Below are 56,241 nucleotides of genomic sequence, written 5' to 3'. Positions count from 1 at the left end.
GCGTCTCGATGCCCGACTTCGACATCGACTTCTGCCAGGACCGGCGCGAAGAGGTGATCCGCTACGTGCAGCGCAAGTATGGTCGCGAGCAGGTGGCGCAGATCATCACCTTCGGTTCGCTGCAGGCGCGTGCCGCACTGCGCGACGTCGGCCGCGTGCTCGAAATGCCCTATGGCCAGGTCGACAAGATCTGCAAGCTGGTGCCGAACAACCCGGCCAATCCGACGCCGCTCTCCAAGGCGATCGAGGAAGAGCCACGCCTGCAGGAGGAAGCCGAGAAGGAGCCAGTCGTCGCGCGGCTTCTCGACATCGCCCAGAAGATCGAAGGCCTCTATCGCCACGCCTCGACCCACGCCGCCGGTATCGTGATCGGCGACCGTCCGCTGTCTCAGCTCGTGCCGATGTATCGCGATCCGCGCTCCGACATGCCGGTCACCCAGTTCAACATGAAATGGGTGGAGCAGGCGGGCCTCGTCAAGTTCGACTTCCTCGGCCTGAAGACCCTGACCGTATTGAAGGTCGCGGTCGATTTCGTGAAGCAGCGCGGCATCGAGGTTGATCTGGCGAGCATCCCGCTCGACGACCCGAAGACCTATGAGATGCTGTCGCGCGGCGAAACGGTTGGCGTGTTCCAGGTGGAAAGCGCCGGCATGCGCAAGGCGCTGATCGGCATGCGGCCCGACTGCATCGAGGATATCATCGCGCTGGTGGCGCTCTATCGCCCGGGCCCGATGGAGAACATCCCGGTCTACAATGCTCGCAAACATGGCGAGGAAGAGGTCGAATCGATCCATCCGAAGATCGACCATCTGCTCAAGGAAACGCAGGGCGTTATCGTCTACCAGGAGCAGGTGATGCAGATCGCCCAGGTGCTCTCGGGCTACTCGCTCGGCGAGGCCGATCTTCTGCGGCGCGCCATGGGTAAGAAGATCAAGGAGGAGATGGACAAGCAGCGCGCCCGCTTCGTCGACGGCGCGGTGAAGAACGAGGTGTCGAAGCCGCAGGCGGACCTGATCTTCGACCTGCTCGCCAAGTTCGCCAACTACGGCTTCAACAAGTCGCACGCAGCGGCCTACGCCATCGTCTCCTACCAGACCGCCTATATGAAGGCGCACTATCCGGTGGAGTTCCTGGCGGCGTCGATGACGCTCGACATGTCCAACACGGAAAAGGTCAACGACTTCCGTCAGGACGCAAAGCGCCTGGGCATCGAGGTGATTGCACCGTCGGTGCAGTCCTCATTCCGACATTTCCAGACGGGCGAAAACCGCATCTATTATTCGCTTGCCGCAATCAAGGGCGTGGGCGAATCCGCGGTTGAGCATATCGTCGAAGTGCGCGGCGACCGGACCTTCGCGAGCCTTGAGGATTTCTGCCTCAGGATCGACCCCAAGCTTCTCAACCGTCGCGTCTTCGAAAGCCTGATCGCTGCCGGCGCGTTCGAATGCTTCGGCTATGACCGTGCGGAACTGGTCGGCGGGCTCGACCGCATCCTCGGCTTCGCCCAGCGTGCGCAGGAGAACAAGACGAGCGGCCAGAGCGACATGTTCGGGGCAGGGGCGGCAACCGGGCCGGAGCGTATTGCGCTCCCGACCTACACGCCTTGGCTCGCTTCGGAAAAGCTGCACCGCGAATTCCAGGTGCTGGGTTTCTACCTTTCCGCCCATCCGCTCGACACCTACAATGCGCTGCTCGCCAAGATGCGCGTGCAGACCTTCGGCGATTTCGCCGGCGCGGTGAAGAAGGGGGCAACCGCCGGCCGGCTTGCCGGCACAGTGACCTCGAAGCAGGAGCGCAAGACGCGCACCGGCAACAAGATGGGAATCGTCGCCTTCTCGGACTCTTCGGGCCAATTCGAGGCCGTGCTGTTCTCCGAAATGCTGCACCAGTATCGCGACCTCTTGGAGCCGGGCAAATCCCTGGTCATGACCGTTGCCGCCGAGGAGCGGCCGGAAGGCATCGGGCTGCGCATCCAGACCCTGCGCTCGCTCGAGGAAGAATCGCTGCAACTGCAGAAGGCGCTGCGCGTCTATGTGCGCGATTCCGGCCCGCTGAAATCGATCGCCTCGCACCTCAACACCAGGGGCGACGGTCTCGTCTCCTTCGTCGTCATCAAGGACAACGGTCAGCGCGAGATCGAGGTGGAACTGAGCGAAAAGTTCCGGATCTCGCCGGAGATCGCTGCGGCGCTGCGCTCCGCGCCGGGCGTGGTCGACGTCGAGTTGGTTTGATCGGCGGACTTCTCCGTTTCGTTCGAAGCGAAGAAATCACACCGATCACCTTGAGGGTGGGCAGCTGGGACAGAAAGCGCACATTGTGCTTTCCTGCGGTTGCTCGGGATCAGTCACCGGGACGCGATCGGGTGACGGTGATGAAATCGGTGCCCTGGCCAGTCTCCAGCCCGCTTTCCGTGTCGGCGATCGAGAGCGACGAGCCCTCAGCCAGCAGTCCTTCAACCCGCTTGCGAACGTCGTCGGATATCGTCATTCGCGCCAGCGTGCGCTGTATGCCGTTATAAGCGAAGGGGTCGGCCTCAATGGAAATGCCGAGCCGCTTCTTCATCGAGGCGGGCAGGTGGTTTTCAAGCGAAACGCCGAACCATTTGCCTTCGGCGCCTTCTTCTTCATTGTGCCGGAACTGGAGGAAATGCGTCCCAAGGGCCTCTTCCGGTTTGTCGATGGTGAGGCCGGCTTCGAAAAGCGGCTTGAAACCTTGCCGCACGAGGATCTTGCCGTTCTGCGGCGGCGTTCGGCCGGCCTTACGCAGGAGCTTGTCGGTCAGTTCCGGCGTCAGCTTGCCATCGCTCTCGAGACCTTCGCCCGTCTGGAAGGCGCGGAGCGCCGCAATGGTTGCCGTGCCCGCATGGCCGTCGATCGAGCCGGGCGCGTATCCGAGGAATTCCAACGAGGTTTGAACCTCGCGCATGGTGTCGCGCGCGTCGCTGCGCGTGATCAGGATGCGGATCGGTTCTTCCATGGATCTGGAGGTGCCGGCACCGCCGGTCGGCTCTCTCATCGCCACTTCCACCGGCGTATCTCCGGCCTGGCTGATCGCCGGTCTGAGCGGAACATCGGATAGCGGCGGCTGGATATCTACCGGAACCGGACGGAAGAGGAGGGCGCTTTTAACCTCTGCGGGCGATATCTGCCGGTCCGAGATCAGCACATGCACGCCGCGCTCGGTCATCTTGTAGAGCGACGCGGCGAAAGCGCTCGGCAGGCGCACGCAGCCATGCGACGCGGGGTAGTCGGGCACATGTTTGGAGCCGTGCAGCGCAATACCAGACCAGGTGAGCCGCTGCATGAACGGCATCGGCGCGTTCGAATAGATGTTCGACTTATGATGGCGTCGCTTTTCGAGGATAGAGAAGATTCCGGTCGGCGTCGCATGGCCGGCCTTGCCGGTCGACACCGGTGACGTCGCAATCACGGCGTCGCCGTCATAGACGACGAGCGATTGCTGGTCTTTTGAGACAATGATTTGCAGCGGCCCGCGACTGCCTGCAAAGCCGGTGGCCGGCGACAAAAGCAGAGCGACGAAGCTGGCGGTGAGAGCGAAACGCGATACCATACACTCAACCCAACACGTGACTTGGCGAACGAGCCTAGCCGGCAATCTTTAAGGAATTCATCCAGTCCGTGTGTCGGCCACATCAAGGTTGCGTGATCGCCGCACGTTTACGTTCAGTGATCGCGTTTCCGGGTACCGAAGGTATAGCCGGTCTCGACGCTCTCCTTGCCGAACTTGTCGCGCAGCTTGTTCATGGCGTCTTCGGCCGCTGCCCGGCGGGTTGCCGCCGGATCGACAAGGTCCGGAGGGTCGGCCAGATCCGGGGCGGATAGATCGCTGACGCCAATCCCGATCAGCCGGTATTTCGTGCCATCCGCCTCTTTCTCCAGAAGCTGAAGCCCGGTGCGGAAAATGCGGTCGGCGAGCCGGGTGGGGCTGTCGAGCCGCCGGTTGCGGGTGCGAAGCTTGAAGTCGGTGGTTTTGAGCTTCAGAACGACGGTCTGGCCAGCGAGTTCGGACTTTCGCAGCCGGTGGGCCACCTGCTCGCTCAGGCGCCTAAGGTGCGTGACCAGGTCGTCGTAGCGTGCGATGTCGTCATTGAACGTCGTCTCCGCGGAAACGCTCTTCGCCTCGCCGTCGATTTCGACCGCCCTCTCGTCGAGCCCGCGCGACAGCCGATAGAGCCGCTGCCCCATGGTGCCATAACGGCGCATGAGGTCGGCTTCCTCCATGGTCTGCAATTGCCCGATCGTGCGCACGCCGTCGCGTTCCAGGGTGGCGGCGAAGGCCTTGCCGACCCCCCAGATCAGAGTGACCGGTTTTTCCCTCAGGAACTCCAGCGCCTCGGTCTGACCGATGACGGAAAAGCCGCGCGGCTTTTGCAGATCGGAAGCTACCTTGGCGAGGAACTTGCAATAGGAGAGGCCGACCGAAACGGTGATACCGATCTCCTGCTCGACACGGCGGGCGAAGCGCGCGAGTGTGCGCGCCGGCGGATCGTGGTGCAGTCGCTCGGTGCCTTTGAGCTCAAGAAAAGCTTCGTCGATCGACAGTGGCTGCACCAGCGGCGTCAACTCCTGCATCAGCGTCCGCACCTCGCGGCCGACGCGCGCATATTTCTCCATGTTGGGTTTGATGACCACGGCCTGCGGGCAGGCCTCCAGCGCCTTGAACATCGGCATTGCCGAGCGCACGCCGTGAATGCGGGCGATGTAGCAAGCCGTGGACACCACGCCGCGCTTGCCGCCGCCGATGATCACCGGCTTGTCGGCAAGCTCCGGATCGTCGCGTTTCTCGATCGACGCGTAGAAGGCGTCACAATCGATATGCGCCAAGGTCAGATCGTAGAGCTCGCTATGGCGCAGCAGGCGCGGACTGCCGCAGGCCGTGCAGCGCCGCGCGCTAGCGGCCTGTTCCTTGAGGCAGTCGCGGCAGAAGCCTGGAGATTGAGCAGCGCTGTCGGGCATATCAGGAACAAATATTGAACATCGCGACCTTACGCTCTACGCTAGTGAGTCTCAAGGGAGGCTCTGTTGGAAATCACACTCCAGTTCTCACCTGTCACGGCAGATAGTTGGGCGGATTTCGAGCAGCTTTTTGGGCCGAACGGTGCCTATGGCGGTTGCTGGTGCACCGCGTTGCGCCTGCCGCATTCCGTTCGAACGGCGATGCCGGCAAGGGAGCGCAGGGCCTTTATCAAGGCTCGTATCGATACCGCGCCGTCGCCCGGTATCCTCGGCTATTTCGAGGGAACGCCGGTGGCCTGGGTTCAGGTTGGTCCGCGCCAGGATGTTCCGCAGTTCAATTCGCCGTGCACGGTCGCGCGACCGTTGGAGGACCGTGAGGCGACCGATCCGACGATCTGGGCGCTGAGCTGTCTGTTCATGCAGTCGAAGCTGCGGGGCAGGGGCTTGAGCCATCAACTCGTGCGCGCCGCGATCGACCACGCCAGGGCGGGCGGCGCGCGCCATCTCGATGCTTGTCCGATCGATCGTGCCAAACAGTCCAAGTCAGTCGCCCTTTGGGTCGGCGCGACGACGGTCTTCGAGGCTGCGGGATTCGATGTCGTGGCGCGCCGCAAGGATGGTAGACCGCTGATGCGCTTGGATTTGCACTGATGGGAACCGGCGCTGAACTAACCCTCGAAATGCGCGCGGATGGTGGCCGCCGCTTCCGGCCAGTCGGCCACAGCGCGGATGCCGGCGTCCGGCTTTGGGGCAAGGGCGCGAAACTCCGCGTTAACCATCAGGTTGATCAGCAGGCAGGACGGCGTGTGATGCTGGACCGACTGCAGGTTGCGAAGAATATCATCCACGAAGACCAGCGGAACCGGGCGTCCGCCGTGCAAATTTTGGACGATCGGTCCCTTCGGTTCCTCGGAGGCAAGCAGCGGATAGGGAAGGCCAAGCCGGTCGAGCAAGGCACGGCGGACCGCCGCGTGATGCGGCGGCATCGCCGTCAGGAAAACGATGTCCGCTTCCTTCGACAGAGCAGCCAAAGTCTCGACGACCTGTGCAGCCGGCGTCTGCCAGCGATCCTGCGTCCCGTAGAAGGAATCAAGCAGGGCTTTGACCTCCGCCTCCGCCAGCGGTTGTTCGTTCGCGCGATCGATGATGTTGCCGGTCAGGCGGAACGATCGGGGCAGCAGCACGTGGCCGCAGCTATCGAGAAAGGCTTTGAAGGGATTGATGAATTCGAGCACGACTTCATCGACGTCACTGACGATCAGCGGGCGCTCTCGAAGCTGAATGCGGTCGCTTGTGGACGTGCCTGGCACGCTCAATCCTCAAAACCCGAATGGTCAGAAAGCGCCGCATGGGCGCGCACGACATCTTGCGGTGCCGTGCCGGTTGCCTGGCAGAATGCCATCAGCGTCGGCTCGTGGTCCATGAGAAAGGCGATGAGACCGCCCATGAAGCCGGGTTCGGCAATGGCATTGCGCAACGCCGTTGGATCGGTGCCCGTCAATGCCAGGAAACGGGACAGAAGCTCAGGCTCGCCCGCGAGCCAGGCAAGGATGTCGGTGGCGATTTCGTCAGCGCTCTTCAATGCTTCGTCCCCGTATGGTTTTTACGTGCGGAGTTACCTATTTTTCAACCAAATAGGCCTATCTCTGAAGTTGAGGAAATGGGTCGAGTCGTCGGCTCTGCAAGTTAAATGTCCTGAGGAGACTTGCAAGACGATGATGGACAGCAAGGGATCGACATGCCCAAACAGGTAATGATTGTTGAAGACAACGAGCTGAACATGAAACTGTTCCGCGACCTGATTGAGGCTTCCGGCTACGCGACGATCCAGACGCGCAACGGCATGGAGGCGCTCGAGCTCGCGCGCAAGCACCGGCCCGATCTCATTCTCATGGACATCCAGTTGCCGGAAGTATCCGGTCTGGAAGTGACGAAATGGCTGAAGGAAGATGACGAGCTTCACGTCATTCCGGTCATTGCGGTCACCGCATTTGCGATGAAGGGCGACGAGGAACGGATCCGCCAGGGTGGATGCGAAGCCTATGTTTCCAAGCCGATTTCCGTACCGAAGTTCATAGAAACGATCAAAACCTACCTGGGCGATGCCTGAGCGGCGGGAAAATTGATATGACTGCGCGTATTCTTGTCGTTGATGATGTTCCGGCCAATGTGAAGTTGCTCGAAGCCCGGCTGCTCGCCGAGTATTTCGATGTACTGACGGCCAATGACGGCTATTCGGCGCTGGCGCTTTGCGAGAAGACGCCCATCGATCTCGTGCTTCTCGACGTTATGATGCCCGGCCTCGATGGCTTCGAGGTCTGCGAACGTCTGAAGGCCAATCCGCGCACGGCGCATATTCCCGTCGTCATGGTGACGGCGCTCGACCAGCCGTCGGATCGCGTGCGCGGCCTGAAGGCCGGCGCCGACGACTTCCTGACCAAGCCCGTCAACGATCTCCAGCTAATGTCGCGCGTGAAGAGCCTGGTGCGGTTGAAGAATGTCAGCGATGAATTGCGCCTGCGCGCCCAGACGGCGCAGACCATCGGCCTCGAAGACGTCGGCGGTGCGGATCGTCCGGACGAGCCGGGCAATGTTCTGCTCGTCGATGGCCGTGGCTCGTCACAGGAGCGGCTGCAACGCGCCCTCAAGCCGATCGCCGATGTTTCGGTGATTTCCGATCCGCAGGCGGCGCTCTTCGAAGCGGCCGAGAACAACTTCGACCTGGTCATCGTCAATGCGAATTTCGACGACTACGATCCCCTGCGGCTGTGTTCGCAGTTGCGCTCGCTGGAGCGGACGCGCTTCATCCCGATCCTCTTGATCGCGGAGCAGGGCAGCGACGAGATGGTGGTGCGTGCGCTCGATCTCGGCGTGACCGATTATCTGATGCGGCCGGTTGATCCCAATGAACTGATTGCCCGCTCCATGACCCAGATCCGGCGCAAGCATTGCAATGACAGGCTGCGCTCGAGCGTGCAGCAGACCATCGAACTTGCCGTCACCGATGGCCTGACAGGCTTGCACAACCGCCGCTATTTCGACACCCACCTGAAACTGTTGATGGACCGGGCTGCGGCGCGCGGCCGGCCGCTCTCCATCTGCATGACCGACATCGACCGTTTCAAACAGGTCAACGATACCTACGGCCATGATGCCGGCGACGAAGTGCTGCGGGAGTTCGCCAACCGCATTCGCACCACCGTGCGCGGGGCCGATCTTGCCTGCCGCTTCGGCGGAGAGGAATTCGTCGTCGTGATGCCGGATACGTCGGCTGAAATGGCGGCGGGCGTCGCCGAGCGCTTGCGCATGATTATCGAAAGCCTGCCGTTCCCGGTTCCGCAGGCGGATGGCGTTTTGAAGGTAACGGCGTCGATGGGAATAGCGACGCTCAGGCCGGGTGCTGACACGGCCGAGGCTCTGCTGAAGCGCGCGGATACGGCGCTCTACCAGGCCAAGCACGAGGGCCGCAACCGCGTGGTGGCGGCGGCCGCCTGAGCGTTTGTCCGTCCAATCCGGGCGCTCCGCGACCCAGTGATTTTCTTGGGGCACCTCTTGCGGGTCGCATTTAAAGTTGTATTCTCGCCACAGCCGATGCTACCGGGGAGTTTGGGTAGCCGCGGCGCCCATGCGCGTGCCTGTCTTACTCTGATACAGAATTAACCATGCGCTTAGCGGCACCGCTTCGCGCATTAAGAATTCGTTGATTTTTTTCCATTTTCAGGTGATGCTGATGAACAAGTAGGCATCGCCTACCAACATTTTGCTTACCCCATGATGCTCAGGTCCGCCGCATCTCCTGGGTCGTGGGGTCGGTCGGTTGGCTTTTGACTTCTGCGGAATCCTCGTGCCGCAGTCAGACGCCAGCCGACCCCCTTTTCCGAAGCGCCGTCCCATCTTGGGGCGGCGTTTTTTGCTTTCTCGGTTCCGGGCGAGGGGGCGCCGAGTCGGCATGTCTTTCAAGCATCCTTTGACCTGTCAGCGAGGCCAGCGGTGCCTTGCGTGCCATTTCCCGGACGTCCAAAAGGAAAGGGCGCCTGACCTTGCGGTCGGCGCCCTAAATCCCCGAGAAACGGTCGATCTTACTTGATCTTGGTTTCCTTGAACTCGACGTGCTTCTTGACGACCGGGTCGTACTTGGTCTTGGTCATCTTTTCCGTCATCGTACGGCTGTTCTTGGTCGTGACGTAGAAGAAACCCGTGTCGGCTGTCGAAAGCAGCTTGATCTTGATGGTGGTGGCTTTTGCCATGGTCGTCCTGCCTTTGTAACAATGAAAGCCGTGGACAACCGGTTGCGGGCCACGGGCAAGGTTGGCGCGAAACTACAAATCGCGGCCGAAAAGTCAAGGCCGTTTTGGATTCAAAACGATCCTGACCACCGAAAGCGCGACATAGAGGCCGAAAAATCCGGCGATCGCCCAGGCAAAGCCATTGTTGCCGGTGGCATCCATTGAAGCACCGATGGCCTGCGGCCCCGCAACGGTGCCGACGGCATAGGAGAACACGAAAGCGGCGTTGGCGGCGGCAAGATCGGCGCCCTGCAGCCGCGAGCCAAGGTGGCTGAGGCCGACCGTGTAGAGCCCGGAGACGCAGCCGCCCCAGAACAGCAACACGATCGCCATCAGGAACCAGCTTTCGACCAGAAGCGGCAGGAACAGCGCGCCAACAAGGCCGATAACAGTCATGGCCGAGAGCAGGGTGCGCCGGTCTTTGACGCGGTCGGACAACATGCCGACCGGGATCTGGAAGATGAAATTTCCGACCCCCATGACAGTCAGCAGGAGGGCCGCCTGCGATTCGCTGAAACCGGCTCTCGTGCCGAAGATGAGGAACAGCGAAAGACCGCCTGATTCGACCGCGCCGAAGATGAACACGGCGGCGGTTGCGGTGGGCACGAGGAAGACGTAGCGCAGGAAATGCCGCTCCGGCTTCTCGTCTATGACGGGGCTTTCGTCGCGTGCGAGGAAGATCGGCACCGAGGCAAGCAGGATGACGCCGGCGCCAACCATGAAAGGCAGGATGCCTTCACTGCCGAGGATTGAAAACAACAGCGGCCCGGTCAGGAAGCCCAGCGACAGGAACGTGCCATAGATGCCGAGCACGAAGCCGCGCTTTGCCGGCGGCGCCGTGGCGTTGATCCAGAACTCGGAGAGAATGAAGAGGACGGTGATCGCCCCATGGAAAACGATCCGCAGCGGGAACCAGAGCCAGAAGTTGGTAATGTAGTAAAAGCCGAACGAACTCGTTGCTGCGATCAGGACGGCCCACAGCATTGTCGGCGCGACGCCGTGTCTATGAGCGAACTTGGTCGTGAACGGGGCGGCAACCATCGATGCCACGCCAGCCATGGCGGAGTTCAAGCCGATCAGCGTCGAGGAGATTCCGCGCTTCTCCATGATGATCGACAGGAGCGGCAGACCGAGACCAATTGCAATGCCGACCGCACTGATCGCTGCAACGGCGGCGATCAGCGACCGCCAGTGAATTTCCTCAACCGGTGCAACTGTACCGGGCGACGGCTGTGACATGCGACGAGGGTCCTTAGAGCAACGTGCGGACGAGGCGCCCACGGCGCGCGGCATAAAGTGGCACCTCTCGTTCGCAGGGGAGCGACGGATCGGTGTCGAGACTGCTTCTGAGGTCAGCAAGTATGATGGCGGTGATGTCGGGTATCCGTAGAGACGGAGAATCGTTCACATCGATCCACTGCAAATCCTGAAGCTCCCGGCTGTCCAGGAAGCGTGTCGGATCGATTTTGGCCTCGTCCGCAAACAATGCGAAGAAGCGCGTATCGAACCGCCGCGCGTGGCCCGGAGGGGTAATGGCCCGAGCCATATAGCGCAACTTTGCAAGATCGGGAAGAAATGGAACCGGCGCTGTGGCAGAGGGAGCCGGTTGCCCGACGGCGATGCCGGCCTCTTCGTAAAGTTCGCGCAGTGCGGCAAGGGCAAGCGCGCGTGCGCGTGCATCCGTCAGCTCGCGCGTGCCGGCCGCCTTCAGCGCATGCAGGACGGAAGGGTGCAGGTCGGAGCCGAAGCCGATGCGGTGATCGCCGGCATCGCGCCGCCCACCGGGGAAGACATAGAGATCCGGCATGAAGACATGGGCGCTGTGCCGTTTGCCCATCAGGACGCGCACGCGTCCCCCTTGGCGGTCAAGCAGCATGACGGAGGCCGCATCGCGTGGCCTGACGGCTGCGGAACGTTGGCGTTCGACCTCGCCGCCCAGGCCCCGCGCAGACGTCATGCCCTGTCGTCTCGCGGCGGCAGGACATCTTCCGGTGCGTCTTCGTGGCCGCCGAAACCGTGCATCCTGAGCGCCCATTGCAAGCCGATGACGGCACCCTTGATCGGCTGCAGCAGCGCCAACGAACTGATCACGGTGATCGGTGCCCAGATTGCCAGATGCTGCCACGTTGTCAGCGGCAGGATGAGATCGGTCATCATGTAGCCCGCAAGCACGACGTGGCCGACGATCGTCACGACGATATAGGGCGGGAAGTCATCGGCGCGGTGATGGTCCATGCGTTCGCCGCAGGCGGCGCAGGCATCGACGGACTTGACGTAGCTGCGAAACAGCTTGCCGCTGCCACAGGCCGGGCAACGGCCGAGAAAGCCGCGCTTCATCGAAAGGCCAACGGAGCGCTTGTCGCTTTCGCTACCGCCCAGTTGAAGTGTTTCGCCTGCCGCTGCTTTCATGCCTAATCCTCTGCCTTACGGGAGTTCTAACGCCTGCCTCGCGGCGGCCGCGTTCCCGGCGTCTTACGTGCTCCGGTGCGATCGCGCCGGCCGGACTTGTGGAAGGAGCGCGTTGCCGTCGGCATCTTGCGCCCCTCGCTTTGCATCTCGAACCTGAGCGCACCCGCAAGCGGCACAGCTTCAACGAGCTTAACGCGCACCGGATCGCCGAGGCGATAGCCGAGCCCGGTCTTTTCGCCGGAAAGCGCCTGATGCGCCTCATCATAGATGAAGTAGTCGCGCCCGAGCGTAGATATCGGAACGAAGCCATCGGCGCCATAGGCGGGCAGGGTGACAAAGAGTCCCGCCTTGGTGACGCCGGAGACGCGGCCTTCGAATTCCTCGCCGACACGGCCATTCAGATGGTGTGCGATCAGCCGGTCGACGGTGTCGCGCTCCGCCGCCATGGCGCGACGCTCGAAGGTCGAGATCTCGGCGGCGATGTCGTCGAGCACGCCCTCTTCCTGCGGCGTCAGCCCGCCTTCGCCAAGGCCGAGCGAGGCAACCAGCGCCCGGTGCACGATCAGGTCGGCATAGCGCCGGATAGGCGAGGTGAAATGTGCGTACTTCAAAAGGTTCAGGCCGAAGTGCCCGATGTTCTCGGGGCTGTAGATCGCCTGGCTCTGCGACCGCAGCACCATCTCGTTGACCATCGTCTCGAAGGGTTTTCCCTCGGCCTTGGCGAGAATGCCGTTGAAATGGTTCGAGCGCATGTTGCCGCCCTTGACGAGCGAGATGTCGAGCGTCGCCAGGAACTCGCGCAGGCTTTCCTGCTTGGCGAGCGACGGCTGGTCGTGCACGCGATAGATCAGCACCTGGCGCTTCTGCTCCAGCGTCTCGGCGGCCGCGACGTTTGCCTGGATCATCATCTCTTCGATCAGCTTGTGGGCGTCGAGGCGTTCCGGGACGAAAACGCGATCGACCGTGCCGTCGGGCTTCAGGATGATCTTGCGCTCGGGCATGTTGAGTTCGAGCGGCTGGCGCCGGTCGCGCCCGCGCGTGAGGATCCGATAGGCTTCCCAGAGCGGCTTCAGGATCGCGTCGAGGATCGGCCCGGTCTTGTCGTCCGGGTTGCCGTCGATCGCCGCCTGTGCCTGCTGATAGGAGAGCTTGGCAGCACTCTTCATCATGATGCGGTGGAAGGTGTGGCCGGCCTTGCGGCCTTCCTTGGAGAAGCGCATGCGCACGGCAAGCGCCGGACGATCGACGCCTTCCTTCAGCGAGCAGAGGTCGTTCGAAATCCGTTCGGGCAGCATCGGTACCACCCGGTCGGGGAAATAGACCGAGTTGCCGCGCTTCAGCGCTTCCAGGTCCAGCGCCGATTTCGGACGGACGTAATAGGAGACGTCGGCGATTGCGACCGTGACGATGACGCCGCCGGGATTGTCCTCGGACGGGTCGGGTTCGGCATAAACCGCATCGTCGTGATCTTTGGCATCGGCCGGGTCGATGGTGATCAGCGGCAGCGTGCGCCAATCCTCGCGATGGGCCATGGTGGCGGGACCGGCGGCGTTCGCCTCTTCGATCACACGCTCGGGGAAGATGTGGGGGATGCCATGCGCGTGGATGGCAATCATCGAGATTGCCTTCTCCGAGGCCACGGAGCCGATGACGTTTTGGACCTGGGCCCGTGGCAGACCGTAGCGACCGAGGCGCGAGAGCTGCACTTCGACCAGATCGCCATCCTGCGCGTTGCCGGTGAACTCCGGATCGACGAGCACTTCTTCGCCGCGCTTCTCGATCGGCATCAGCCGGCCGCCGCCGCCTGGAGTGGCGCGGAAGACGCCGAGCACGGCGTCCTTGCGCTTGTCGAGAACCTTGATGATGCGCGCCGTATAGGCAGGACCGCCACGCTCCTTGGCGGGGAAGATCTTGGCGAGCACCCGGTCGCCGAGACCGCCGACCGGTACCTTGCCCTTGGCCTTGCCGACAACCGACTGCTTGATCAGCACCGCCGGCGCGACGCCGTCATCGTCCAGCCACTCGGCGGGACGGCCGATCAGTTCGCCGTCGACGTCGCGGATGGTGATGTCGAGCACGGTCACCGGGGGCAGGGCTCCGGGACGCACCAGCGACTTGCGCTTCTTTTCGACGAGGCCGTCCACTTCCAGCGACTTCAGCAGCGCCTTGAGCTCGACACGGGTATCGCCCTTGAGCCCGAAGGCCTTGGCGATCTCGCGCTTGGAGGCGCGGTCCGGGTTTTCGGCAATGAAACGCATCAGCACGTCACGCGGCGGAACCGCGCCGTGGATGATGGGCTCGCTTGCCGGAGCCGGTCCTCCCTTGGCCGCGCGAGCAGGCTTCTTGCCCATGGCTCTTCTGCCGGACTGTTCGGTCGGATCGCGCGGTATTCTGGTCAAGATCAGCCCTTCTTGGCCTTGGCGGCCGTCTTCGTTTTGCTCTTGGCAGGTGCCTTGGCCTTGGTCGACTTGGTTGCGCCGTCCTCGGACTTTGCCGCCGCCTTGGTCGTCTTGGCCTTCACGGGCTTGCCCTTGGTAGTTCCACCCTTGGCGGCACGCTCCGAAATCAGCACGAGTGCCTCCTCGACCGTCACCGACTGCGGATCCTTGCCCTTCGGCAGCGTCGCGTTGACCTTGCCCCAGTTTACATAGGGGCCATAGCGACCGTCACGAACGGTGATGGAGCCGCCGTCCGGGTGGTCGCCAAGTTCCTTGAGCGAGGCGGCGGCGGTGCGGCCACGCCCGGCACCGGCCTTCGACTGCTTGTCGGCGAGAACCGACACGGCGCGATTGAGGCCGATCGAGAAGACGTCTTCGATCGATTCGAGATTGGCATAGGTGCCGTCGTGCAGCACGAACGGTCCGTAGCGGCCAAGGCCGGTCGAGATCATCTTGCCGCTTTCGGGGTGCGCGCCGATATCGCGCGGCAGCGACAGCAGCGCGACCGCCTTCTCATGGTCGATCGTCGATGGCGTCCAGCCCTTCGGCAGGCTCGAGCGCTTCGCTTCCTTGCCGTCGCCGCGCTGGACATAGGGGCCGAAACGGCCGCTGCGCAGGGTGATTTCCTCGCCGGTATGCGGATCCTTGCCGAGCGCCTGCGGTTCATTGGAGACCGCCGCTTCCTGGTCGCCGTTGCTTTCGGAGGAAAGCTGGCGGGTGAAGTTGCACTCCGGATAGTTCGAGCAGCCGACGAAGGCGCCATATTTGCCAAGCTTCAGCGACAGCTTGCCGGTGCCGCAGACCTGGCAGATGCGTGGATCACCGCCGTCTTCGCGCTTCGGGAAGACCAGCGGCGCCAGTTCCTCGTTCAGCGCATCGAGCACGTTGGTGACGCGCAGCTCCTTTGTTTCCTCGATCTGTGCGAAGAAATCCTTCCAGAAGTCGCGAAGTACATCCTTCCAGTTGACCTCACCGGCCGAGACCTGGTCGAGCTTTTCTTCGAGCGACGCCGTGAAGTCGTAGCCGACATAGCGCGTGAAGAAGCTTTCCAGAAACGCCGTCACCAACCGCCCCTTGGCCTGGGGTATGAGCTTGCGCTTGTCGTTGGTGATGTAGTCGCGGTCGAGCAGGGTCGTGACCGTCGCGGCATAGGTCGACGGCCGGCCGATGCCGAGCTCTTCCATCTTCTTGATCAGGCTCGCTTCCGAGTAGCGCGGGGGCGGCTCGGTGAAGTGCTGCGAGGCGTTGATCTTCTGCTTGGCGAGGTTTTCGCGCGCGTTGATTTCCGGCAGGCGGCCATCCTCCTCGCCATCATCCGTCTGCTCGCTGTCTTCCTTGGCATCCGTATAGGCGGCGATGAAGCCGTCGAAGCGGATGACCGAGCCGGTGGCGCGCAGGCCCGCCTTCTGGCCGCCGTTGTCGGCAGTGATTTCTGCCGTGGTGCGCTCGATCTCGGCCGATGCCATCTGGCTCGCGATGCCACGCTTCCAGACCAGATCGTAGAGGCGCAGCATGTCACCGTCGAGGAAGCGGCGGACCTGGTCCGGCGTCCGATTGAAGTCGGTCGGGCGGATGGCTTCGTGCGCTTCCTGGGCGTTCTTCGCCTTGGTCGAATAGAAACGCGGCTTTTCCGGCAGGTAGCGGTCGCCGAACTGGCTGGCAATCGCCTTGCGCGAGGCCTCGACCGCTTCCGGCGCCATCTGCACGCCGTCGGTACGCATATAGGTGATCAGACCGACCGTCTCGCCGCCGATGTCGACGCCTTCATAGAGCTTCTGCGCGACCTGCATGGTGCGCGATGCGGAGAAGCCGAGTTTGGAGGAGGCGGCCTGCTGCAGTGTTGAGGTGGTGAAAGGCGGCGACGGGTTACGCTTGACCGGCTTTGCCTCGATGCTGTCGACGACATAGGCGGCGCCATCGAGCAGGGTCTTCAGCCGGTTGGCCTCTTCGCCGTTGCCGACAGCCCTTGGCGCGAGGCGCTTGCCATCGGCCGAGACGAGGCGGGCCTCGAACTCGTCGCCGCGCGGGGTCTTCAGCAGCGCGGAGATGTTCCAGTATTCCTCGGAGATGAAGCGCTCGATCTCGGACTCGCGATCGCAGACAAGGCGCAGCGTGACGGACTGCACACGGCCGGCCGAGCGGGCGCCCGGAAGCTTGCGCCAGAGGACCGGCGACAGGTTGAAGCCGACGAGATAGTCGAGCGCGCGGCGCGCCAGATAGGCGTCGACCAGCGAGATGTCGATGTCGCGCGGATGGGCGATCGCCTCGAGCACGGCCTTCTTGGTGATGGCGTTGAAGGCGACGCGCTTCACCGGCTTGTCGCCGAGCACCTTCTTTTTCTTCAAGAGGTCGAGCACGTGCCAGGAAATGGCTTCGCCTTCGCGATCCGGGTCGGTTGCGAGAATGAGGCCGTCAGCGGACTTTACCGCGTCGGCAATGTCCTTCATGCGCTTGGCCGAGGCGCCATCGACCTCCCAGGACATTTCGAAGTCTTCATCCGGACGGACCGAACCGTCCTTCGCCGGCAGATCGCGCACATGGCCAAACGAAGCCAGCACCTTGTAGTTAGGCCCGAGGTACTTGTTGATCGTCTTTGCCTTGGAAGGCGACTCCACCACTACAACATTCATCGTCATTTTCTGAGACAACCGGTTCTGGTTCGGGCGTCAGCGCTGTCAGCGCCGTGTGTCGCCTGGTATCGATGCCCCGAAATGGACAGGGATTCGTGCGGGGTCAAGAGGGTTCACCCAAAATAACGATGAGAGGAGGTGATGCAACTCATGCAAGATTGCATCGCATCTGCAATCTGGAATGGGTGCCTGCTCGCTTCCTCACGGCCGCGGGGTCGCCATCGCCGGTGCTCATTCGCTTGCCGTGAGAGACACGAGTCCTCCGGCGTGGCGATCGAGCCGCCCAGCGAGATCGAGCTCTAGGAGAAGAAGGTAGACCTGTGCCGGCGAAAGCCCGGTGTGCCTGACGATGTCGTCGGTTTCGACCGGCGTCGGACCAAGCGCATTGATGATGGCCGCACGGTCGCTGTCATTGGTCGCGGCAGGGGTGCTCGGTTGCGCATGCCCCTCCGGTTCCCTGACACTTGGCAAGCGTAGCTCGAACTGGCTGAGCGGCGCCAATGCTTCAAGGACATCGTCCGATGACGTCGTGACGATCGCGCCCTGCTTCAAAAGGTCGTTCGTGCCATGGCACCGGGGATCGAGTGGGGATCCCGGAACGGCAAAGACCAGCCGGCCGAAATCGGCGGCATAACGCGCGGTGATCAACGAGCCGGAGCGATTGGCCGCCTCGACGACGGTCACGCCGAGGCTGACGCCGGCAATCAGCCGGTTGCGCCGCGGGAAATCGCGTGCACGTGGCTCCCAGCCAAAGGGCATTTCGCTGATCGCCAGACCCCGGCCAGCGGTGATCTCATCCAGCAAGCCGATGTTTTCGGGCGGGTAGGGCCGATCCAAGCCGCCGGCAAGCGCGGCGATCGTGCCGGTTTCGAGGCTTGCGCGATGGGCGGCGGTATCGATGCCGCGCGCGAGACCCGAGGTGACGACATAGCCGGCGCGACCGGCATCGCGGGCAATCATCGCCGCGAACTTGGCGCCGCTGGCCGACGCGTTGCGCGAGCCGACAATGCCGAGCGACGGGCGGGTTGCTGCTTTGAGATCGCCCTTCATCGCGAGGAGAGGGGGAGCGCCGTCGATCTGCCGAAGCGCTGAAGGATAACCTGGCTCGCCGATGCCGACAAAGACCGCGCCGCAGCGTCGCGCCGCTTCCAGTTCCCGTTCGGCCTCGCTTACCGTTGCCACGCGATAGGCCTGTTTGGTCCCTCCGCGCCGGGATAGTTCTGGAAGCGCGTCGAGCGCGTTTTCCGCGGTGCCGAAGTGGTTGATCAGGTCCCTGAAGGCGATGGGGCCGACATTGTCGCTGCGGATCAGCCGCAGCCAGGATATTTTCTGTCGTTCAGTCAGCGCCACTCCGGTTCGTCCTGCGCTGTCCTCAGACATTATCCCTTGTCCCCGATCTTGCTTTCCGTGCCGGCGATCAGCCGTTGAATATTGGCGCGATGCTTCACCCAGCTAATGATGGTCATTGCCGCGAAGAGCAGGGCGACCTTTTCGTTCCCTACCGCGTAAAGTAGTACCGGAATGATAGCCGTTGCAACCAGGGCGGACAATGAGGAGTAACGGCTGATTTTCGCCATGGCGAGCCAGATCACCGCAAAGGCAAGCACCATGGCGGGAACGAGGCCGAGCAGGACGCCGATATAGGTGGCAACACCCTTGCCGCCCTTGAAGCCGAGCCAGACCGGATAGAGGTGGCCGATGAAGGCGGCGAAGCCGGCGGCGATCCCCGCTTCCACGCCCCAGTAGGAGGCGATGAAGGCCGCGGCGGTGCCCTTCAGGGCATCCAGAAGCAATGTTGCTGCCGCAAGTTTCCTGTTGCCGGTTCTCAGCACATTGGTCGCGCCGATGTTGCCCGAGCCGATCTTTCTGACGTCGCCCAGCCCGGCCATGCGGGTCAGGATCAGTCCGAATGGGATCGAGCCGAGCAGATAACCGAAGCCCAGGCTCAACAACGTCAAGGGCAGCCCAAGCTGCCAGGAAAATAGATCCACCGGTTCCCCTCCCGCGCGACCGCTTTGGGCTTATGCGGAATGCACAAGCTTGCCGGCAACATAGGTTTGCACAACCCGGCCGGTAAAGCGTGCATTTTCAAACGGCGTGTTCTTGGAGCGCGAGACGATGGCTTCCTTGTAGAGCACCCACGGCTCGTCGAGGTCGAGGACCGCGATATCGGCCTTGGCGCCCGGCCTCAGCGTGCCGGCGTTAAGACCGAAGATCGCCGCCGGGCGGGTCGACATGGCATCGATCAGGCGCATCAATGGAACCTGGCCGCTGTGGTACAGCCGAAGAGCGGCCGCTGCCAGCGTTTCAAGGCCGATCGCACCGTCGGCAGCGTCGGCAAACGGCAGGCGTTTGGTGTCGACGTCCTGCGGGTCATGCGAGGAGACGATGATGTCGATCGTGCCGTCGGCCAGCGCCTCGGCCATGGCCACCCGGTCGTCTTCGCTGCGAAGGGGCGGCGAAAGCTTGAAGAAGGTGCGGTACTCGCCGATGTCGTTTTCGTTGAGCGCCAGATTGTTGATCGAGATGCCGCAGGTGACGTTGGCGCCGCGCTGGCGTGCTGCACGAATGGCCTCAGCCGATTCGGGAACCGAGATTTGGGCGGCGTGGTAGGCGGCCTTCGTCAGGCCGGCGATGCGCAGGTCGCGCTCGAGCGGGATGATCTCCGATTCGCGCGGGATCCCGGCAAGGCCGAGCCAGCTTGCGAGCAGGCCTTCGTGCATGACGCCGTTGGCGCCGAGATACTTGTCGCGGGTCTCAAGAGAGATGACGGCGCCGAATTCGCGCGCATAGGTCATGGCGCGGCGCAGAACCAGCGTGTCGTGGATCGACCGTCGGCCATTGGTGAAGCAGACGGCGCCGGCTTCGCGCAGCAGGCCGAATTCGGTCATCTCTTCCCCGGCCAGTCCCTTGGTCAGGGCCGCGGCAGGATGGACATTGACGAGGGCCTTGTCGCGCGCCGTCTTCTTTACGTACTCGACCAGCGCGATATCGTCGATCACAGGATCCGTGTCGGGCATCGCAATGAAGGTGGTGACGCCACCGACCGCTGCTGCGCGCGACGCGGATTCGAAGGTTTCGCGATGTTCGCTGCCCGGTTCGCCGACGAACACGCGGGCATCGACGAGGCCGGGAACGGCGGTCAGGCCATCGCAGTCCTTGACGAAGGCGCCATCGGGCGCGCCCTGGTTCTGTGCATCCGCGCCGGCGGCCAGGATGCGGCCGTCGTTTCCGACGATGACAGTGCCGACCTCGTCAAGGCTGCGCGAGGGATCGACGATGCGGAGGTTCTTCAGAACGAGTGGTCTGGTCATAGGCGCGGCCCCTGGTTCTGCGAGAGAAGCAGCGTTTCCATCACCGCCATGCGTACGGCAACGCCCATCTCGACCTGCTGTTCGATCACGCTCTGCGGGCCGTCGGCGATTTCCGAGGCGATCTCGACGCCGCGGTTCATCGGCCCGGGGTGCATGACGAGCGCATCGTCCTTGGCCGCCTTCAGCTTCTGCGCATCGAGTCCGTAGTAGTGGAAGTATTCGCGCACCGAAGGCACGAAAGAGCCGGCCATGCGCTCGCGCTGGAGGCGCAGCATCATGACGACATCCGCATCCTTCAGGCCCTCGGCCATCGAGTGATAGACCTCGACGCCCATTTCGGCGATCCCCGAGGGAAGCAACGTCGCCGGAGCGACGACGCGCACGCGGGCGCCCATCTGGTTCAGGAGCAGGATGTTGGAGCGCGCCACGCGCGAGTGCAGCACGTCGCCGCAGATCGCCACGATGATGCGCGAGAGCTTACCCTTGGCGCGGCGGATCGTCAGCGCGTCGAGCAGGGCCTGGGTTGGGTGCTCGTGCTGACCGTCGCCGGCATTGACGACGGAGCAGGAGACCTTCTGCGCCAGGAGTGCGGCAGCACCCGCCGAGGAATGGCGCACCACCAGCACGTCCGGGTGCATGGCGTTCAGCGTCATCGCCGTATCGATCAGCGTTTCGCCCTTTTTCACCGAGGAGTTGCCGACCGACATGTTCATGACGTCGGCGCCAAGCCGCTTTCCGGCGAGCTCGAAGGACGATTGCGTGCGGGTCGAAGCCTCGAAGAAGAGGTTGATCTGCGTCAGCCCCCGCAGCGTGGAGGTCTTTTTCTCTCTTTGACGGGAGATTTGGACGGCTTCATCGGCGCGATCGAGCAGATAGGTTATATCCTGCTCCGTGAGCCCCTTGATGCCGAGCAGGTGGCGATGCGGGAAAGTGATCATGGGCCGCCCTTGCGCTCTGGAAATGTGGTCGCTCTATAAGACTTGGCCCCCGGTACGGCAAGGCTTGGGCGTCATCGTCCGCAGAAAACTTGCAACGGCCATCCTATCTTTTTCGCGCCCCGTTCCGTGGTCGAGAAACTTGCGCTAGAACCGGCCCATGAATCAGATGAACCGGACTGAACAGAAACTCGCCGAGCTGAACCAGCCCAAGCCCTGGTCCGGTGTCAACGCCTATCGCTCCGATCCGCTCGTGGTGGACATCACCTCGTCGATGAGCAAGACGCTGCGCGACGAATTCGATGTGCTCGGCCGTTACGTCACCTCGCCCGAAGCGCAGGAACTGGCGCGTATGGCGAATGAAGGTCCGCCGAAGCTGAAGACGCATGGCCCGCGCGGCGAGCGTCTCGATGTCGTCGAGTTCCACCCGGCCTGGCATGCGCTGATGCGCCGCTCAATGTCGTCGGGCCTGCATGCGTCGGCCTGGGAAAACCTGGCCGACGAGCGCAACCAGTCGCACAAGACACGCGCCATCCGCTTCTATCTGACGGCGCAGCTGGAATGCGGCCATCTCTGCCCGCTGACGATGACGAGCGCGTCGCTTGCCGCGATCACCGCGTCTCCGGCGGTGCAGAAGGAATGGGCGCCGAAGATCCTGTCACGCAAATACGACTCGACGAACCGTCCCTGGATGCAGAAGTCGGCCGTCACCGTCGGTATGGGCATGACCGAGAAGCAGGGCGGTACCGATGTCCGCGCCAATACCTCGACGGCCGAGCGTGTAGGCGAGGGCATCTATCGGTTGAATGGCCACAAGTGGTTCATGTCGGCACCGATGAGCGACGCCTTCGTCATGCTGGCGCAGACCCGCGAGGGCCTTGCCTGTTTCCTCGTGCCGCGTCTTCTGGAAGACGGCAGCGCCAACGGCCTGCGCTTCCAGCGGTTGAAGGACAAGCTCGGCAACCGCTCCAACGCTTCGTCGGAGGTCGAGTTCTCCGACACGTTCGGTTTCATCCTCGGCGCTCCGGACGCCGGCATCCGGACGATCCTCGACATGGTCACGCTGACGCGCCTCGACTGCGCGTTGGCATCCGCAGGCATGATGCGTGCCTCGCTTGCCGAAGCCGTGCACCACACCCGCGGCCGCAAGGTCTTCGGCAAGCCGCTCGTGAGCCAGCCGATGATGACGCGCGTGCTTGCCGACATGGCGCTCGATGTGGCGGCGGCAAGCGCCCTTTCGTTCCGTCTGGCTGAAGCGTTCGACAAGGCCCGCAACAGCCCTGAAGACGCGGCCTATGCGCGGATCATGACGCCTGTTGCCAAGTACTGGGCCTGCAAGATCGCCCCGGCACTGATTTACGAGGCGATGGAGTGCCTTGGCGGCAACGGCTATGTGGAAGAGCGCGCGCTGGCGCGCCATTACCGCGAAGCACCTGTCAACGCTATCTGGGAAGGGTCCGGCAACGTCATGGCGCTGGACGTGCTGCGCGTACTCGCCAAGGGCAAGGACCTCTTCGAGCAGCTCTTCGTCGTTTTGGCGCGCGATCTCGGACCAGCCGGCCGCAAGACGATCGACGTGTTGCGCGCCGCCATGTCGCTCTGCGAACGGGACGAGGGTGCTGCGCGCATGCTGGTCGAGCAATTGGCGCTCGCCGCCGCCGCCGCCGAACTCTATCGTCTCGGTGCCGGCCGCATCGCCGACGCTTTCCTCGAATCGCGACTGGCTGCCGGATGGCGCTCGACCTACGGCATGCTCGATTCGCGCTTCGATTCCGCCTACATCCTCGATCTTCTCTATCCCCCTGCGGCGTAGGCCGTCGGCCCCCTGCGACGTACGTCGTCAGGTCCCGGCGGCGTATGCCGTCAGCCGCTGCGACGTACGTCGTCAGTCCGCTGCCATGTACGTCGTCAGATCCCTGCGACGTAGGTCGTCAGGTAAAGGACGAGTGGTATCGTGAAGAACGAGACGACCGTTTGCACGGTTGCGACCGCCGCATAGAGTTCGGCGTCGCCATCCATCTGCTTGGCCAGCAGATAGCCGTTCATCGCCGTCGGCACGGCCGCGCCAAGCGCGATGACCAGCAGGGCGTCCCCCCGAATGCCGAGCAGATAGCTCGCGCTCACCATGAAGACCGGCATGACGATCAACTTGAGGAAGACCGCGAGCAGCGCCGTCGCGCTCGGCTTCAGCGCATCGGAAGCGCGCAAACCTGCCCCGACCATCACCAGCCCGAGGCTGAGCGAGGCGCTTGCCAGCATCTCGATCGTGGTCATCACGGGGCCGTAGATCTTAAGTCCGACCAGGTTGACGAGAATGCCGAGCACCGAGGCGACGATCAGCGGATTGGTGGCGATCTTTGCGAAGAAGCGCCTGAAGTCACGATTGCCCCCGCCGAACCAGACCAGCACGCCGACATTGTAGAGATTGATGGGGATGATCACGAGCGTCATCACCAGCGCGGTCAGCGTCAGGCCGATCGGTCCATAGAGTTTTTGCGCGATCGCCAGCGCCATGAAGCCGTTCCAGCGTGTTGCGGTCTGGAAGACTGAGGTGAACGAGGCGCCGGACACGTGCCGGTCTCGCAGCACTGGCCAGAGGAGCAGCACGAAGGCCGACATCAGGCTGACGCTGCCGATCGTCGCGATGGCCGTCGCGTCGGCTTTCAACCCGGCAAAGTCTGCCTGGGCAAGCGTCGAGAACAGCAGGGCAGGGAACAGGATGAAGTAGCCGAACTGCTCGAGCCCGAGCCAAAGGCTCTGGTCGACGAATGTCGAGCGTTTGAGCCAGACGCCGAGCAGAACCAGCAGGAAGATCGGAAGGATGCTTTCAAAGACGACGGTCATGGAGGAGGACCTGCGAGGGGGAGGGATACCGCTACCCGAATTTTGCAGAGACCGGAATGGGCTTGCAGCTTTGTGGTGAATGATCGGGCGCAACCGCAAGCGTGAGCGCAAGAAAACCTAGCTTGTGAAAATTAACCTTAACAAATGGTTTACGTTGCACGCCTTGCCTGTAGGCGCGAAATTGACCAGGAATTTCAACAGATCCGGAGTGGAGCGGTTCGGTGAGAACTGGTCTTTTGATCATCATGATGATGTTTTTCGCCGGACTGGCGCTGGATATTGCGGTCCCAACGATGGTCCTGCTTGCCTTGTTGCTGGCAGACCGCGCCATATATCCGCTAGTCTACCGCCGCATCTCGGAAAGGGGAGCCGCATGAAGTGGTTTCTGATCCTTTGGGCCTGCCCGGTCATGTTCCTCACGTCGTGGTATGGTCTCTCCTACTACGACATGAGCTTCGGCTTCTTCATGCTGACGCGGCAGACCCATGATCTCGTGTTCCAGGTCTACGGCCATGTCCTCGGCATTCCGCCAGAGACGATCCCGCCCCTCGTCGCGCGTGCGATCGTCTTCGATAGTTTTGTGGTTTTTGCCATTATCGGCTTTCGCAAGCGCCGTGAGATCGCAGCCTGGTATCGCCGTCGTTTCGGTGCCGGCGTAGCTCAGTCCGAAAGGCCGTCCCTCGCGAGCGAAGCCAGCCTGTCGAGCGCGCCCTGAAGAATGAAGGAGGCGGCGGCCGAATCGATGCGTTCGGCCCGCTTCCGTCGCGACACATCCATTTCGATCAGCACACGCTCGGCCGCAACGGTCGAAAGCCTTTCATCCCAGAAGATGAAAGGCAGCGGCGTCTTTTGCTCCATGTTGCGCACGAAGGCGCGGGTCGCCTGACAACGCGGTCCCTCGCTGCCGTCCATGTTGACGGGCAGGCCGATGACGAAGGCTGCGATCTTTTCTTTTCCTGCCACTGACAGCAGCGCTTCCGCGTCCACCCCGAACTTGATCCGGCGGATCACCTCTCGGGGTGTTGCGAACCTGCGGCCGAGATCGGAGACCGAAAGGCCGATCGTCTTGGTGCCGAGGTCGAGCCCGGCGATCGCCTGGTTCTGTTGAAGCTGGGATGCCAGCTCTTCGATGGTGAGAATTGCCATGTCGGTGTCGATTCGATCTTTGCGCGGAGGGCTGTCTGTTCCATATGCTGTTCCGACACGCAAATCATCAGGGAGATCGTCATGAAGATCAAATGGCTCGGTCATGCCGCCTTTCACATCGAAACGGCAAAGTCCAAAATCCTCATCGACCCCTTCTTCACCGGCAATCCCGCCTTCCGGGACGAGGATCGCAGGGACGCGACCGCCGGGCTCACCCACATCCTCCTGACCCATGGTCATGGCGACCATGTCGGCGATACGATTGCGATCGCCAAGGAGACCGGTGCGACCGTGGTCGCCAATGCCGATCTCGCCGCCTGGCTCGGGCGGCATGGCGTCAAGGCGCTCGAAATGGGAAATACCGGCGGCACCATCAACCTCGGCGCGTTTTCAACGACCTTCGTCAACGCGCTCCATTCCTCGGCGCAGCTCACCGAGGACGGCGTTTCCCATTCGCTCGGCAATGCCAATGGCCTGGTGCTGCATTTCGAGGACGAGCCGACGCTCTACCACATGGGTGACACGGACATCTTTTCCGACATGGCGCTGATCAACGAATTGCACCAGCCGGAAATCGGCATCGTGCCGATCGGCGACCGATTCACCATGGGCGGCGCGGTGGCGGCACTCGCCTGCCAGCGCTTTTTCAAGTTCTCGACGGCGATCCCCTGCCATTACGGCTCGTTCCCGATCATCGACCAGACCCCCGCGACCTTCGTTGCCGGCATGGAAAGTGCATCCACCAAGGTGGAGACACCTTACGTCGGCGTCGTCGTCGAGGTCTGATGTTGCGCCGGGCCTTTTGACGAGAGGTCCGGTACTCCGGCAATTCCCCCGTTGCGTGGCTCGCCGTGCGCCATTATAGCGGGGGAAGTTCCAGTTACCGGAGACGATCATGTCCGTAGACCTTGCCACCGTGAAGCGCGTTGCGCGCCTTGCCCGTATCGCCGTCAGCGAAGAGGAAGCCGAGCGGATGATGGGCGAGCTCAATGGCATCCTCGGTTTTGTCGAACAGCTCTCCGAAGTTAATGTCGATGGCGTCGAGCCGATGACCTCGGTCACGCCGATGGAGATGAAGAAGCGGACGGACATCGTGTCGGACGGCAACAAGGCCGACGATATCGTTGCCAATGCACCGAATTCCGATCGCAATTTCTTCCTCGTTCCGAAGGTGGTCGAATAACCAGACCCCCTGCCGCCCCGACGTTCCCGATTGCGAAAGCCCGATTTCATCATGACCGACCTTATCAGCCTCACGATTGCCGAAGCCCGCGCGAAACTCGCCGCCAAGGAAATCACCGCCGTCGAACTGACGGATGCCTACATCGGCGCGATCGATGCCGCCAATGAGGCGATCAATGCCTACATCGCCGTAACGCCGGACAAGGCGCGCGAGATGGCGAAAGCCTCGGACGCGCGTATCGCCGCCGGCAAGGCCGGTGCGCTTGAAGGCATCCCGCTCGGCATCAAGGATCTCTTCGGCACCGAAGGCGTGCACACACAGGCCTGCAGCCATATCCTCGACGGTTTCGCGCCGCGCTACGAATCGACCGTGACCCAGAACCTCTGGAACGACGGCGCCGTCATGCTCGGCAAGCTGAACATGGACGAATTCGCCATGGGCTCGTCGAACGAGACCTCCTACTACGGTGCCGTGAAGAACCCGTGGCGCGCCAAGGGCTCCAATCTCGACCTCGTTCCGGGCGGCTCGTCCGGCGGTTCGGCTGCAGCCGTCGCTGCGCATCTCTGCGCCGGTGCCACGGCGACCGATACCGGCGGTTCCATCCGCCAGCCGGCCGCCTTTACCGGCACCGTCGGCATCAAGCCGACCTATGGCCGCTGCTCGCGCTGGGGCGTCGTCGCCTTCGCCTCGTCGCTCGATCAGGCCGGCCCGATCGCCCGTGACGTGCGCGATGCTGCGATCCTCTTGAAGTCGATGGCAAGCGTCGACACCAAGGATACGACCTCGGTCGATCTGCCGGTGCCGGATTACGAAGCTTCGATCGGCAAGTCGGTCAAGGGCATGAAGATCGGCATTCCCCGGGAATACCGCGTCGACGGCATGCCGGAAGAGATCGAGGCGCTCTGGCAGCAGGGCATCGCCTGGCTGAAGGACGCCGGCGCCGAGATCGTCGACATCACCCTGCCGCACACGAAGTATGCGCTGCCGGCCTATTACATCGTCGCTCCGGCCGAGGCTTCCTCGAACCTCGCCCGCTATGACGGCGTGCGCTACGGCCTGCGCGTCGACGGCAAGGACATCGTCGACATGTACGAGAAGACCCGCGCCGCCGGTTTCGGCCAGGAGGTCAAGCGCCGCATCATGATCGGCACCTACGTGCTTTCGGCCGGTTATTACGACGCCTATTATCTGCAGGCGCAGAAGGTCCGTACGCTGATCAAGCGCGACTTCGAACTGGCCTTCCACGCCGGCGTCGATGCCATCCTGACGCCCGCTACACCGTCCTCCGCCTTCGGTATCGCCGACGAGGACCTGGCGTCCGATCCGGTCAAGATGTACCTGAACGACATCTTCACGGTAACGGTCAACATGGCTGGTCTTCCCGGCATTGCCGTTCCCGGCGGCCTCGACCACAAGGGTCTGCCGCTTGGCCTCCAACTGATCGGCAAGCCGTTTGAGGAAGAGACGCTGTTCAAGACGGCGCATATCATCGAACAGGCCGCCGGTCGCTTCACGCCCACCAAGTGGTGGTAAGGCTTTGATGGCGGTGCCGGACAGGCGCCGCCACTGTTTCTGAAGGCGATCAGTCACTCTTGTCGCGGAAGGAGCCCGCGTCATGCCCGCCATCCGTCATGCCCGCGCCGGCGATGTCGACCGGCTGACGGCGATCGGTCTCGCCGCTTGGCAATCCGCCATTGCCGGTCTTGCCGATGGTGAGATAATGCGGCGTGTGGCAGAAGCCTCGTTTTTCCGTTTTCTTTCCGATCACTGGTTGTCTGTTTTGCTGATCGAAGCCGAAGGCGGCATTCGCGGTTGGGTGGCGCGAGAGGACTTCGACAACGCGATATCCGACCTGTGGATCGAGCCGGCAGTCCAGGGCAGGGGGCTCGGTGCTTTGCTCCTCGGCGAGATCGAGCGTTGCATCGTTGCGGACGGGTTCGATGTCGCCACCACCAAGACCCATGCGCGCAACGACCGAGCCGTGACCTTTTCCGCAACCGCGGCTACGGCGTGAGTTGGCTTTCCACCGCCTACGCCCCGCAACTCGACAGTGATGTCGAGTTTATCGGTCTGAGCAAAGTCCTCACCGAGCAAGACTAGAACCGCCGACCCTGCGCATATCCGTGCACGGCTGCCACCCGGAAATGCGCAGCTTCCGGTATTGATGCAAGGTGAGGCTTCTCGTCGCTTCACCTTGCGTGAAGCGCCGGCGATACCGGACATCGTTCGATGTCCGTTATCGCCGTTTCAGCCGCTCAGCGGTTGTTGAATTCGGAGCGCACGAGCTGCAAACCGCGTTCCGTGATGCGATAGGGATTTCCGCCGGAAGACGATATCGCCTTCTTGCGCTTCAGTTTGCGGAAGAGCTCCAGGTCGAAGCCGGGGTAGACCCAGCCGTCACGGGTGAAGCAGCGGATCTCGGTGATCGCCTTGCTTTCGCGGATGATTTCGATGCGGCCGCCCTGGGCCAAATGATGAAGAATGCGCTGTTCTGCGCGCGAGATGTCCATTGTCTGAATGTTCCGGAAAAGCGTTCGGAAGAACGCAGGAAAACGTTCCGCAAATCACTGGGAAAGCGGGGTGACGTTTCCGGCCCGTGCGCGCAATCAAAGGAAGATTGCGGGGACGGGCCCTTACCGGGACTCAGGCGAATACGAGAACATCAAAACTCCAGAAAGACGGTGCTTTCCTAAAAGACGTTCGCGAGCGCGTCAAGATGCCCCTGCAACGCCAGGGTGCCGAACGCCACGACTGCCACCTGAAAGACGATGATGAGCGCCAGCCGGGTTCTGAATGGTTCCTTGCGTGTCTTGTGGCGAAATATGTGCCGGGCAGCCATCGCCCCCGGACTTCCGCCGAGAAAAGCAATCGTCAACAGCGTCTGTTCGCTGATGCGCCAACGGCCCGCGCGCGCCGCCCGTTTGTCAAACCAGAACAGCCCGAAGCTTAAGATGTTGATGTAGGCTGCGTACAAGGCGAGTGCGGTGGCGGTGGACATCGGCAAATCTTGGCGCAAGGGTGCTAAACGATGGTTAAGCGGCGCTCCCAACGCACGGCTGTCCGGAGATGCGGCCGCATGCTGCCGAACAACTTGCACCGGCGGACCAATTGTTCTACCGAGAAACCAAGAATTCAGGCTTCAAAGAAGAGCATGATATGAGCATTGTCGACGTCCGCACCCCCGATCCGAAACGCTTCATCCCCGGCGCCACCGGCGACTGGGAAGTCATCATCGGCATGGAAGTCCATGCCCAGGTGCTTTCCAATTCGAAGCTGTTCTCGGGTGCCTCGACGGAGTTCGGCAATGCGCCGAATGCCAACGTTTCGCTGGTCGACGCCGCCATGCCCGGCATGCTGCCCGTCATCAACGAGGAATGCGTGAAGCAGGCGGTGCGCACCGGTCTCGGCCTCAAGGCCGCAATCAACAAGCGCTCGATCTTCGACCGCAAGAACTATTTCTATCCGGACCTGCCGCAGGGCTATCAGATCTCCCAGTTCAAGGATCCGATCGTCGGCGAGGGCAAGATCATGATTTCGATCGGCCCTGATCGCCAGGGCCAGTTCGAGGACGTCGAGGTCGGCATCGAGCGGCTGCATCTCGAGCAGGATGCCGGCAAGTCGATGCACGACCAGCATCCGTCCATGTCCTATGTCGACCTCAACCGTTCGGGCGTGGCGCTGATGGAGATCGTCTCCAAGCCGGACATGCGTTCGTCGGATGAGGCCAAAGCCTATATGACGAAGCTGCGCTCGATCGTGCGCTACCTCGGCACCTGCGACGGCAACATGGACGAAGGTTCCATGCGCGCCGACGTCAACGTTTCCGTGCGCCGTCCGGGCGAGGGCTTCGGCACCCGTTGCGAGATCAAGAACGTCAACTCAATCCGCTTCATCGGCCAGGCAATCGAGTACGAGGCGCGCCGCCAGATCGGCATCCTCGAAGATGGTGGCTCTATCGATCAGGAAACCCGCCTGTTCGATCCGAACAAGGGCGAGACCCGTTCGATGCGCTCCAAGGAAGACGCGCACGACTACCGTTACTTCCCGGACCCGGACCTGTTGCCGCTGGAGTTCGACGATGCTTTCGTTGAAGCGTTGAAGGCCGATCTGCCGGAATTGCCCGACGACAAGAAGGACCGGTTCGTTCGAGACCTCGGCCTTTCGGTCTACGATGCCTCGGTGCTCGTTTCCGAAAAGTCGATCGCGGACTACTTCGAGGCTGTAGCCGAAGGACGCGATGGCAAGATCGCCGCGAACTGGGTCATCAACGACCTGCTCGGCGCCTTGAACAAAGCCGGCAAAGCCATTGAAGAGACTCCCGTTTCCCCGGCTCAGCTCGGCGGCATCATCGATCTCATCAAGGCCGAGACCATCTCGGGCAAGATCGCGAAGGACCTCTTCGAGATCATCTGGAACGAAGGTGGCGACCCGGCCGAGATCGTCGAAGCCCGCGGCATGAAGCAGGTGACGGACACCGGCGCCATCGAAAAGGCAGTGGACGAGATCATCGCCGCCAACCCGGACCAGGTCGCCAAGGTCCAGGCCAAGCCCTCGCTTGCCGGCTGGTTCGTCGGTCAGGTGATGAAGGCGACGGGCGGCAAGGCCAACCCGCAGGCCGTGCAGGCCCTCGTGAAGGCCAAGCTCGGCATCGAGGAATAAGCGATGTTCTTCGTGCGGACGGCCAGCGAGCGTGATCTCGAAAAGGTTCGCGCCCTGCTGGTCGAGACGTGGCATGCGACCTACGACACCTTCTACGGCGTCGAGAAGGTCAACGAACTGACGGAGCGCTGGCATTCGCTGCCGGCGCTGAAAGCGCGGGTCGCGCGCAAGAACGCCGAGTTCCTGGTCGCAGATGACGGTCGCCAGATCGGCGGCATGGGTTTTGCGGCCATGTCCGACACGCAAGCCAAGACTGCCGTGCTGCATCAGCTCTATGTGCTGCCGAAGTTCCAGCGGCAGGGCATCGGCCGCGACATCTTCGCCGAGCTCGAAACCTGCTTCCCGGATGCCGAGCGCATGCGCGTCGAAGTCGAGCCGCAGAACCTGCACGCGCTTGCCTTCTATCGAACGCATGGCTTCGCCGAGGTCGGTGAGACGGCCAACCATGGTGACGAGCAATCCGGTCTGCCGGCGATCATCCTGGAAAAGCGGCTTCTCGGCTAAGTGCAAGTCCTGGCAGCTCCCTGTGGATAACTTCATCGGGGGCGGCTCTGTCATGAAACCTTTGCACTGCAGTGCTTGGTCCGCCGTCGATGAACGAAGCGAGCCGAGGGAACCATGGACGCGATAGCCGAACTCTTGATCCGCAAGGCCGAGCGCGAAGATCTGTCCGCCATCGTGGCACTCTTTGCCGATGATCAGCTCGGTGGTCATGGCGATACGACCGCTCCGGAAGCCTTCGGAGACTACGTCGCCGCCTTCGAACAAATCGAAGCCTCGTCGCTGCAGACACTCTTTGTCGCGGTTCTTGCCCGGGAGATCGTCGGTACCTTTCAGACGGCGCTGCATACGTCGCTTTCCGGTCGCGGCAGCTCGAGCCTGATCGTCGAAGCGGTTCAGACGCGCGAGGATATGCGTGGCCGTGGGATCGGCGAACGCATGATGCGCCACGCGATCGCCGAGGCTCGCGACCGAGGAGCGAAGAAGGTCCGGCTGACGTCCAATGCTGTGCGCACCGACGCGCACCGTTTCTACGAGCGGCTCGGCTTCACGCGCAGTCACTTCGGCTTCCTCATGCCGTTGAAATGACGGCCTTTGCCTCGGAATCACTGGACAAGCCATGAGCGGCGGGGCATAAGCGGGAACATAGTTTTGGTATCTGGCCGCCTTCCCAACGGCCGGTTAAGGACGGCATCCATGAAGCTCCTGCTGCAGATTTTCACCTGGTGGAACGAACAGACGATCGGAACGCGCTTTCACACCTGGCGCCATGGTCAACGGGTCGGTCAAGACGAACTCGGCAATGTCTACTATCAGGGCGGCAAGGACTCAGAAGGCCGCACCCGCCGCTGGGTGATCTACAATGGCTATGCCGAAGCCTCCGCCATTCCGGCCGGCTGGCACGGCTGGATGCATCACCGAACCGACGTCTCGCCGGCCGATGAGAAATACACGCCGCGCGAATGGCAGAAGCCGCATCGCGCGAACCCGACCGGTACGGCCAGCGCCTACCGCCCGCAGGGCTCGATTGCAGCCACCGGCAAGCGTCCGCGCGTGACCGGCGACTACGACGCCTGGACGCCTGGCTCCTGAATAATCTGTTCTCAGAGACGACGACGGGCCGCGGAATAGGTTCCTCGATCACGGCGCGGCCACAATTGATGGTTAGCGCCTGAAATCCATCGACGATGAACAGGGCACGCGGGAGACAGGCGACAATGGCAGGTTCTGATCTGCGCAAAGCAATCGGCCAAGGAGCACGGCGGTTGGGCTTGTCCCTGCTTGCCGGTTTGCCGCTGATCGCCTCGGCGGGAGCCGTTGACGCGGCGCGCCTCTCCAATGCCGTCGCTGTCTTCTCCGGCATCGACAAGATCACCGGCCGCATCACCACCTTCGACGTCTATATTGGCGAGACGGTCCAGTTCGGCGCCCTCCAGGTGACGCCGCGCGTCTGCTACAGCCGCGATGATACCGAAGCGCAAAAGATCACGACCTTTGTCGAGGTCGAGGAGATCACGCTCGACCGCAAGATCCGCCGCATCTTTACAGGCTGGATGTTTGCCGATAGCCCGGGCCTGAACGCTGTGGAGCATCCGGTCTATGACGTCTGGCTGCAGTCCTGCAAGGCGACGTCCGATCTGCCGCCACCGGATACCGCGGCGAAGCAGTAATTCGCTGAGGCTGCCGGACATAAGAGCGGCAGCCTAACCCGTAATCGATCTACCTCATCACCTTGGCGCTATGCGCTTGGCGGTTCCTTGCGGCCCAACAGGCCCTTGAAGAAACGCATAGCCGCAGCACCTGCAATCACGACCAGCACGCCGCCCTTTTTCAGAAAGGCCAGCGCGACGGCAAGCAAGCCGGCCTTGGCGGCGACCTTGGCGCCGGCGCCGGCTGCAATAAGGCCCGCCATTCCATAGGCCGCGACAGCATCGCCCTCCTTGAAGTCCGCGTAGGCCTGCCCGGCGTCGAACTGCACCATGCCCGTAACACCCGGCAGTCCCGACTTGATTTCGTCGAGCTGCTCCAGCCCCGAAACGAAGTTCATCTGCAGCACGCCTTCGCGGCTGAGGATGCGAACAGAATAGTTCAGGGTATGGGGCGCGTTTGGATCCTTGCCGAAGATCAGGTCGCGTGCCCAATGCATCGTGTGCGTTGCCAGATCGTAATGGGGAGGGGAGGCCCAGCCGACCAGCGTGATCGGATCGTAGCCCTGCTTCTCGCGCTCGATGTTGTTTTCGGCAGACGCTTCCTTCAGCTGTGCCAGCAGTTCGGTAAAATCGGTGGTCAGCGCATCCGCATCCGAGACGTAACCGTCCTTCAGGTAATCGATGACCGATCCCCAGGCTTTGTCGGCGTCAGGCGCATACTTGGCGGGAAACACCATGCCGAGATGACCCTCGGCAGAGCCCGGAGGATTGCCCCACAGGTCGACAAGGACCTTCTTTGTGTCGGCAGGATCCAGGAAATAGAACTCCGCTGGAATATCGAGCTGCGCCTGGGCTGCGGGCAGCGAGACCTTGCCCTGCTTGAAATCAAGCGACCCGACGATGGCCGAGTACTCAGGCGACAGGTTCGGTTCGCTGCCGAACATCTCGCGATATGTCTTTGCTTCCGCAATCGCGCTGGAAGCCATGAAAACCGACAATGCCAATATAAACTTGTTCATCCATGTGCCCTCGAAAACGGTTGAACTGTGGATGAACATGTGAGCGAAGTACATCTCCAGGTGGAGATATCCAACGAAGAGTATCCCGCTCTCAAGTGGAATCACTGGAAGCGGGAAGACGCTCTAGAAGGAAAGGTCTGGCGAGTTCATCGCGTTGCCGAGCATGATCTCGTACTCGGCCTTCGGCACATCGACCGCACCGAAAGATTTCAGATGCTCGGTCGTGAATTGGGTGTCCAGCAGCTCAAAGCCTCGGGCACGCAGGCGCTGCACCAGATGCACAAGGCAGATCTTTGAGGCGTCGGTGCGCCTTGAAAACATGCTTTCGCCGAAAAATGCCGAGCCGAGCGAGACACCGTAGAGGCCGCCGACCAACAGGTCGTCCTCCCAGGCCTCGACGCTGTGGGCGTAACCCATCGTGTGCAGCGTTGCGTAGAGGGTGCGGATCTTGTTGTTGATCCAGGTCGTCGGGCGGTCAGGGGCCGGGGCGGCGCAGCCTTCCATCACTGCTTCGAAGGCGGTGTTGAAGCGGATGTCGAAGGGTTTTCGGCGGATCGTCTTGGCGAGGCTGCGGGAGACGTGAAAGTCCGTGAGCGGGATAACGCCGCGAATTTCGGGCTCGACCCAGAAAAGCTCGGGGTCATCGGCCGAATCGGCCATAGGGAACAGGCCGATCGAATAGGCGCGCAGCAGCATGTCCGGTGTAATGTCGGGCTGCTTGCTGCGCGTCCCTTTCAATGTACGGTCCTTACTCGGACGTGGCGGCCAGATGCTTTTCCAGCCAATGGATATCGTAGTCGCCGTTGGCAATATCCTGATTATTGATCAGGTCCTGGAACAACGGAAGCGTGGTCTTGATGCCATCGATGACAAATTCATCAAGCACACGGCGCAGACGCATCATACATTCGACGCGGGTACGCCCGTGCACGATCAGCTTGCCGATCAGGCTGTCGTAGTACGGCGGGATGCGGTAGCCCTGATAGGCGCCCGAATCGACACGTACGCCAAGACCGCCCGGAGCATGGAAATGCGTGATCGTGCCCGGGGAGGGGACGAAGGTGCGCGGGTCCTCGGCGTTGATGCGGCACTCGATGGCGTGTCCGGAGAACACGATGTCTTCCTGCTTGACCGAGAGGCCGCCGCCGGAGGCGACGCGGATCTGCTCGTGCACGAGGTCGATGCCGGTGATCGCTTCGGTGATCGGATGCTCGACCTGAAGACGGGTGTTCATTTCGATGAAATAGAACTCGCCGTTTTCGTAGAGGAATTCGATCGTGCCGGCGCCGCGGTACTTCAGCTTCTTCATCGCGTCGGCGCAGACCTGGCCGATCTTCATGCGCTGGTCGACGTTGAGGGCTGGGGAGTTTGCTTCTTCCCAAACCTTCTGGTGACGACGCTGCAGCGAGCAATCGCGTTCGCCGAGGTGCACCGCGTTGCCGGCACCATCGCCAACGATCTGGATCTCGATGTGGCGCGGCTTGCCGAGGTACTTTTCCATGTAGACGGCGTCGTTGCCGAAGGCAGCAAGCGCCTCGGCGCGGGCAGTCGAGACGGCTTCTTCGAGGTCAGCCTCGGAGCGAGCGACCTTCATGCCGCGGCCACCGCCGCCGGCTGTTGCCTTGATCAGCACCGGGAAGCCGATCTTGCGGGCGACTTCAAGCGCGTTTTCCGGCTTCACTTCGCCATCGGAACCCGGAACGACCGGGATGCCAAGCTCCTGCGCCGTCTTCTTGGCGGTGATCTTGTCGCCCATGATGCGGATGTGCTCCGCCGTCGGGCCGATGAAGGTGATGTCGTGCGCTTCCAGGATTTCGGCGAACTTGGCGTTTTCCGACAGGAAGCCGTAGCCCGGGTGCACGGCATCGGCGCCGGTGATTTCGCAGGCAGCGACGATCTGGTGAATGTTCAGATAGCTATCGCGCGAAGGCGGCGGGCCGATGCAGACGCTCTCGTCGGCGAGGCGCACATGCATGGCGTCAGCGTCGGCCGTGGAATGAACGGCAACCGTAGCAATGCCGAGCTCCTTGCAGGCTCTGAGCACGCGAAGGGCGATTTCGCCGCGATTGGCAATGAGAATTTTCGAGATCATCGCCACGCCGCCTTATTCGATTACGATCAGCGGTTCGCCATATTCGACGGGGGCTGCGTCCTGGACGAAGATCTCGGTGACCTTGCCCGAGCGCGGAGCCGGGATCTGGTTCATCGTCTTCATGGCTTCGATGATCAGGATCGTCTGGCCTTCCTTGACGGTGGCGCCGACTTCAACGAAGGGGCGGGCGCCCGGTGCCGGAGACAGATAGGCGGTGCCGACCATCGGTGCGGTCACGGCGTTCTTCGATGCGCGGGCGCTCTCGGCGGCGGGAGCGGCGACAGCGTTTGCAGGGGCAACCGCTGCGGCTGCGGCAGGGAACTGGTAGGCCGGCATCTGCGGCATGGCCATCGGCATTGCAACCGGCGTGCCGTTGCGCGAGACGCGAATGCGCAAGTCGTCCTGCTCGACTTCGATCTCGGTCAGATCGGTGTCCTTGAGAATGTTGGCGAGATCGCGGATCAGCGCCTGGTCGATACCTGGTTTCTTGTCAGCCATGGAATATGAGCCTCTTGTGTTCTTTTTATTTCGACGGATGTGTCAGGTTCTTTAGCGCATGCAGCGCAAGAATGTAACTCTGGGCACCGAAGCCGCAGATGACGCCTTTGACAGCCGGCGCGATCATCGACTTGTGACGGAATTCCTCGCGCGCATGGATGTTCGAGAGGTGGAGTTCGACGACTGGAATGCCGATGGCGCGGATGGCGTCGTGAAGTGCGATCGACGTATGGCCGTATGCCGCCGGATTGATCGCCACGCCGGCGGCGACGTTGCCGGCTTCATGCAGCCAGTCGACCAGCGTGCCCTCATGGTTCGATTGGCGGAAATCGACCTCGAAACCGAGCGTCTTGCCCTCCGCCTTGCACATGGCCTCGATATCGGCGAGCGTCTGGCCGCCATAAATACCCGGTTCGCGCTTGCCCAGCGCATTCAGGTTGGGGCCGTTCAGCACGAAAATGGTCGATGGCATAAGGGATTCCGGTCCGGTGATGGAGGGTTACCTATAGACTGATGGTCCCGCGAGGAAAAGCCCTTTGGGCCCCCGCGGGATTTGTCCACAGTCATGGGAAGGTTTGTCAGCAGGCCGTCTTGCCGCATTCGCGCATATTGGAGACCTTGCCCTCGATCTCTTCGGCGCCGACGGCACCAAAGACCGCTTCGTTACCGATGACATAGGACGGTGTGCCGGTGATGCCGAGGTCGTTGGCAAGCCCATAGGCCTCGCGCACGGCCGCATCATGCGGCTCCTTTTCCATCTTGGCGCGCAGGTCCTTCTCCGAGACGCCAAGCTTTGCGGCAACCGCAATTGCGGTCTCTTCCGTGGCACGATCTTCGCCGCCGAGCAGCGCACGATGGAAGTCGCCGTACTTTTCCGGAGCGACCAGGCGGAACGCGGCGCTCACCTTATGGGCGGCAAGCGAATCCGGACCGAGGATCGGCAGTTCCTTCAGCACGAAACGGACGTTCTTATCCTTGGCGAGGATGTCATCCATGTCGGAGAGGGCGCGTTTGCAATAGCCGCAATTGTAGTCATAGAACTCGACGATGGTGACGTCGCCCTTGGGATTGCCAAGGACCATGTCATAGTCGGAGTTGAAGATCGCCTTCTTGTTCTCGGTGATCGCGCTCTCAGCCGCTTCCTGCTGTTTGGCGCGCTGTTTCGTCGTCAGCGCCTCCTGGACTTCAAGCATGATCTCCGGATTGGCGATCAGGTACTCCTTGATGAACGCGCCGATCTCTTCCTTCTGCTTCGCGTCGAGCGCAAACGCGCTTTGCGGCAGGCTGACCCCGGCCACGAGCGCTGCGAGCGTCCCGGCGGCAATCATCTTGGTGCTGAAATTCATTTCTACCTCGTTGTCCTTGCGTGTCCTGTGTGTCGTTCATCCCCCGTCGTCACGTCAACCGGCAGTTCTGAAAGACAACAGGAATCCTCGTATCCGCAATATGCTGGCAGCATAGGGTGGGTGCCGCGGAAACGAAACGGCAAAATCGGCAGAAATACGGCACTCGCGGACTTGTGAAGGTCAATTTCATCGGGCAAAGGGGCTGGATAACAGCCGCTTATCGAGGATTTTCCGTTGGTAGACTTGTCAAAACGCAGCGCCGTCGAACCTTTTCACGCGATGGATGTGCTGGCGGAGGCGACCCGCCGCCGTGATGCCGGCCACCCGGTGATCTCGATGGCAGTCGGGCAGCCTGCCCACCCGGCGCCGCAGGCCGCTCTCGAAGCTGCGCGCAACGCACTCCAACATGGGCGCCTTGGCTATACCGACGCACTCGGCACGCTATCGCTGCGAACCGCGATCGCCCGCCACTACGAGAAGCGCCACGGTATCGCGCTCGATCCGCAGCGGGTGGCCGTCACCACGGGATCGTCCGCCGGCTTCAATCTCGCCTTCCTTGCGCTGTTTGATCCTGGCGACTGCGTCGCCATCGCGCGGCCCGGCTATCCGGCCTACCGCAACATCCTCGCCGCTCTCGGGCTGACGGTGGTCGAGGTCGAGGCGAATGCCGAGACCGGCTTCACACTGACGCCGGAAAGCCTGAAGCGGGCCGCTGCAAAGGTCGGCCGACCGCTGAAGGGTGTGTTGCTGGCAAGCCCGGCGAACCCGACCGGCACCGTGACGGGGAGGGCCGGCCTCAAGGCGCTGGCCGACTATTGCCGCGCGGAAAAGATCGCGTTCATCTCCGACGAGATCTATCACGGGCTGACTTTTGCCGGCGAAGAGGCGAGCGCGCTGGAGGTTACCGACGAAGTGATCGTCATCAACTCCTTCTCGAAATATTACTGCATGACCGGCTGGCGCATCGGTTGGATGGTGTTGCCCGCCGATAAGGTGCGGGGCTTCGAGCGCATCGCCCAGAGCCTTTACATTTCGCCGCCGGAACTGTCGCAGATCGCCGCTGAAGCGGCGCTTGACGCGCATGAGGAACTCGACCGCTACAAGGCCGCCTATGCCGTCAATCGGGACATGCTGCTGAAGCGCCTGCCGGAGATCGGCTTCTCGATCGCCTCGCCGATGGACGGTGCCTTCTATGCCTATGCGGATGTCAGCCGCTTTACCAATGACAGCATGGCCTTTGCCCGGCGGATGCTCGCCGAGATCAATGTCGCGGCAACGCCGGGTTTCGACTTCGATCCGTTGGAAGGGCATCGCACGATGCGCTTTTCCTATGCCGGCGCGGAGGCTGACATGGTCGAGGCAATGGACCGGATCGCGCGCTGGCTTGCCTGATTGCCCGACTGGACGGGCAGGGGAGCGAAGACGCCCCGTCTGCTGTGGCCATCACCCGTAAAAGAAAAGGCCCGGAGCGATCCGGGCCTTTTTATTTGTGCTCTTTCGCGTCCAACGCTTCGGCGTCAGGATCCCGGTTCGGCTTCGAGCCGGGACCAGAGGCGACTTCTTAGAAGAAGCCGCGGCGCTGCCACCAGCCGCCCTTCTTGGGCTTGGTCGGGTCTTCTTCTTCGCCTTCGGCCTTCGGAGAGCTCGAGGTCACGACAGGCTCCGAGGCGATCTTCGAAAGGTCGCGGTTCGCGCGCGCCGGCTTGGTTTCCGCGAGGTCGGCCGCAGCCTCTTCCACCGCCTCGGCGGCGACATCGACGCCTGCCGGCTGGTCTTCGATAACCGCCTGAGCGACTTCATCGACGGTTGCGACCGGTTCTTCGGCTTTTACAGCCTTCTTGCGGGTCCGCTTCGGCTTGGCCGGCTTGGCCTCGACGGCCTCGGCTTCCGCGACGACTGCCGCGGTTTCCTCGACGGCGACGGCTACTTCGATCTCTGCGGCGACGGCCGGCGTGTCAACGGCTTCCGGCTCGTCGGCGTCATCACCTTCGGCATCGGCCTCGATCTGGCCTTCGCCTTCACCTTCGCCCTCCGGACGATTGCGGCGGCCACCGCGCTTGCCGCGGCGGCGGCGCTTGCGCTTCTGCTCGCCGTCAGCGGTTGTGGCCTCGGCATCGACGCCCTCGTCGTCCGCATCACCTTCGTCGGCGTCGTCATCGACATCGCCTGCCGCTTCGGACGCCTGGCCGACGGCACCTTCGGCCTGCTGGCCACCCTTGCCGCGACGGCGGCGACGGCGCTTGCGCTTGCGTCCACTCTGGTCGTCGGAGGACTGGGCAGCCTTCGGCTGCTCCTGGCGCGGCTCGCTGACGACTTCTTCGGCTTCTTCTTCGTCGAGATCCTCTTCGATCACGACGTCATCTTCTTCCGGCTCCGGCTGGAAGTGCAGGAGCTGCTCGATCTTGACCGGGTTTTCGACCGGTTCGCCGCGATCGATTGCGAAGTGCTGTGCGCCGACATGAGCGTCCGCCTCGATGATGATCGAAACGCCGAAGCGGGCCTCGTAATCCATGATCGTGCCGCGCTTCTGGTTCAGCAGATAGAGCGCGATATCCGGGATGGTGCGCACGGTGATGTCGTGCGTGGTGTTCTTGAGCAGATGTTCTTCGACGCCGCGCAGCACGTGCAGGGCGACGGAGGACTGCGAGCGAACGTGGCCCGTGCCGTTGCAGTGCGGGCAGGTCTGCATCGTCGATTCGAGCACCGAGGCGCGAATGCGCTGACGCGACATTTCGAGCAGGCCGAAATGCGAGATGCGGCCGACCTGGATGCGGGCGCGATCGTTCTTCAGGCAGTCCTTCAGCTTCTTCTCGACGGCGCGGTTGTTGCGCTTTTCTTCCATGTCGATGAAGTCGATGACGACGAGGCCGGCAAGGTCGCGCAGGCGCAGCTGGCGCGCCACTTCTTCGGCAGCCTCCAGGTTCGTCTGCAGCGCCGTGTCTTCGATCGAGTGCTCGCGCGTCGAACGACCGGAGTTGACGTCGATCGAAACCAGCGCTTCGGTCTGATTGATGATGATGTAGCCACCGGACTTCAATGTCACCTGCGGCTGCAGCATGCGGTCGAGCTGCGCTTCGATACCGGAGCGCGAGAAGATCGGATGTACGTCGCGATAGGGCTGAACCACCTTGGCGTGGCTCGGCATCAGCATCTTCATGAAGCCCTTGGCTTCCTTGTAACCTTCCTCGCCGGAAACGATGATCTCGCCGATATCCTTGTTGTAGAGATCGCGGATCGAGCGCTTGATCAGGCTGCCTTCCTCATAGACGAGGCAGGGGGCCGTGGAGTTCAGCGTCAGCGTGCGGACGTTTTCCCACAGGCGCATCAGGTATTCGAAGTCGCGCTTGATCTCGACCTTGGTTCGGTTCGCACCCGCGGTGCGCAGGATGACGCCCATGCCCTGCGGCACTTCGAGGCCGCGCGCGATTTCCTTCAGGCGCTTGCGGTCCTGCAGGTTGGTGATCTTGCGGGAGATGCCGCCGCCGCGTGCCGTGTTCGGCATCAGGACAGAGTAGCGGCCGGCCAGCGACAGGTAGGTCGTCAGCGCCGCGCCCTTATTGCCGCGCTCTTCCTTGGCAACCTGGACGAGCAGGATCTGGCGCCGCTTGATGACTTCCTGGATGCGGTACTGCTTGCGCGGCTTGCGGACCTGGCGATCCGGAACCTCTTCCATGGCATCTTCGGCGCCGACGGATTCGATGATTTCCTTTTCGCCATCGTGGCTGTCGTCATCATCATCGTCGTCGTCATGGCGACGACGGCTGTCGACGTCTTCGGAGATCGCGTCGGTATCGACCATCGCGGCCATTTCGCCGCCGTTGCTTTCGTCGCCATCGACGGAAGCGGCAGCCGCTTCTTCCGCAGCCTTGGCCTTGGTTTTGCGGGTGCGCTTCGGCTTTGCCTTGGGCTTTTCGACCGGCACTTCCTCTTCGACCACCGGTTCGGCGGTGACGGCTTCTGCCGGCTGCGCCTCGACTTCGGTCTCCGCTACGACCTCGAGGTCGACGGGAACGGAAAGTTCGCTCGCCGGCGCCGGGGCGGTTTCGACATGTTCGATGTCGTCGTCGCGTCGCGCTTCTTCGGCTTCGGCCTTCAGCAGTGCCTGACGGTCGGCAAGCGGAATCTGGTAGTAGTCGGGGTGAATTTCGGCAAAGGCCAGAAATCCGTGGCGGTTACCGCCGTAGTCGACGAAGGCGGCCTGCAGCGAAGGCTCCACTCTGGTGACCTTCGCCAGATAGATATTGCCGCGGATTTGCTTCTTATGTTCCGACTCGAAGTCGAACTCTTCTATGCGGTTTCCGCGTACGACAACGACGCGCGTCTCCTCGGAGTGAGACGCATCGATAAGCATTTTCTCTGCCATCTAAGCTGTGCTCCTCGGCGCACCAGCGGAACGGGAGACAGACCTGCTTCCTTGGGAAGACTGCCAAACACGTCGGAAGGTGCGCCGGATATGAAAGTTCCTGTTTGGTGCAGGCGATGGTGCAGCAGCCAGACGACAGCCGGAACACCTGTGTCCCGGGGCCGCTCTACTTCTGACCGATACTGCTGAGTCAACATCAATGACCAAACAAGAATGCCAATGTCCAAGGTCTCATGAAGACCCAATGAATTCGCCCGCTTGCGGGCGTTGGTGAAAAATCACCATCAAGAACTCCGGCCACCGCCGGAAATTTGCGATCCAGTGTACGAGGAGGAAATGCAGCGACGGCGGATGAACACCTTGCGACCGCGGAAGTGCGATGCGTTTAACCGGTTGATCCGGTTCGACCACTCCCTGGCGCCAAGCTTTGGAGAAGCTCCGGCTGCCCGGTCGACTGTTCTATCCCGTCAACACTTTCTCCTTGTGACGCTTTTATGTTTTCTATGTCACATTGGCAAGGGAAAAGCCCGTGCCGCCACAATAATGATCGATTCGCTTGTCCACGTGGAGTAGGCCGGCAAATGATGAATCGATGGCGCCGGTGCGAGGTGGAAGATGGCCTTTGTCAAGCTTTGATTAACCATAAGGGTTCATTGATCAAGGTATGCGTTTGGTGGCCGCATCGGCCGCCGTCTGGTTTTGAGAAAGTGGCGGGGAGCCCAAGGTGAAGCCTTTGGCGGTTTGTATGCGCGGTTCGCTGTTGTCGTTGATGTCGCGGATGGGTTGGCGTTTGTTCGGTGCTTCGGTGCTCGTCGGCGGTCTCCTCCTGAGCGTGCCGGCCGCTCGTGCTGCCGAGCCGGGCCCGTTGCTCGCCTTTGGCGCGCGGATCGCCGGCGACGACGCGCGCACCCGGGTCGTCGTCGAGTTCGACCGCAAGCCGGATTTTTCCGTTCATTACGTGGCCGACCCCGTTCGCGTTGTCGTCGACCTGCCGGAAACAGCCTTCGGCCTGAAGGCGGACAGCCTCCAACCGCGCGGCCTGTTCGACGCGATCCGCTACGGCGGCATGGGCGCGGGCAATTCCCGTATCGTTCTTTCCGCGAAGGGGCCTGTTGCGGTAACCCATGCGGAGGTGATCGCGGAGGAGGGGGGCAAGGGCTACCGCCTGGTTATCGACGCCGAACGGGTCGACCAGACGCGCTTCGATGCGCTTCTCGGCGAACAGCAATGGACCGGTTCCGTCGCTGCGACGAAAACCGACAGACCTGTGGCCGTTGCGCCCACCAAGGACGGCGGTCCCTTCATCATCGCGATCGATGCCGGCCACGGCGGCATCGACACCGGTGCGCTTGCCGCCGAGACGAAGACGGAAGAGAAACACGTCACGCTGGCCTTTGCCAAGGATCTCGTCGAGGCCCTGAACAAGGGTGCCGGGATCGAGGCTTTTCTCACCCGCGACAAGGATGTTTTTCTCTCGCTGCCGCAGCGCGTGCAGATTGCCCGGAACAAGGGCGCCAATCTTTTCATCTCGCTCCATGCCGATGCGCTCCGCCAGAAGGACATCCGCGGCGCTACGGTCTATACTATCTCTGACAAGGCGTCGGACCATCTGGCCGCAAGCCTTGCCGCTCGCGAAAACCTTTCGGACGAAATCGCCGGCGTACCGCTTCAGAGCGAGCCCGCGGAGGTCGCCGATATCCTGATCGATTTGACCCGCCGCGAGACGCAGGCCTTTTCCGTCAACATGGCGCGCGCGGTGGTTTCTTCCTTCGAGGGCCAGATCAATCTCATCAACAACCCGCACCGCTTCGCCGGGTTCCGCGTGTTGCAGGCACCCGACGTGCCGTCGATCCTGCTGGAACTGGGCTTCCTGTCGAACAAGGAGGATGAGAAATTGCTGCTGGATCCGGAATGGCGCAAGAAGGTTTCGGAGCGTCTTGCCGTCGCGGTTCGGCGTTATCGCGAGCAGGCGGTTGCCAGCGGCGGCTGACGTTTGAAGGCATGCCCAGGAACGAAGTGATTTGTGTCGCCTTGGTAACAGCGTTATGCTTTTCAACTGGATGCGCACGCGATAATCGGAAACAGCCCTATTTTACGCACATTCCGGGACCTAACCGGAATTGCGCCCGGATTTGTTGAGAAACGAGTTGAAGCCCGGGGTTCCTCGCCATATGAGGAGCCGGGCTTAGCGGGTTGCTGCGAAGCCAGACGATTTCTGACGGAAGAGTTTGGTCGGACTGACGCAATTAAGCCGGCGGGACAGAGCATGGACTGTCGCTCGGCGGTCCGGCAATTGAACGATAATTAAGGTACCGGTATCTGACTGATGATCAGGCTGATTGGATATTTCTTCGGGATTGGTGCGTTTCTGCTGCTTGGCGTGGCTGGAGCCGTGGCGCTTTATCTGGGCGTCGTCACCAAGGATCTACCGGACTACGAGGTGCTGGCGAAATACTCGCCGCCTGTAACGACGCGCTTTCATGCCGGCAATGGCGCGCTGATGGCGGAATATGCCCGTGAGCGGCGTCTCTATCTGCCGATCCAGGCGATTCCTGATCGCGTCAAGGCAGCCTTCATCTCCGCCGAAGACAAAAACTTCTACCAGCATCCGGGTGTCGATATCACAGGTCTCGCCCGCGCTATCGCGGTGAACCTGCAGAACTTCGGTTCCGGCCGTCGCCCGGTTGGCGCATCGACGATCACGCAGCAGGTGGCAAAGAACTTCCTGCTGAGCTCGGACCAGACGATCGACCGCAAGGTCAAGGAAGCGATCCTTTCGTTCCGCATCGAGCAGGCCTACAGCAAGGACCGGATCCTTGAACTCTATCTCAACGAGATCTTCTTCGGCCTGAATTCCTACGGTATTGCCGGTGCGGCGCTGACCTATTTCGACAAGTCGGTAACCGAGCTTACCATTGCCGAGACCGCCTATCTCGCAGCGCTCCCGAAGGGACCGGCCAACTACCATCCGTTCCGCAAGACCGAAGCCGCCATCGAACGCCGCAACTGGGTGATCGACCGCATGGTCGAGAACGGCTACGTCACCAAGGCCGACGGCGAAGAAGCCAAGAAGCAGCCGCTCGGTGTCAACCCGCGCCGCGGCGGCGCGCATCTCTTCGCCTCCGATTTCTTCGCCGAGGAAGTCCGCCGGCAGATCATTCAGAAATACGGCGACAACGCGCTCTATGAGGGCGGCCTGTCGGTTCGCACCTCGCTCGATCCGCGTCTGCAGATCGCGGCCCGTAAGGCGCTGCAGGCGGGTCTGCTGACCTACGACGAGCGCCGCGGCTTCCATGGTCCGGTGAAGTCGATCGAGATCGGTGGCGATTGGGGTGAGCCGCTTGGTGCCGTCGTCGCCTTCAGCGACGTGCCGGAGTGGAAGCTCGCCGTTGTTCTCTCTGTCGACGCACAGGGCGCCGAGATCGGCATCCAGCCGGAGAAGGAAGCATCGGGCAAAATCGTGGCCGAGCGCGTCACCGGACACATCTCCGCCAAGAACATGCAGTGGGCCTACCGTTCGGCGACTGGCGACCGCAAGTCGGCGAAATCCCCCGAAGGCGTCTTCGGCGCCGGCGACGTTGTCTACGTTGAGCCGCTCGCCGAAAAGGGCGAATATCGCCTGCGCCAGCCGCCGAAGGTGCAGGGTGGTCTCGTCGCGATGGATCCGAAGACCGGCCGCGTCCTGGCGATGGTCGGTGGCTTCTCCTATGGCCAGTCGGAATTCAACCGCGCGACGCAGGCGATGCGTCAGCCGGGTTCGTCCTTCAAGCCCTTCGTCTACGCCGCAGCACTCGACAACGGCTACACGCCGGCATCGGTCATTCTCGATGCCCCGATCGAAATCGTCGCGGGCGGTCAGGTCTGGCGTCCTGAAAACTATGGCGGCGGCTCCGCCGGTCCGTCGACGCTGCGCCTCGGCATCGAGAAATCGCGCAACCTGATGACGGTTCGCCTCGCCAACGACATGGGCATGAATCTGGTCGCCGAATATGCCGAACGCTTCGGCATTTACGACAAGATGCCGCCGCTGCTCGCGATGTCGCTGGGCTCCGGCGAAACGACGGTTCTGCGTATGGTCTCGGCCTATTCGGTGCTCGCCAACGGCGGCAAGCAGATCAAGCCGTCGCTGATCGACCGTATTCAGGACCGCTATGGCAAGACGATTTTCCGGCATGAGGACCGCACCTGCGACAACTGCAACGCGGGCGACTGGCAGAGCCAGGAAGAACCCGTCCTGACCGACAATCGCGAGCAGGTGCTCGACCCCATGACCTCCTACCAGATCACGTCGATGATGGAGGGCGTGGTGCTGCGCGGCACGGCCGCCGGCAAGATCAAGCTCGATCGTCCGGTTGCCGGCAAGACCGGCACGACAAATGACGAAAAGGACGCCTGGTTCGTCGGCTACACGCCCGACATGGTTGCCGGCCTCTACCTCGGCTTCGACAATCCGGCCCCGCTCGGCCGCGGTGCCACCGGCGGCAGCCTCGCGGTGCCGATCTTCAACGACTTCATGCAGGAAGCCGTCAAGGACACCCGCCCGAGCAAGTTCGTTGTGCCCGAGGGCATGAGCATGGTCGCCGTCAACCGCAAGACCGGCATGGCCGCCCAAGAGGGTGAGCCGGACACGATCATCGAGGCCTTCAAGCCCGGCACCGGCCCGGCCGACACCTTCTCGGTCATCGGCGGGCTCGATCAATACGTGCCGCCGGAGGAAATCCTGAAGAACTCGCCGCAGGCGAACCAGGCGGTGACCTCGGGCTCCAACGGTCTGTTCTAAGCCTTTCCCCTCTCGCGATGCCCGCCGCCTTTACATCAGCGGCGGGCATCGCTATTTGACGCTCAATTTCATATCGGGTTCACAAGAAGCAGGATTATGCGCAGCGAAATCGAGAACATTGTCGACGAAATCAAGCAGGCCATAAGCCTGCTGAGGAGGCATCTTTGACTGGGATCAGGCGGTAAGACGACTGGACTGGTTGAACAACAAGGCGGAAGATCCGACCTTGTGGAACGATGCTTCGGAAGCACAGAAGCTGATGCGCGAGCGCCAGCAACTCGACGACGGCATCAATGGCCTGCGTCGTTTCGAGCAGCAGCTCAACGACAACATCGAACTCATCGAGCTCGGCGAGGAAGAGGGCGACGCGGCGATCATCGCGGATGCCGAACAGGCGCTGCGTGAACTGCGCAACGAAGCGGCCAAGAAGCAGGTCGAGGCCATGCTTTCCGGCGAGGCCGATCAGAACGACACCTATCTCGAAGTGCATTCCGGCGCCGGCGGTACCGAAAGCCAGGACTGGGCCAACATGCTTCTGCGCATGTACACCCGTTGGTCCGAGCGCCAGGGATATAAGGTCGAGCTTCTTGAAATCCAGGACGGTGAAGAAGCCGGCCTCAAGTCTGCGACGCTGCTCGTCAAGGGCCACAATGCCTATGGTTGGCTGAAGACCGAATCGGGCGTGCATCGCCTCGTTCGCATTTCGCCCTATGACAGCAATGCGCGCCGCCACACCTCGTTCTCGTCGATCTGGGTCTACCCGGTGGTCGACGATTCGATCCAGATCGACATCAACGAGAGTGACTGCCGCATCGACACCTACCGCTCGTCTGGTGCCGGTGGCCAGCACGTCAACACGACCGACTCGGCCGTGCGTATTACGCATATGCCGTCCGGTATCGTCGTGCAGTGCCAGCAGGAGCGCTCACAGCACAAGAACCGGGCCAAGGCCTGGGACATGCTGCGTGCGCGTCTCTACGAGTCGGAGTTGAAGAAGCGCGAAGAGGCGGCAAACGCCGAGGCTGCGTCAAAGACGGATATCGGCTGGGGCCACCAGATCCGCTCCTACGTTCTGCAGCCTTACCAGCTGGTCAAGGACATGCGCACCGGGGTCGAGAGCACCGCACCGGGCGATGTGCTCGACGGCGAGCTCAACGAGTTCATGGAGGCGGCGCTTGCGCACCGTGTCAGCGGTGGCGCGGATGCAGTCGTCGACGATTTGAACTAAGCGTCGTTGCGAGAGTTCTTGAATTGAAGAAGGCCGGGTGTTCGCATCCGGCCTTTTCTTTTGCTCAGTTCGAGGCGCGCTCGACCTTGATGTCGCCGAGATCATCGATGAGCACGGTCCAGGTCTCCGGTTCGCGGGCGGTCGGATCTGTCTTCAGATAGACGGTCGCGAACATGCCCGGCTGCGCGGTGACGCCGGTTGAGGTCTCCGGGCGAATGTCGGTGACATAGGCTTTGAGCGCCGAGAACTCTTCGAGCTCCGCCGAGGAAACCACCACCGGTCCGGCTGGCGTCGCTTCGATCTGCTGCAGATGGACCTGTGCCGTGCCATCCGTCTGGCGAAGCGCGATCAGCTTGTAGTAGCCGCGGCGGGCGTCGGTTTGCTTCTCGGCGGCCGCATTGGGATCGAGTGATGAAAGCGGCGCTCCGCTTTCCTCCCAGTAGCCGGTGCTCGTGACAAAGGTAGCCTGCGGCGGCACGACGTTGGCGTCCTCGGCCCTGGCGCCGGCGGTGCTCACGAACAGGAGAAGCGCGAGGAGGGCGGATCTTTGCATTGGGGATTGTCGTCCTTTCAAACCGCAGCTCCGCTGCCGCTTCGCTCCTACAGCGCCGCGCGTCTTATCAGACGCGCAAAGGTCGCTGTAGCACTTTGAATTGCTGCATGTTTTTGTCCTTTAATCGGCTACGATTAAAGGAAAACATGCAGTAGCCGTCGGAAAACGAGCCGTGGAGGATCATAACATATCGCGCGGAGAACGTGCGTTCAGTTCGAAAATTGCTCGGCCAGGATGCGGTCCGACCAGGAATGATCGGGATCCGAGAGGATGCGCGCCGTCATGTTCTCCGATTCGGCGATCCGCACCTTGACCACCGACTTTACTTCCTGATGGTCCGCCACGGCGTTCACCGGCCGCTTGTCGGCTTCCAGGATTTCGATCTCGACCGTGACATGGTTCGGCAAGAGCGCGCCGCGCCAGCGGCGTGGACGGAAGGCGCTGACCGGCGTCATGGCCAGAAGCGGTGCTTCGAGCGGCAGGATCGGCCCATGGGCGGAGAGGTTGTAGGCGGTGGAACCGGCTGGTGTCGCCACCAGCAGGCCGTCGCAGGTCAGCTCCTGGAGCCTTGTCTTTCCGTCGATGAGGACGCGAAGCTTTGCAGCCTGATAGGACTGGCGGAAGAGGTAGACTTCGTTGATCGCAAGCGCCGTGAAGCTCTCGCCGTAGACGTCGGTCGTCTGCATCTCCAGCGGATGGAACGCGTTCTCGACTGCCTGGCAGATGCGGTCCGTCAGGTTCTCGGTGCTGTACCGGTTCATCAGGAAGCCGACGGAGCCGCGGTTCATGCCGTAGACCAGTTTGCCGCTGTTCATGGTCTGGTGCAGCGTCTGCAGCATGAAGCCGTCGCCGCCGAGCGCTACGATCACATCGGCCTTCGCCGGATCGTTGTCACCATAGATCGCCTTGAGATCAGCCGCAGCCTTTTGCGCCTCCTCCGCAGAAGAGGCGAGGAAGGCGAAGGAGTTGAACGTTCTGGCCATGAAACAGTGGTCCGTTCGATGCGTTGCATGCCGCTAGCGGCGATCTCTGTCCATCGTTTCTGGCATGGCCCGAAGCCGAACGCATCTGAAAAATTGGGAGAATTCGCAATTTTGCTTTACACCGGATGAGATTATGGTAACTCCCACCGCAGCAAGTGCCCTTATAGCTCAGTTGGTAGAGCGGCTGATTTGTAATCAGTAGGTCGGGAGTTCGAGTCTCTCTGGGGGCACCACATCTGCCTTTTTCTGCTGAAATCGCGCATTTTTTGAAGCTTTAACCGCATTCGGATTTGAGACGCGGGGCGAAGCTGCGAATTGAGCAGTCAATCACGTTCAGCAAGGATCGCCATAAGAAAGGCGTGCCGATCCAGGTCGACGAACCGGAAACCGTGCACGGCCACCTCGCGGTCTTTCCAAAGGGTAACGGCGCACGATTGATTCTCGATGCGAGAATATTCGCTCTCGGGAGGCCGCAGGATGCGCCGCTCTTTCATTTCGATACCGAAGACGTGGCTGCGGCACATCATCACGCGGTCGCCCTCGGTGTCGAGATCGTCACGCCGGTGCAATTCGAGCAATGGTTCACGATCCGCGACCCCGACGGCAATGTCTTGATGATTTGCCGGTGCTGAGCGGGACTGCCTCGCGATGTCAGATGTCGAACGAGGGGGCCATGCGCATCGGAACCTCCCGGCATTTCTGCAGGGCGTTGAGAAGGTTTTCGGCGAGATAGTCGATCAGCGCCCGGGTCGCCGGCAGCATGCCCTGGCGAGACGGGAAGACGAGGTGCACCACGACGTCGTTCGAGGTCCATTCCGGCAGCACCGGCACGAGCACGCCGGCGCGGAAGGCGCGCTCGCAGATATGGTCCGGCAACAGCGCCACGCCCATGCCTTCGATCGCGGCGCGTTCGAGGATCAGGAAGTCGCTGCAGCCGATGATCGGACGATGGGAGATTTCCGTCGTGTTTCCGTCGGATGAGACGAGCCGCCAGACGTCGGTCGGGTGTTGTTCGTTCATCGACAGCGTCGCCTGCTGGCTGAGGTTGTCGATGGTGATGTCGCCCGAGCGGGCAAGGAACGTCGGGCTAGCGGCGAGCCGCTCGCGAACCTCGCCGAATTTGCGGATGATCAGCTGATTGTCGGTATCGAGCTGGCCGCGGGCGCGGAGCGCCACATCGATCCGTTCTTCGATCAGGTCGATGCGCCGGTTGGTGGCGGTGATCAGGAGCCGCACGCCGGGATAACGCCGGTGAAACGCCGGCAGGATATCCGCGAGCATCGGGGTGAAGCCGAGTGGGCAGGCGAGCCTGACGGTGCCCGAAGGTTCAGCCCGCACCGCCGCAATTTCGGCTTCGGCGGCCGCGACGCCGTCGAGCAGCCCCTGGCAATGTTCATAGAAAACCCGGCCGATGTCGGTGACACGCAGCTTGCGGGTCGAACGTTCAAGCAACCGCACGCCGAGCTGTTCCTCGAGGCGGGCCACATGTTTGCTGAGTTTGGATTTGGGTATATTGAGATCGCGTGCGGCAGCGCTGAAGCCGTTGTTGCGCACGACGGCGGCAAAGAGCCCGAGATCGTTCAGATCCTGCATTGTCCTGTCTCCGAGGTCCGGATGCTTTGCCCGATTGTTTCCGTCTGGAAACAGTATGTCAAATATCCGCTGGCTTATCGGTCGATTGTTTTCCGCTCATATGTGGAGCACCGCAACGCAAACACAAAGGTGTTCCCATGAACGTTCTTCATATCGACTCTGGTATCCTCGGCGATCACTCGGTTTCCCGTCGCCTGACGGCCGCACTCGCCGCTCAGATCAAGGCTGACCGCCCGGATGCCACCGTGACCTATCGTGATCTCGCCGCCAGCTCGCTCCCGCATTTGACCGGCGCCCAGATCATGGCTCCCGCCGATCTCGCAGGCGTGGATGCCGACCTTGCCGCCGACGTCAAGCTTGGCCGCGACATGCTCGAAGAATTCCTGGCGGCCGACACGGTCGTCATCGGCGCCCCGATGTACAACTTTGGCATCCCGAGCCAGCTGAAAGCCTGGATCGACCGCATCGCCGTCTCCGGCAAGACGTTCCGCTACACCGAAAATGGTCCGGAAGGCCTCGCCAAGGGCAAGAAGATCATCGTCGCCTCGACCCGCGGCGGTCACTACTCCGCCGGCCCGGCCGCCGTCATGGACCACCAGGAATCCTACCTGAAGACGGTCTTCGGCTTCCTGGGCGTCACAGATGTGGAATTTGTCCGTGCCGAAGGTCTCAACCTCAGCGCCGATTCCAAGCAGTTTGCGATCGCTGAGGCTGAAAAGACCATCGCGGAAGGCAACGTCCTTCGCCTGGCGAGCTAACATATAGGTTCAGCGGGTCACTGACGTGATCCGGTGGAGGGGCCCAGGCCCTGCGTGCGGACGGTGCCGGTTGCAAACGCAGCCGGCATTGTCCGTTTTGGGATTTCACAATCTGCTTTATAATGCATCGATGGTGGACCGGCGGACAATTCTGTTGGGCATGACCGCTGCGGTGGCTGCACTGCTCGCCGCCGACGCGGCGCGCGCACACAATTGCACGTGCCGCAACCGCGACGGTTCGAAATATGAGCTCGGACAGATCGCCTGCCTAAGGGTCGACGGCAACGTCTATATGGCGCGCTGCGAAATGAACCTCAACGTCTCCACCTGGAAGAAGCTGCGTGACGGCTGCCCGACGGCGGCCGGCATGAGCACGCCGCTGAGCCCTACGGAGCAATTGGTCAGTTTCTGACGAGGAGCAGCGGCTTGCCGCCCTCATTACGGTCTTTTTCGAAGCCGGAAGGTGTGGCGGTGAACGCGAGCGAGCTGCCGTCTTCGCCGAGCAGGGTTATGCCAAGTCCGTTCGCCGTCCAGCTCTTCAGTTTCAATTTTCTGACGGCGCTATCGCATGGCTCTTCGACGGACAGTGCAAAATTGCCGTCACTGTCGGCAGCCTCCTTAAAGCGCACATGGCAGATGGCGGTTCCGCCCGGCCGTTTCATCTGCCACGCGCCTTTCATGTTTGCCGGCGCCGGCAGATGCGAGATGCCGTCCACCGCGGTTACGAGGGCCAGTCGAGGCCCGTCCTCGCCGTTCGTCAGGAGCGGGGATCCCTCGCTCTCTTCAAAGCGGGCATGGACTTTTCGCAGGACGTCGATCAGCAGCAGGCCGCCGTTCCCGTCGAAATTCCAGGCGGCGACGTCGGCAAGGGTTGGCACACTCTTGGCGCAACCCTCGGCTCCGGTAACTGCGTAGCCGCCGATCGCCTCATCGGCGGTGAGGGTGAGCTTGCATCCTTCGGCGCCATCGAGCGGCGCGACCAGATAGTCGCCCGCCTGCGCCGCGATGATCCCGGGATCGATGTCGCCGGCGGCGAAGGCGGTGTGTGAACCGAGGCAGACTGCACCCAGAACGAGCAGCCGAAACATAGGAACGCGTGACGCAACTGCGACAACCATGGAGCTCTCCGATCCCAACGCGCGGAGATTTCCACAGTCACATTTTCGCGTCAATGCGCCAGCCCTTGCAGCAGTGTGGGATGACGCCGTCGCCCGCTTGGTCGTCGCCATGGGCGGCCGGCTGCGCGTGGATGTCAGCGGTTCAGGAACTGGCGCGCGGCATACATGGCGATTGCTGCCGCGTTCGACACGTTCAGCGACTTGATCGCGCCCGGCATGTCGAGGCGGGCAAGGTCGGTCACGATCGAACGGGTCTTCTGCCGCAGTCCCTTGCCCTCGGAGCCGAGAACGAGCGCGATCTTCTCACCGCTGAATGTTCCTTCAAGCGGCTGCGGTCCTTCCGAATCGAGGCCGATCGTCTGGAAGCCCAGCCGATGGAGTTCTTCGATGGCATCCGCAAGATTGGTGATCTGGATATAGGGAATCATTTCCAGCGCGCCCGAGGCGGATTTGGCGAGAACGCCCGATTCGGTCGGGCTGTGGCGCATGGTGGTGATCAACGCACCGGCATCGAAGGCGACGGCGGAACGCATGATGGCGCCGACATTGTGCGGATCCGTCACTTGGTCGAGCACCAGAATCAGCGGGCAGTCGCGAAGCGCTTCGAGCTTGCGATGCGGCAAGGGGCGCGTCTCGAGCATCACGCCCTGGTGGATCGCATCGGGGCCGAGGATCTTGTCGAGATCCTGCGGCGTCACGGTTTCGACCGGGAAGGGCAGGGCCGAAAGCTCGTCGAGCTCCAATCTTGCAGCGGCGTTCGGCGTCACGCTGAGGCGAACGAACTGGCGCGCCGGATTGTCGAGGGCGGCGCGAACCGTATGCAGGCCGTAGAGCAGAACCTGCTCGGGCGCGAGCTGCGGTGGCTTCCAGTCGGCCGGCGCCTTGCGGCGCTTCTCCTGTTTTGGCGTTGGGATTTCGCCGCGTTCCCGCTTGGCGTCGCGGTGGGCGCGCCTGAGGTTGGCGTAATGGGTGTCCTTGGCGCTCTTGTCGCCGGTGTGATCTTTGCTCATGGGCGTCTTATAGAGGGGTTGCAGGCGTGGCGAAATGGTTTTCGATGAGCGGTCCGGAATTGTCGCTGTGGAGAAATTCGGAAATTTTCCACTGACCCGTGTTGACAGGAGGAAAGAGGGCGGTCATATACCCGGCCACAGATCGAGAGGCGGCAACGACGCGTCGCTGGTTGTCTCACGATCTCAAATGCTTGGTCGAAAGATCCCGACAGAATAATGGAGGGATGCCCGAGTGGTTAAAGGGGACGGACTGTAAATCCGTTGGCTCAGCCTACGTTGGTTCAAATCCAACTCCCTCCACCATTCTGCTTCTGGATCGAAGGCCCGCGGGTATAGCTCAATGGTAGAGCAGCAGCCTTCCAAGCTGAATACGCGGGTTCGATTCCCGCTACCCGCTCCAGCAGCGAACAGCCTCCTTATCCGAATTAATCCGATGCTCCAACGCTTCGCGGTAAGTCATTGTTTGTCTTGCTTGCGGAGCGATCCGTGATTCGCGCATGCCTGCCCTTGTGTCGGCGCTTCAGCGTTCTTACATATCGGCAGGAAAAGGCCGTCGGCGACCGGTCCGGGCGTACGCAATTAAGTCTTGCGCAAATCCCCTGAAACCCTTAAACGGCTCCACAAACCGGCCCTGCCGGCTGATCATTCATACTTGACCACAGGAAACGTACCCATGGCAAAGAGCAAATTTGAGCGCAACAAGCCGCACGTTAACATTGGCACGATTGGCCACGTTGACCATGGCAAGACGTCGCTGACCGCAGCGATCACGNATGGCAAAGAGCAAATTTGAGCGCAACAAGCCGCACGTTAACATTGGCACGATTGGCCACGTTGACCATGGCAAGACGTCGCTGACCGCAGCGATCACGAAGTACTTCGGCGAGTTCAAGGCGTATGACCAGATCGACGCTGCGCCGGAAGAAAAGGCCCGTGGTATCACCATTTCGACGGCCCACGTTGAGTACGAGACGCCGAACCGTCACTACGCTCACGTTGACTGCCCCGGCCACGCCGACTACGTCAAGAACATGATCACCGGTGCKGCYCAGATGGACGGCGCGATCCTGGTTTGCTCGGCTGCTGACGGCCCGATGCCGCAGACCCGCGAGCACATCCTGCTCGCCCGCCAGGTTGGCGTTCCGGCAATCGTCGTGTTCCTCAACAAGGTCGACCAGGTTGACGACGCCGAGCTTCTCGAGCTCGTCGAACTCGAAGTTCGCGAACTTCTGTCGTCCTACGAATTCCCGGGCGACGACATTCCGATCATCAAGGGCTCGGCTCTTGCAGCTCTGGAAGATTCGGACAAGAAGATCGGCGAAGACGCGATCCGCGAGCTGATGGCCGCTGTTGACGCCTACATCCCGACGCCGGAGCGTCCGATCGACCAGCCGTTCCTGATGCCGATCGAAGACGTGTTCTCGATCTCGGGCCGTGGTACGGTTGTGACCGGTCGCGTTGAGCGCGGTATCGTCAAGGTCGGCGAAGAAGTTGAAATCGTCGGCATCCGCGACACGTCGAAGACGACGGTTACGGGCGTTGAAATGTTCCGCAAGCTGCTCGACCAGGGCCAGGCCGGCGACAACATCGGCGCGCTGATCCGTGGTGTTAACCGTGACGGCGTTGAGCGTGGCCAGATCCTGTGCAAGCCGGGTTCGGTCAAGCCGCACAAGAAGTTCATGGCCGAAGCCTACATCCTGACGAAGGAAGAAGGCGGCCGTCATACGCCGTTCTTCACGAACTACCGTCCGCAGTTCTACTTCCGCACGACGGACGTGACGGGCATCGTGACGCTGCCGGAAGGCACGGAAATGGTCATGCCGGGCGACAACGTCACCGTTGCCGTCGAGCTGATCGTTCCGATCGCGATGGAAGAAAAGCTGCGCTTCGCGATCCGCGAAGGCGGCCGTACCGTCGGCGCAGGCATCGT

General features: G+C 62.0%; 54 protein-coding genes, 3 tRNA genes and 1 pseudogene (1 of these 58 only partly in view). 26 read left to right on the top strand and 32 right to left on the bottom strand.

Translation table 11 applies throughout. The annotated features are described in order from the left end of the window. Positions 1-2,231, top strand: the 3' portion of a protein-coding gene (gene dnaE / locus ASE60_RS20015) for a DNA polymerase III subunit alpha (RefSeq protein ID WP_057252296.1). It extends 1,267 nt beyond the left edge of the window; the window shows 2,231 of its 3,498 coding nt (coding positions 1,268-3,498); its start codon lies beyond the left edge, outside the window; its stop codon occupies positions 2,229-2,231. Between the two features lie 109 nt (positions 2,232-2,340). Here the strand turns inward: dnaE and ASE60_RS20010 are convergent, their stop codons facing one another. Then, the gene (locus tag ASE60_RS20010; RefSeq protein ID WP_057252295.1) at positions 2,341-3,570 is read right to left on the bottom strand and encodes a L,D-transpeptidase family protein; all 1,230 of its coding nucleotides are present in this window, start codon (positions 3,568-3,570) and stop codon (positions 2,341-2,343) included. A 113-nt stretch (positions 3,571-3,683) separates the two neighbouring features. Then, on the bottom strand, positions 3,684-4,976 hold the full coding sequence (locus ASE60_RS20005; protein ID WP_057252294.1) for a DNA polymerase IV: 1,293 nt from the start codon (positions 4,974-4,976) through the stop codon (positions 3,684-3,686). Between the two features lie 66 nt (positions 4,977-5,042). On the opposite strand from ASE60_RS20005, the gene ASE60_RS20000 reads away from it, so the two are divergent. Further along, positions 5,043-5,627: a GNAT family N-acetyltransferase gene (locus tag ASE60_RS20000; RefSeq protein WP_057252293.1), complete on the top strand. Its 585-nt coding sequence runs from the start codon at positions 5,043-5,045 to the stop codon at positions 5,625-5,627. Between the two features lie 17 nt (positions 5,628-5,644). On the opposite strand, the gene ASE60_RS19995 is transcribed toward ASE60_RS20000, so the two are convergent. Together ASE60_RS19995 and ASE60_RS19990 are read right to left on the bottom strand one after the other, a co-directional pair. Then, positions 5,645-6,286, bottom strand: a complete 642-nt coding sequence (locus ASE60_RS19995; RefSeq protein WP_112947636.1) for a hypothetical protein — start codon at positions 6,284-6,286, stop codon at positions 5,645-5,647. Between the two features lie 2 nt (positions 6,287-6,288). Further along, positions 6,289-6,558, bottom strand: a complete 270-nt coding sequence (locus tag ASE60_RS19990) for a DUF3572 domain-containing protein (RefSeq protein ID WP_057252291.1) — start codon at positions 6,556-6,558, stop codon at positions 6,289-6,291. A 156-nt stretch (positions 6,559-6,714) separates the two neighbouring features. On the opposite strand from ASE60_RS19990, the gene ASE60_RS19985 reads away from it, so the two are divergent. Both ASE60_RS19985 and ASE60_RS19980 read left to right on the top strand, forming a co-directional pair. Next, entirely contained in the window at positions 6,715-7,086 is a 372-nt protein-coding gene (locus tag ASE60_RS19985; RefSeq protein ID WP_003537642.1) for a response regulator, read from the top strand. Between the two features lie 17 nt (positions 7,087-7,103). Continuing rightward, positions 7,104-8,471 (top strand): PleD family two-component system response regulator, encoded by a 1,368-nt coding sequence (locus ASE60_RS19980; protein WP_057252290.1) that lies wholly within the window; start codon positions 7,104-7,106, stop codon positions 8,469-8,471. Positions 8,472-9,055: 584 nt separating this feature from the next. On the opposite strand, the gene rpmG is transcribed toward ASE60_RS19980, so the two are convergent. From rpmG to ASE60_RS19930, 10 genes are all read right to left on the bottom strand, one after another. Next, positions 9,056-9,223, bottom strand: a complete 168-nt coding sequence (gene rpmG / locus ASE60_RS19975) for a 50S ribosomal protein L33 (RefSeq protein ID WP_034795357.1) — start codon at positions 9,221-9,223, stop codon at positions 9,056-9,058. Positions 9,224-9,316: 93 nt separating this feature from the next. Then, a complete protein-coding gene (locus ASE60_RS19970; protein WP_057252289.1) occupies positions 9,317-10,501 on the bottom strand; it encodes an MFS transporter in 1,185 nt (394 codons plus the stop codon). A 13-nt stretch (positions 10,502-10,514) separates the two neighbouring features. Next, on the bottom strand, positions 10,515-11,219 hold the full coding sequence (locus tag ASE60_RS19965; protein ID WP_057252288.1) for an NUDIX hydrolase: 705 nt from the start codon (positions 11,217-11,219) through the stop codon (positions 10,515-10,517). Next, complete coding sequence (locus ASE60_RS19960; RefSeq protein ID WP_057252287.1) at positions 11,216-11,671, bottom strand: DUF983 domain-containing protein; 456 nt, start codon at positions 11,669-11,671, stop codon at positions 11,216-11,218. Before ASE60_RS19960 ends, ASE60_RS19965 begins: the two co-directional genes overlap by 4 nt. Before the next feature lie 26 nt (positions 11,672-11,697). After that, a complete protein-coding gene (gene rnr / locus ASE60_RS19955) occupies positions 11,698-14,070 on the bottom strand; it encodes a ribonuclease R (protein ID WP_057252286.1) in 2,373 nt (790 codons plus the stop codon). Positions 14,071-14,072: 2 nt separating this feature from the next. Further along, positions 14,073-16,739: a type I DNA topoisomerase gene (topA, locus tag ASE60_RS19950; protein WP_057252867.1), complete on the bottom strand. Its 2,667-nt coding sequence runs from the start codon at positions 16,737-16,739 to the stop codon at positions 14,073-14,075. 231 nt (positions 16,740-16,970) lie between these two features. Beyond that, on the bottom strand, positions 16,971-18,119 hold the full coding sequence (gene dprA, locus ASE60_RS19945; protein WP_057252285.1) for a DNA-processing protein DprA: 1,149 nt from the start codon (positions 18,117-18,119) through the stop codon (positions 16,971-16,973). After that, positions 18,119-18,730, bottom strand: coding sequence for a glycerol-3-phosphate 1-O-acyltransferase PlsY (gene plsY / locus ASE60_RS19940; protein WP_057252284.1), 612 nt, complete (start codon positions 18,728-18,730; stop codon positions 18,119-18,121). Before plsY ends, dprA begins: the two co-directional genes overlap by 1 nt. Positions 18,731-18,760: 30 nt before the next feature. After that, a complete protein-coding gene (locus tag ASE60_RS19935; RefSeq protein WP_057252283.1) occupies positions 18,761-20,053 on the bottom strand; it encodes a dihydroorotase in 1,293 nt (430 codons plus the stop codon). Then, positions 20,050-20,991, bottom strand: coding sequence for an aspartate carbamoyltransferase catalytic subunit (locus tag ASE60_RS19930; protein ID WP_057252282.1), 942 nt, complete (start codon positions 20,989-20,991; stop codon positions 20,050-20,052). The genes ASE60_RS19935 and ASE60_RS19930 overlap by 4 nt, the downstream gene beginning before the upstream one ends. A 157-nt stretch (positions 20,992-21,148) precedes the next feature. Here ASE60_RS19930 and ASE60_RS19925 point away from each other — a divergent pair, with 157 nt between their 5' ends. After that, positions 21,149-22,801 carry an acyl-CoA dehydrogenase family protein gene (locus ASE60_RS19925; protein WP_057252281.1) on the top strand — a complete coding sequence of 551 codons (1,653 nt, stop codon included), beginning with the start codon at positions 21,149-21,151 and terminating at the stop codon, positions 22,799-22,801. Between the two features lie 95 nt (positions 22,802-22,896). Here the strand turns inward: ASE60_RS19925 and ASE60_RS19920 are convergent, their stop codons facing one another. Next, positions 22,897-23,832, bottom strand: coding sequence for an AEC family transporter (locus ASE60_RS19920; protein ID WP_057252280.1), 936 nt, complete (start codon positions 23,830-23,832; stop codon positions 22,897-22,899). 31 nt (positions 23,833-23,863) lie between these two features. Next, a complete protein-coding gene (locus ASE60_RS34725; RefSeq protein WP_156414687.1) occupies positions 23,864-24,079 on the bottom strand; it encodes a hypothetical protein in 216 nt (71 codons plus the stop codon). A gap of 126 nt (positions 24,080-24,205) precedes the next feature. On the opposite strand from ASE60_RS34725, the gene ASE60_RS19915 reads away from it, so the two are divergent. Further along, positions 24,206-24,547, top strand: coding sequence for a DUF6105 family protein (locus tag ASE60_RS19915; RefSeq protein ID WP_057252279.1), 342 nt, complete (start codon positions 24,206-24,208; stop codon positions 24,545-24,547). Here ASE60_RS19915 and ruvX read toward each other — a convergent pair. Next, entirely contained in the window at positions 24,493-24,978 is a 486-nt protein-coding gene (gene ruvX, locus ASE60_RS19910; RefSeq protein ID WP_057252278.1) for a Holliday junction resolvase RuvX, read from the bottom strand. The two genes, ASE60_RS19915 and ruvX, sit on opposite strands and share 55 nt — an antisense overlap. Before the next feature lie 81 nt (positions 24,979-25,059). On the opposite strand from ruvX, the gene ASE60_RS19905 reads away from it, so the two are divergent. From ASE60_RS19905 to ASE60_RS33970, 4 genes are all read left to right on the top strand, one after another. Further along, positions 25,060-25,764, top strand: coding sequence for a metal-dependent hydrolase (locus ASE60_RS19905; protein ID WP_057252277.1), 705 nt, complete (start codon positions 25,060-25,062; stop codon positions 25,762-25,764). 109 nt (positions 25,765-25,873) lie between these two features. Then, positions 25,874-26,161: an Asp-tRNA(Asn)/Glu-tRNA(Gln) amidotransferase subunit GatC gene (gene gatC, locus ASE60_RS19900; protein WP_057252276.1), complete on the top strand. Its 288-nt coding sequence runs from the start codon at positions 25,874-25,876 to the stop codon at positions 26,159-26,161. A gap of 51 nt (positions 26,162-26,212) precedes the next feature. After that, positions 26,213-27,694 carry an Asp-tRNA(Asn)/Glu-tRNA(Gln) amidotransferase subunit GatA gene (gene gatA / locus ASE60_RS19895; protein ID WP_057252275.1) on the top strand — a complete coding sequence of 494 codons (1,482 nt, stop codon included), beginning with the start codon at positions 26,213-26,215 and terminating at the stop codon, positions 27,692-27,694. 82 nt (positions 27,695-27,776) lie between these two features. Beyond that, on the top strand, positions 27,777-28,175 hold the full coding sequence (locus tag ASE60_RS33970) for a GNAT family N-acetyltransferase (protein WP_244495674.1): 399 nt from the start codon (positions 27,777-27,779) through the stop codon (positions 28,173-28,175). Between the two features lie 241 nt (positions 28,176-28,416). On the opposite strand, the gene ASE60_RS19885 is transcribed toward ASE60_RS33970, so the two are convergent. Beyond that, entirely contained in the window at positions 28,417-28,671 is a 255-nt protein-coding gene (locus ASE60_RS19885; protein ID WP_057252273.1) for a YjhX family toxin, read from the bottom strand. A 179-nt stretch (positions 28,672-28,850) separates the two neighbouring features. Next, positions 28,851-29,159 carry a DUF1294 domain-containing protein gene (locus ASE60_RS19880; protein ID WP_057252272.1) on the bottom strand — a complete coding sequence of 103 codons (309 nt, stop codon included), beginning with the start codon at positions 29,157-29,159 and terminating at the stop codon, positions 28,851-28,853. 158 nt (positions 29,160-29,317) lie between these two features. Here ASE60_RS19880 and gatB point away from each other — a divergent pair, with 158 nt between their 5' ends. The 5 genes from gatB (at position 29,318) to ASE60_RS19855 (ending at position 32,991) form a co-directional block, all read left to right on the top strand. Further along, positions 29,318-30,820, top strand: a complete 1,503-nt coding sequence (gene gatB / locus ASE60_RS19875) for an Asp-tRNA(Asn)/Glu-tRNA(Gln) amidotransferase subunit GatB (protein ID WP_057252865.1) — start codon at positions 29,318-29,320, stop codon at positions 30,818-30,820. Between the two features lie 3 nt (positions 30,821-30,823). Then, positions 30,824-31,324: a GNAT family N-acetyltransferase gene (locus ASE60_RS19870; RefSeq protein WP_057252271.1), complete on the top strand. Its 501-nt coding sequence runs from the start codon at positions 30,824-30,826 to the stop codon at positions 31,322-31,324. Between the two features lie 114 nt (positions 31,325-31,438). Continuing rightward, on the top strand, positions 31,439-31,909 hold the full coding sequence (locus ASE60_RS19865) for a GNAT family N-acetyltransferase (RefSeq protein WP_093232281.1): 471 nt from the start codon (positions 31,439-31,441) through the stop codon (positions 31,907-31,909). 108 nt (positions 31,910-32,017) lie between these two features. After that, positions 32,018-32,413, top strand: coding sequence for an NADH:ubiquinone oxidoreductase subunit NDUFA12 (locus ASE60_RS19860; RefSeq protein WP_057252270.1), 396 nt, complete (start codon positions 32,018-32,020; stop codon positions 32,411-32,413). A 125-nt stretch (positions 32,414-32,538) separates the two neighbouring features. Further along, positions 32,539-32,991, top strand: a complete 453-nt coding sequence (locus tag ASE60_RS19855) for a DUF2155 domain-containing protein (RefSeq protein WP_057252269.1) — start codon at positions 32,539-32,541, stop codon at positions 32,989-32,991. A gap of 68 nt (positions 32,992-33,059) precedes the next feature. Here the strand turns inward: ASE60_RS19855 and ASE60_RS19850 are convergent, their stop codons facing one another. The 6 genes from ASE60_RS19850 to ASE60_RS19825 all read right to left on the bottom strand — a co-directional run bounded on the left by ASE60_RS19850 (position 33,060) and on the right by ASE60_RS19825 (position 37,925). After that, positions 33,060-33,989: a DUF2167 domain-containing protein gene (locus ASE60_RS19850; protein ID WP_057252861.1), complete on the bottom strand. Its 930-nt coding sequence runs from the start codon at positions 33,987-33,989 to the stop codon at positions 33,060-33,062. Positions 33,990-34,112: 123 nt separating this feature from the next. Next, positions 34,113-34,727, bottom strand: a complete 615-nt coding sequence (gene aat / locus ASE60_RS19845; RefSeq protein WP_057252268.1) for a leucyl/phenylalanyl-tRNA--protein transferase — start codon at positions 34,725-34,727, stop codon at positions 34,113-34,115. A 10-nt stretch (positions 34,728-34,737) separates the two neighbouring features. Further along, positions 34,738-36,081, bottom strand: a complete 1,344-nt coding sequence (gene accC, locus ASE60_RS19840) for an acetyl-CoA carboxylase biotin carboxylase subunit (RefSeq protein WP_057252267.1) — start codon at positions 36,079-36,081, stop codon at positions 34,738-34,740. A 12-nt stretch (positions 36,082-36,093) separates the two neighbouring features. Then, a complete protein-coding gene (accB, locus tag ASE60_RS19835) occupies positions 36,094-36,579 on the bottom strand; it encodes an acetyl-CoA carboxylase biotin carboxyl carrier protein (RefSeq protein WP_057252266.1) in 486 nt (161 codons plus the stop codon). Between the two features lie 25 nt (positions 36,580-36,604). Further along, positions 36,605-37,051: a type II 3-dehydroquinate dehydratase gene (aroQ, locus tag ASE60_RS19830; RefSeq protein WP_057252265.1), complete on the bottom strand. Its 447-nt coding sequence runs from the start codon at positions 37,049-37,051 to the stop codon at positions 36,605-36,607. Between the two features lie 106 nt (positions 37,052-37,157). Continuing rightward, positions 37,158-37,925, bottom strand: coding sequence for a DsbA family protein (locus ASE60_RS19825; RefSeq protein ID WP_057252264.1), 768 nt, complete (start codon positions 37,923-37,925; stop codon positions 37,158-37,160). Positions 37,926-38,159: 234 nt separating this feature from the next. On the opposite strand from ASE60_RS19825, the gene ASE60_RS19820 reads away from it, so the two are divergent. Continuing rightward, positions 38,160-39,317, top strand: a complete 1,158-nt coding sequence (locus ASE60_RS19820) for an aminotransferase class I/II-fold pyridoxal phosphate-dependent enzyme (protein WP_112995483.1) — start codon at positions 38,160-38,162, stop codon at positions 39,315-39,317. A 169-nt stretch (positions 39,318-39,486) separates the two neighbouring features. Here the strand turns inward: ASE60_RS19820 and ASE60_RS19815 are convergent, their stop codons facing one another. Beyond that, a complete protein-coding gene (locus ASE60_RS19815; RefSeq protein ID WP_057252262.1) occupies positions 39,487-42,288 on the bottom strand; it encodes a ribonuclease E/G in 2,802 nt (933 codons plus the stop codon). 778 nt (positions 42,289-43,066) lie between these two features. Between ASE60_RS19815 and ASE60_RS19810 the strand changes: the two genes are divergently transcribed. From ASE60_RS19810 to prfB, 3 genes are all read left to right on the top strand, one after another. After that, a complete protein-coding gene (locus ASE60_RS19810; protein ID WP_348272233.1) occupies positions 43,067-44,278 on the top strand; it encodes an N-acetylmuramoyl-L-alanine amidase in 1,212 nt (403 codons plus the stop codon). 336 nt (positions 44,279-44,614) lie between these two features. After that, positions 44,615-47,068 carry a penicillin-binding protein 1A gene (locus ASE60_RS19805; protein WP_057252260.1) on the top strand — a complete coding sequence of 818 codons (2,454 nt, stop codon included), beginning with the start codon at positions 44,615-44,617 and terminating at the stop codon, positions 47,066-47,068. A gap of 96 nt (positions 47,069-47,164) precedes the next feature. Continuing rightward, positions 47,165-48,296 (top strand): peptide chain release factor 2 gene (gene prfB, locus ASE60_RS19800; RefSeq protein ID WP_156414686.1). Its coding sequence is split into 2 segments (ribosomal slippage): positions 47,165-47,233 and positions 47,235-48,296, totalling 1,131 coding nucleotides; the frame shifts between segments, so codons are not numbered across the junction. Positions 48,297-48,360: 64 nt separating this feature from the next. Here the strand turns inward: prfB and ASE60_RS19795 are convergent. Continuing rightward, on the bottom strand, positions 48,361-48,849 hold the full coding sequence (locus ASE60_RS19795; protein ID WP_057252258.1) for a hypothetical protein: 489 nt from the start codon (positions 48,847-48,849) through the stop codon (positions 48,361-48,363). Between the two features lie 209 nt (positions 48,850-49,058). After that, positions 49,059-49,832: an NAD kinase gene (locus ASE60_RS19790; RefSeq protein ID WP_057252257.1), complete on the bottom strand. Its 774-nt coding sequence runs from the start codon at positions 49,830-49,832 to the stop codon at positions 49,059-49,061. Between the two features lie 157 nt (positions 49,833-49,989). On the opposite strand from ASE60_RS19790, the gene ASE60_RS19785 reads away from it, so the two are divergent. Then, a tRNA-Thr gene (locus ASE60_RS19785) sits at positions 49,990-50,065 on the top strand. A gap of 90 nt (positions 50,066-50,155) precedes the next feature. On the opposite strand, the gene ASE60_RS35790 is transcribed toward ASE60_RS19785, so the two are convergent. Further along, positions 50,156-50,410, bottom strand: a complete 255-nt coding sequence (locus ASE60_RS35790) for a hypothetical protein (RefSeq protein ID WP_156414685.1) — start codon at positions 50,408-50,410, stop codon at positions 50,156-50,158. A gap of 73 nt (positions 50,411-50,483) precedes the next feature. Next, positions 50,484-51,425, bottom strand: a complete 942-nt coding sequence (locus tag ASE60_RS19775; protein ID WP_057252255.1) for a LysR family transcriptional regulator — start codon at positions 51,423-51,425, stop codon at positions 50,484-50,486. A gap of 137 nt (positions 51,426-51,562) precedes the next feature. Here ASE60_RS19775 and ASE60_RS19770 point away from each other — a divergent pair, with 137 nt between their 5' ends. Both ASE60_RS19770 and ASE60_RS19765 read left to right on the top strand, forming a co-directional pair. Then, positions 51,563-52,183, top strand: coding sequence for an FMN-dependent NADH-azoreductase (locus ASE60_RS19770; RefSeq protein ID WP_057252254.1), 621 nt, complete (start codon positions 51,563-51,565; stop codon positions 52,181-52,183). 160 nt (positions 52,184-52,343) lie between these two features. Further along, a complete protein-coding gene (locus ASE60_RS19765) occupies positions 52,344-52,595 on the top strand; it encodes a hypothetical protein (RefSeq protein WP_162261311.1) in 252 nt (83 codons plus the stop codon). Here ASE60_RS19765 and ASE60_RS19760 read toward each other — a convergent pair. Further along, positions 52,585-53,301 carry an AprI/Inh family metalloprotease inhibitor gene (locus ASE60_RS19760; protein ID WP_082615946.1) on the bottom strand — a complete coding sequence of 239 codons (717 nt, stop codon included), beginning with the start codon at positions 53,299-53,301 and terminating at the stop codon, positions 52,585-52,587. The genes ASE60_RS19765 and ASE60_RS19760 overlap by 11 nt on opposite strands. Positions 53,302-53,435: 134 nt before the next feature. Then, complete coding sequence (locus tag ASE60_RS19755) at positions 53,436-54,311, bottom strand: RNA methyltransferase (protein WP_057252252.1); 876 nt, start codon at positions 54,309-54,311, stop codon at positions 53,436-53,438. 218 nt (positions 54,312-54,529) lie between these two features. Between ASE60_RS19755 and ASE60_RS19750 the strand changes: the two genes are divergently transcribed. The 4 genes and pseudogenes from ASE60_RS19750 to tuf form a co-directional block, all read left to right on the top strand. Further along, positions 54,530-54,614, top strand: a tRNA-Tyr gene (locus ASE60_RS19750). A gap of 23 nt (positions 54,615-54,637) precedes the next feature. Then, positions 54,638-54,711 (top strand) — tRNA-Gly (locus ASE60_RS19745). A 273-nt stretch (positions 54,712-54,984) separates the two neighbouring features. Further along, positions 54,985-55,083 (top strand): annotated as a pseudogene (locus ASE60_RS36235) (GTP-binding protein); the annotation flags it as partial. A 1-nt stretch (position 55,084) separates the two neighbouring features. Further along, on the top strand, positions 55,085-56,241 hold a 1,157-nt coding region (tuf, locus tag ASE60_RS19740), incomplete at both ends, for an elongation factor Tu (protein WP_057252251.1).

This window comes from Ensifer sp. Root278 (assembly GCF_001429285.1).
Taxonomy (GTDB): Bacteria; Pseudomonadota; Alphaproteobacteria; order Rhizobiales; family Rhizobiaceae; genus Ensifer.
This window is presented reverse-complemented; position numbering and strand designations above follow the sequence as displayed.

Bases quoted from the DNA above. Each gene is read 5' to 3' on its own strand.
- ASE60_RS33970 (WP_244495674.1), top strand. From the start codon at position 27,777: ATGCCCGCCATCCGTCATGCCCGCGCCGGCGATGTCGACCGGCTGACG.
- ruvX (WP_057252278.1), bottom strand. From the start codon at position 24,978: ATGGCAATTCTCACCATCGAAGAGCTGGCATCCCAGCTTCAACAGAAC.
- ASE60_RS19860 (WP_057252270.1), top strand. From the start codon at position 32,018: ATGAAGCTCCTGCTGCAGATTTTCACCTGGTGGAACGAACAGACGATC.
- ASE60_RS19825 (WP_057252264.1), bottom strand. From the start codon at position 37,925: ATGAATTTCAGCACCAAGATGATTGCCGCCGGGACGCTCGCAGCGCTC.
- ASE60_RS19855 (WP_057252269.1), top strand. From the start codon at position 32,539: ATGGCAGGTTCTGATCTGCGCAAAGCAATCGGCCAAGGAGCACGGCGG.
- topA (WP_057252867.1), bottom strand. From the start codon at position 16,739: ATGAATGTTGTAGTGGTGGAGTCGCCTTCCAAGGCAAAGACGATCAAC.
- ASE60_RS19965 (WP_057252288.1), bottom strand. From the start codon at position 11,219: ATGACGTCTGCGCGGGGCCTGGGCGGCGAGGTCGAACGCCAACGTTCC.
- ASE60_RS19935 (WP_057252283.1), bottom strand. From the start codon at position 20,053: ATGACCAGACCACTCGTTCTGAAGAACCTCCGCATCGTCGATCCCTCG.
- accB (WP_057252266.1), bottom strand. From the start codon at position 36,579: ATGGCTGACAAGAAACCAGGTATCGACCAGGCGCTGATCCGCGATCTC.
- ASE60_RS19805 (WP_057252260.1), top strand. From the start codon at position 44,615: ATGATCAGGCTGATTGGATATTTCTTCGGGATTGGTGCGTTTCTGCTG.
- ASE60_RS19915 (WP_057252279.1), top strand. From the start codon at position 24,206: ATGAAGTGGTTTCTGATCCTTTGGGCCTGCCCGGTCATGTTCCTCACG.
- ASE60_RS19775 (WP_057252255.1), bottom strand. From the start codon at position 51,425: ATGCAGGATCTGAACGATCTCGGGCTCTTTGCCGCCGTCGTGCGCAAC.
- ASE60_RS19920 (WP_057252280.1), bottom strand. From the start codon at position 23,832: ATGACCGTCGTCTTTGAAAGCATCCTTCCGATCTTCCTGCTGGTTCTG.
- ASE60_RS19870 (WP_057252271.1), top strand. From the start codon at position 30,824: ATGTTCTTCGTGCGGACGGCCAGCGAGCGTGATCTCGAAAAGGTTCGC.
- ASE60_RS19760 (WP_082615946.1), bottom strand. From the start codon at position 53,301: ATGGTTGTCGCAGTTGCGTCACGCGTTCCTATGTTTCGGCTGCTCGTT.
- ASE60_RS19810 (WP_348272233.1), top strand. From the start codon at position 43,067: ATGGGTTGGCGTTTGTTCGGTGCTTCGGTGCTCGTCGGCGGTCTCCTC.
- ASE60_RS19815 (WP_057252262.1), bottom strand. From the start codon at position 42,288: ATGGCAGAGAAAATGCTTATCGATGCGTCTCACTCCGAGGAGACGCGC.
- ASE60_RS20010 (WP_057252295.1), bottom strand. From the start codon at position 3,570: ATGGTATCGCGTTTCGCTCTCACCGCCAGCTTCGTCGCTCTGCTTTTG.
- ASE60_RS34725 (WP_156414687.1), bottom strand. From the start codon at position 24,079: ATGATGATCAAAAGACCAGTTCTCACCGAACCGCTCCACTCCGGATCT.
- ASE60_RS19960 (WP_057252287.1), bottom strand. From the start codon at position 11,671: ATGAAAGCAGCGGCAGGCGAAACACTTCAACTGGGCGGTAGCGAAAGC.
- gatB (WP_057252865.1), top strand. From the start codon at position 29,318: ATGAGCATTGTCGACGTCCGCACCCCCGATCCGAAACGCTTCATCCCC.
- gatA (WP_057252275.1), top strand. From the start codon at position 26,213: ATGACCGACCTTATCAGCCTCACGATTGCCGAAGCCCGCGCGAAACTC.
- ASE60_RS19770 (WP_057252254.1), top strand. From the start codon at position 51,563: ATGAACGTTCTTCATATCGACTCTGGTATCCTCGGCGATCACTCGGTT.
- gatC (WP_057252276.1), top strand. From the start codon at position 25,874: ATGTCCGTAGACCTTGCCACCGTGAAGCGCGTTGCGCGCCTTGCCCGT.
- ASE60_RS19795 (WP_057252258.1), bottom strand. From the start codon at position 48,849: ATGCAAAGATCCGCCCTCCTCGCGCTTCTCCTGTTCGTGAGCACCGCC.
- aroQ (WP_057252265.1), bottom strand. From the start codon at position 37,051: ATGCCATCGACCATTTTCGTGCTGAACGGCCCCAACCTGAATGCGCTG.
- ASE60_RS19970 (WP_057252289.1), bottom strand. From the start codon at position 10,501: ATGTCACAGCCGTCGCCCGGTACAGTTGCACCGGTTGAGGAAATTCAC.
- ASE60_RS19765 (WP_162261311.1), top strand. From the start codon at position 52,344: ATGACCGCTGCGGTGGCTGCACTGCTCGCCGCCGACGCGGCGCGCGCA.
- ASE60_RS19885 (WP_057252273.1), bottom strand. From the start codon at position 28,671: ATGGACATCTCGCGCGCAGAACAGCGCATTCTTCATCATTTGGCCCAG.
- ASE60_RS19850 (WP_057252861.1), bottom strand. From the start codon at position 33,989: ATGAACAAGTTTATATTGGCATTGTCGGTTTTCATGGCTTCCAGCGCG.
- ASE60_RS19880 (WP_057252272.1), bottom strand. From the start codon at position 29,159: ATGTCCACCGCCACCGCACTCGCCTTGTACGCAGCCTACATCAACATC.
- ASE60_RS19865 (WP_093232281.1), top strand. From the start codon at position 31,439: ATGGACGCGATAGCCGAACTCTTGATCCGCAAGGCCGAGCGCGAAGAT.
- accC (WP_057252267.1), bottom strand. From the start codon at position 36,081: ATGATCTCGAAAATTCTCATTGCCAATCGCGGCGAAATCGCCCTTCGC.
- ASE60_RS19980 (WP_057252290.1), top strand. From the start codon at position 7,104: ATGACTGCGCGTATTCTTGTCGTTGATGATGTTCCGGCCAATGTGAAG.
- rpmG (WP_034795357.1), bottom strand. From the start codon at position 9,223: ATGGCAAAAGCCACCACCATCAAGATCAAGCTGCTTTCGACAGCCGAC.
- ASE60_RS20005 (WP_057252294.1), bottom strand. From the start codon at position 4,976: ATGCCCGACAGCGCTGCTCAATCTCCAGGCTTCTGCCGCGACTGCCTC.
- ASE60_RS19790 (WP_057252257.1), bottom strand. From the start codon at position 49,832: ATGGCCAGAACGTTCAACTCCTTCGCCTTCCTCGCCTCTTCTGCGGAG.
- ASE60_RS19985 (WP_003537642.1), top strand. From the start codon at position 6,715: ATGCCCAAACAGGTAATGATTGTTGAAGACAACGAGCTGAACATGAAA.
- dprA (WP_057252285.1), bottom strand. From the start codon at position 18,119: ATGTCTGAGGACAGCGCAGGACGAACCGGAGTGGCGCTGACTGAACGA.
- ASE60_RS19755 (WP_057252252.1), bottom strand. From the start codon at position 54,311: ATGAGCAAAGATCACACCGGCGACAAGAGCGCCAAGGACACCCATTAC.
- ASE60_RS19925 (WP_057252281.1), top strand. From the start codon at position 21,149: ATGAATCAGATGAACCGGACTGAACAGAAACTCGCCGAGCTGAACCAG.
- ASE60_RS19905 (WP_057252277.1), top strand. From the start codon at position 25,060: ATGAAGATCAAATGGCTCGGTCATGCCGCCTTTCACATCGAAACGGCA.
- ASE60_RS19930 (WP_057252282.1), bottom strand. From the start codon at position 20,991: ATGATCACTTTCCCGCATCGCCACCTGCTCGGCATCAAGGGGCTCACG.